Below are 56,976 nucleotides of genomic sequence, written 5' to 3'. Positions count from 1 at the left end.
ATGATTAGTATAGCTGATAATGATCTTTTTCAATTGTCTTGGGAAGATATTAAGTTTGGGTATGGTAGTGAATATCTAGGCTGGATTGATGTTGTCAATTTTGCCAAGCACCAATTGAACTTTTTTCCTGAAAATGATTTGATTTGTGAATTATCTCTTGTAACAAAATCAGAGGCGTATAAGGTTGGGGAGATAATTAGCAAGTTGTCCCCAAATTTCGATTATACGGATTATGATAAAAAAAAATGGCTGTATCTCGTATTAAAAAGTATTTATGAAAATAAAGATAGCTTTAATGATCCTTTAGGAGAGGTTGAGAAAGTTTATGAAGATTTTGACTATCCTGAAGAAATTGAACCATTTGTAAGATATATGCCAAATGATGATTGGCAAACCGGCATGCCTTCTATTAGCGAACAAGATGCCATTCGGAATCTTTATAGTGAATGGGACATGTATTTGAAAAAAAATTCTTTGTAAATTAAAGATGACTAGCGGCTAAATATCTTTTAGTACCAGCAGTACGAAGTTAAAAAAAGATGATCCAAGCGGCCAACCGCAGCAACACGACCAGGGTTTTTGACGCATCGAAAGTAAGCGATGCCAAGCTGCGTAAGGAGGTGTTCGATTATGCGGAGAAGTTGGGGGGAGGGAAACATTGTGAATGTTCCGGGAAAAACAGACACTTGGTATATGAAAACTGTTGATGGAGCAACGATTAACGTACGCTCTAAATCTACAACGGCTTTGCCCGATGGAAGCAAACCGAGGTGGACACTTGAGATAAAAGATCAAAAACTGAATCAACTTATTCAAGATAAAGGATCCGGCAGTACACGAAGGGAGATTAAATTTAAATGACTATGAACCGACAGAAAATAGAGCAGGCATATTTGCCCCGCTTGGAATGTGATATTGAATCAGCCCGGGTAGAGTTGCCTTTATATTGCCTATGGGATGCAATAGAGGATTTTTCCGACAATTTTGAAGAGCAAACCGAAGCCTTTTTCATTTTGTTCAAAGAGCTGCTCCGCCGAGGCCATCTGAAGCTGCAACGCGACGATAAGATCATCGAGCATACGCCCGAAGAGTGGGAGCGGATATTCAGGGAAGTTTGGCCGAAAAGCGATATGCCTTACGGTGCTTATGAGGGCGATATTATTATCTGGTTCACCCACGAAGACTGCCCCGCCTACGCCGTCTGGATAGATCCCGAAGACGGCAGCGAGTATTGGGCGGGATAATAAGGCCGTCTGAAAAAACGTTCTGCCTTTCAGACGGCCTGTGGTTTGAATCCGCAATATAATTTTTTTGTTTTTTAACTGCTGATATGGATAGTGAAATGTTTCCGCGTTTTTTTCTGAAAACCGCCCTGCCGGCTGCGGCCTGCCTGATGTGTGCCGTTGCGCGGGCGGATGATCCCGAGGCTGCCTTTATCCGCAACCAGCAGCGCCAGGAGCAGTTGGACAGGCAGTTTGCGCCGTCGGCGGATGTACGCCTTGATAAGGCGGCGGTTGCAGAGCCGGATTTTACGTTCGGTGAAGGTGAAGTGCCGTGTGTGAGGGTTAATGAAATTTTGTTGGACGGCGAAGGCGGCAGGCGGTTTGCCTTTGTGGTGCCTGAAATTATCAGGAAGTCGGGTTTCAGGGCAGGTATGTGTTTGGGAAGCGGCAGCGTGCAGCACCTGCAGAAGCTGGCGCAGAATGCCGTGATTGGGGCGGGCTATATTACAACCCAGGCCGTTATCGAGCCGCAGGATCTGGGGGAGGGCCGTCTGAAAATAACAGTCCGCCCGGGCAGGGCGGGTGCGCTGCGCTACCGCGAAAACAATGGGGAAGCCTCGAGTGCGGGGCGTGTTTCTGCTTTTCCCAATAAGTTTCCCGTTAAAACCGGTGATGTTTTGAACCTGCGCGATTTGGAGCAGGGGCTGGAAAACCTGCGGCGGCTGCCGAGTGTGGAAGCCGATATCCGCATAGAGCCTGCCGAGGCCGAAGGGTATAGCGACATTGCGGTAGACTGGCAGCAGGCCAAACCTGTGCGTTTCAGCATCGGTGCGGATGATTCGGGCAGCAAGGCCACGGGCAAATACCAGGGCACGGCGGCGGTGTTTTTCGACAATCCTCTGGGTTTGAGCGATTTGTTTTATGTTTCATACAGCCGCGACCTCGGCCATAAGGCCGCGTTTACCGATTCGGAAGGCATACGCACCGGAAGCGGCAGCCGCGCCTACAGCCTGCATTATTCCGCCCCTTTCGGAAAATGGCTGCTGGCCTTCAACCACAACGGCTACCGTTATCATGAGGCGGCAGAGGGTTTTTACAGCAATTATGATTTCAACGGTAAAAGCTATAACAGCAGTTTGAGCGCATCACGGGTGCTCTGGCGCAATGCCCGCCATAAAACCGTTGCAACGGGCAGGCTGTGGGGCAGGCAGGTATACCGCTATATTGATGATAATGAGTTGGACGTGCACCGCCGCCGCACGGCGGGCTGGGCGGCAGACCTGCGCCACAGCGCCCGTTTGGGAAGGTTTACCCTCAGCGGCGGCCTGGAATACAAACGCGGCACGGGTATGCGCCGAAGCCTGCCCGCGCCGGAAGAGTTTAACACTGATGACGGCAGTGTTCCGGGCGCATCGCGGATGAAGGTTGTTACGGCTGATTTGGGAGTTGCCGCACCGTTTCAAATCGGCAGGCAGTTGTTTTCGGCCGACAGCGAAATCCGCGCCCAGTGGAATAAAACCCCGCTCACCCCGCAAGACAAACTCTCTATCGGCGGCCGCTATACCGTGCGCGGGTTCGACGGTGAAAACAGCCTGATGGGGGAGCGGGGCTGGTATTGGCAGAATAATTTAAACTGGCATTTTCTGCAGTCGCACCAGCTTTATGTGGGGCTGGACGGCGGCCGGGTATCGGGGCGCAGCACCGAAGGGCTGGCCAAACAGCGGCTGGTCGGAACGGTGCTGGGGGTAAAAGGCAGCCGGAAAATCGGCGGCATGCTCGATTATGATCTGTTTGCGGGCAAGCCTTTGAGCAGGCCGGAGGGCTTTAAGAGCGATTCTCCCGTTTACGGGTTTAATGTCCGTTACGGTTTTTGACTTCGGCAAGTGTTGTCTGCCTGAAAGGCTTGAGGCCGTCTGAAAACGTTTTTTCAGACGGCCTCAAGCCGTTTTTGCGGAATTGGGGGAGGAGGGCGGTCAGAAGCGGTAGCTTACCTTGCCCACCACGCTGCGGCCTTGGCCGTAGTAGCAGTATCTGGCGTCGCAGGCAGCAATGTATTTACGGTTGCTGACGTTATCGACATTAAGCTGCGTTTCCCAATTGTTGTTGATGGCGTAACGGGCGAACAAATCAACCACGGTGGACGAGGGCACTTTCAGGCCGCGGTAGGTTGCCCATTGGCCGTCGATCTTGCTGTTGCCGACATAGCGGATACCTGCACCCAAAGACAGGCCGCCCAGTGCGCCGTTGTTGAAACGGTAGCTGCCGCGCAGGCTGGCGCTGTGTTTGGCAAACAGCGGATTGCGGTAGTCCGCGCCCGCTTCGGTGTCGACGCGGCTTTGGTAGGTGTAAGCCAGTTGCGCGCTGATGTTGTCGGTGAGGTTGGCCTGTGCCTGCAATTCGATGCCTTTGCGTTTGGAAGTGTCTCCGCTGACGGTGCTGCCGATACCGTCTGCTCCCGATACCAACGCGCCTTTGTCGCGGGCTTTGAACACGGCAACAGAAGCGCTGCCGTCCAGCCATGAGGGCAGGTATTTCAGGCCGGCTTCGTATTGTTCGGTGGTGTTCGGATCATACAGGGTTTGGTTGCCGCTCAGGCCTTCGGGCAGGCGGAAAGATTCGCTGTAGGCGATGTAGGGGTTGAGGCCGAACGGGGCGTAATACATAACCGAGCCCGAATAGGAAGTGTGGTTGGCTTTGTTTGACAGGCCGTTAACCACTTCTTCGCTGCGGGCACGGTCGTGGCGCACGCCGGCGGTAATGCCGATAAGGTTAAACAGTTTGACGCTGTCTTGCAGGTAGAAACCGGTTTGGCGCAGGCTCATGTCGGTACGCGGTACGTTGCTGCCGTCGATGCTGACACCGTAAGTCGGCGCAAATACGTTGACTGTGTTTGGGCTGACAATCGAACCGGGATATTGCATATTTTGGTACACGCCTTCGGTGTCTTGTTTTCGGTAGTCGGTGCCGGCCAGCAAGGTGTTTTGGATGTGTTGGTTTTTCCATTGCCAGGTCAGACGGTTGTCGGCGTAATGGCCGGTGGCTTTGCCGTCGTTGATCACCACGTCGCGGGTGGCAAAATTACCGCTTAACGACGGCCAAACGTAAACGCCGGTGTGTTTGTTGTCGATGCGGCTGTAGCGGTAGTTGGAATCGAACGACAGGCCGTTGCCGAAATTGTGCCTGAATGTGTAACCTAATGCGTATTGCTTATTGGTTTCGTTGTCTGCACTCGGATCACCGAGGTTGGTTTTCGGATCGATTTTTTGGCCGTTTACGGCAAACAGGCTGCCGGCTTGAGGCACGAGGTTGCTGCTGGGGATTCCTACGTCTTTCTGGACACTACCCAACAGGGTAAGGCTCGTGCGGTCGGTAATGTCCCACGCCAGCGAGGGGGCGAAATAATAGCTTTCGTTGTAGGTGCGGTCCCAGTCGCCGTCGGCGCGTTTGTACGAACCCACCAAACGGTAGCGCAGGCTTTGGTCGGCATTGAGCGCACCGGTGTAGTCGGCGGCGATACCGCGCTGGTTGTTGTTGCCGACATGGGTTTCGACCACGCCTTTGCCCACTTGGTTTTTATGCGGGCGTTTGCTGATGTAGTTGACCAAGCCGCCGGCATTGGCCGCGCCGTAGGTGAGCGAATCGGCGCCTTTGGTGATTTCTACGGCTTCTACGGCAAAGGGATCGATATGCGGGGTGAAGAAACCGTAGGCAACGGCAGGTGCGCCGTCAAACGACTGGCCGGCTTCGGTGCCGCGGATGCGGAACCAGTTGGTGTTGGTGTCGCTGCCGTAGGGTTGGTTGGTGAAGCCGGCCTGATAGCGGCCGATTTTGTCCATTTTTTCCACGCCTTCCTCGCTCAGGGTTTCGGTGCTGACGGAAACGGCCGATTTTGCCTGACGGAACGGCACTCCGCCCAGTTTGTTGATGGAGCCGACCACGGTAACGGTTTCCAGCTCGGCGGTTTCGGCGTTTTGTGCGCCGGCGTCATCGGCGGCGAAGCTGTGTGTGTAGGCGCTTAAAACGGCGGCGGCCAAGAGGCTGCGGGCAAAAATACGTTGTTTGTTTTTCATCGTGTTTGTCTTTCGGATGGTTATGCGGGAAGAGGCCGTCTGAAAGCCTTTATTGTTTTCAGACGGCCTGGCGGTGCGGATTATAGGCTGTTTGTGGCACATTTTGTTTCATATGTTGTAAAAACAGAAATAATATGACAATATTTCTTTATTTTTGTTGTTTGTTTGATACGAATTTTTGTTATTGTTTTTATTGTAAAACAGGAAACAATTTTTAATCATTACAGAAACTGCCGGGCCGTCTGAAAAAGCGGCCACGGGCGGCACGGCCGGGGTGCCGGCGGCAGGCTTCAGCGGCTGTGTTCATCGGCCACCCGCACGGCTTCTTCTGCGCCGTATTCGCTCAACACGCCGTGTTTCATCGACAGGATGCGGTCGGCATGGTGGAAATATTTGTCGTCGTGGCTGATGGCAAACACGGTGTAGCCGCTCTCTTTGAGCAGCGGCAGCAGTTGTTCGTAAAACGTGCGGCGGAACTGCGGGTCTTGGTCGGCCGCCCATTCGTCTAAAATTAGGATGCTGCGCTGTTCTAGTGCGGCGGCCAGCAGGGCGAGGCGCTTCTTCTGGCCTTGCGAAAGCTTGCTGTTGAGGATACGGCCGGCTTTGATTTTGGCTTTGCCGTCAAGCTGCAAATGCTTGAGCCAGTCGGCAATCAGGCCGTCTGAAACGTCTTGCCCCATGCCGTCGGTGAGCTGTTCGAACAGGTGAAAATCGGTGAACACAGAGGAAAACAGCTGGCGGTAGGCGCTGCGGTTGGCGGCGGTGATTTCGATGTTGTCCACATAGATTCTGCCGCCGGCGGGCGGATAAAGTCCGCAGAGCACCATAGCCAGCGTGGATTTTCCCGAGCCGTTGGCGCCGATGAGAAACACGGTTTCGCCACGTTTGAGCGTGAGGTTGAGCGGTTCGAGAGCGAAGGTTTGGCCGCCTTGGGCGGGGTGGGTGTAGCGGATGTTTTCCAGGCGTATGGTCTGCCAGTTGTCGGGCAGGGCGGCGCCGTCGTGGAAGCCGCTGCGGTGTTCGGGCAGTTGCAGCCGTGCCAGCGCCTGCAAGGCCACTTGGCTTTGCAGCAGCACGGGAAACGCGCCGATGGCGGCGGTGAGCGGGCCGCGCATAAACAAAACCGTCATGCTCACGGTGGCGGCGTCGGCCAGGCTCGCCCATTGGTGATAGGCCGACAGGTAAAACACCACGCCCACCGCTGCCAGCATGATGCTGTTGCCCCAGTTGACGGCGAGCAGATGATAAGCATCGGCGCGGACGTGGAAACTGCGCCTGCGTTCGGCTTCAGGGTTGAATTCGCTCCTGAAAAAGCGTTCGGCGCGGTAGCGGTTGAGGGAGAGTTCTTTGTGGCCGTCGAGCACGGTTTCGTAATGGCGGTAGAGGCCGTCTTCGGCATCGCGCATTTGGCGGAAATAACGGTAGTGCAGGCGCACGATAAAATGGCTGACGGCAACCATCACCGCCAGTATCAGTGCGGTAACGGCAAACAGTTCGGGCGATAGCCACAGCAGGTAAAAACTGCATGAGGCGGCAAACAGCACGCCCTGAACCAGTTCCGGCAGACGGGTAAACGATATTGATAAGGTGCGGATGTCGTTGGACAAAGCCGCCAGAATTCTGGCCTTGCCCGCCTGCTGCAAGGCTTCTCCGCCCGCGTCCATAATCTGTTTCACCAGCTGCACCTGCATAGTGCAGATAAAGCTGTGGCCGATTTGCGAGAGTTTGATTTGCGAAAACGTGGCGGCGGCAAAATAAAACAGCACCAGCAGGGCAAACTGCCACACTGCCGCGCCACCGTCGGTGCCGCCTTGCAGCAGGCGGCCGTTGATAAAGGCCAGCACGCCGATGCCGAGCGCGCCCGATAATAAGGTGAACAGCAGCATCAGCAGAAACGGTTTGCGGTGGCTGCGGCAGATAATGTGGAAGATGGACATGGTGTGTGTTTATGGTTGATTGGTGGTCAAAAAGTTGTCAGTCTGCTTTTCAGACGGCCTGAAAGCGGTAGGTCGGGCATTTATGCCCGACTTTTACTTGGATTCGGGTTATGTCGGGCATAAATGCCCGACCTACTGCCCAATCAATGCACTGTTGCCGGATCCTGCTGTTCAGGCCGTCTGAAAACAACGGGCGGCTTGCGCATAGAAAATCTGAAAAACAAGCCTGCACAAATGTTTAGCCTGTTGCTACAATCAGCTTTCCGTTTTTTAAAGATAAGGCATCGTTATGCACTGGCTGTTTTTGGCTTTGGCCATCGTGAGCGAAGTGTTCGGCTCGACCATGCTCAAACTCAGCAGCGGTTTCAGCAAGCTGTGGCCGTCGCTTGGCGTGTTGCTGGGCTTCGGGCTGGCGTTTTATTTTCTTTCCCTTGCCTTGAAAACCATGCCGCTGGGCACGGCCTATGCCGTGTGGGCAGGCGTGGGGCTGGTGTTGACGGCGGCGGTGAGCGTGGTGTTTTTCGGCCAGAAAGTCGATGCGGGCGGCATCATCGGCATTACGCTGATCTTGGCGGGTGTGCTGGTGTTGAACCTGTTTTCCAACATGGGTGGACATTAAGCACTGGTTCGGCTGCATCTGTTGAGGCCGTCTGAAAGGTTTTCAGACGGCCTTTGCCGTTTCTTACAGCTTTCTCACCAACACCATAAAATACGCGCCGCCGATCAGGGTGGCCATCAGGCCGGCGGGGATTTCGTAGGGGAAGGCCAGCTGCCGCCCCAGCCAGTCGGCCAGCGCCATCATCAACGCGCCCAACAGCGCGCCGTACAGCAATTGCTGTTTGGGCAGCCGCGCACCGAGCATGGCGGCCAAGTGCGGCGCGAGCAGGCCGGTGAAACTCAGCGGGCCGACCATCAGCGTGGCGGCGGCGGTGAGCACCGCGCTCAACAGAATCAGCACCAGCCGCGCACGTTTCACGTTCAGTCCGGCCGATTGCGCCACCACGCTGTCCAAACTCAAGAGCGCCAGCCATTTGGCCAGCGGCAGCACCGCAACCAGCAGCAGGCAGGCCAGCGCGGCCACCGCCGCCGACAGCAGCGGCGTGGTGTGGTAGGTGGAGCCGGAAAGCCAGATTAAGAGCTGCTGGGTGCGGTAGTCGCCCATGGCCGACCAAGTGCGGATGGCGGCATCGCTCAAGGCCGCCAGCGCCATGCCGGTGAGCAGCACTTTTTCGGGTTGCAGGCCGTTTTTGCGGTTGAACCACATCATCAAGCCTAAGGCCAGCAAAGCCGCCGCGCCGCCGGCCAGCCAAAACAGCGCGCTGCCCGAGGTAACGCCGAATATCATCACCGCCGTCATCGCGCCCAAAGCGGTGGCGGAACTGATGCCCAGCAATTCCGGGCTGGCCATCGGGTTTTGCGCCAAACGCTGCAACAGCACGCCCACCGTGGCCAGCATCATGCCGCAGCCGGCCGCCAGCAGCAGGCGCGGATAACGCAGCGCCCACACGGCGGGGTCGGTGTCGAGATGCCAGCCGTGTTCGCCGTTGCCTGCCAACAGCGCGAGTGCGCCCACAGGCAACAGCAGAACGGGCGAATAACGCAGCCACGGCGAAGCGCGCAGCGCGGCGGTTTTACCGCCTGAGGCCGTCTGAAACGCAGGGCGGGCGGGCATACGCGCCATCAGCCACAATAGCAGCGGCGCGCCGATTAAGGCGGTTAGCGCACCGGCGGGCAGGGCGATGCCGCGGTAGTGTTCCAGCAGCACCAGCGCATTATCGGTTACCAACAGCATCAGGCCGCCTGCCGCAAACGATGCGGCCAAACGGGCAGCCAGCGTGCGCACGCCGGCCTGCCGCACCGCAGCGGCCGCTGCCAGTCCCACGAATCCCATCATGCCCACCATGCCGACCACAGTGGCGCACACAAACGCCGCCAAAGCCAATGCGGCGGTGCGCACGGCTTTCACGGGCACGCCCAGCGCAGCGGCTTGATCGTCGCTCAAACTCATGATGTTCAAAGGCTTCAGCAACAAGGCCGACACCGCGCCCGCCACCGCCAGCCGCCACAGCAGGCCGAGGCTGTCGTGCCAGCTGTCCTGCACCAGCGAACCGCTGCCCCACTGCATTACCGCGCGCGCCTCTTCACCGTAAAACAGCGTAATCATGCCGCTGACGGAGCCGAGATACAGGCTCATTACCAAACCGGCCAATACCACCGTAACCGGCATCATTTCGCGCCGTGCCGACAAAGCCAGTACCGCCGCGAGCGCCGCCGCCGCACCGGCAAAGGCCACGCTGAACGTGCCGTGCAGCAATAAGGGCGGGAAAAACACGCCGGCGGTTAGCAGCGCCAGTTGCGCGCCGCCTGCCACCGCCAGCGTACTGTCGGCCGCCAGCGGATTGCGCAGCACCTGCTGCATCAGCATGGTGGCCGTCGCCAAACCGCCGCCCGCCAATACCGCCATCGCCATGCGCGGCAGGGTGTTTTGCTGCACAGCCAGCGCATCAAGCGGCAGCGTGTCGGACGAGGCAAACAGCTGCGGCCACGGCCAAATCCATTGCAGCTTGAGAATCCACAAGCCCGACAGCAAGGCTAAAGCGGCCAATATCATCATCAACGCCCACACTGGCCGTCTGAAAAAAACCGTTTGCCCTACCATGCCGCTTCCTTTTCAGACGGCAGCGCGCGTGCAAGTTGTCGCGCGAAATGCTGCATCGACGGTAATGCGCCGTAGCTCCACGACGGCGGCAGCACGCGGCGGTTGGCAGGCTGCGCAAACGGCAGCCGCTGCCACAATGCGCTTTTTTCCAAGCCGGAATGCACATTGGCCGGATGCGGCTTCACCACCAGCAGCAGCGTATCGGGCGGCAGTTCGGCCAGTTTGGCCGGCGTGATGTTGGCAAAGCCCCAGTTGTTGGATTCGCCCTGCCAAGCGTTGCGCAGGTTCAGTTTGTCCAACACCGCCTGATACATCGACGTGCGCCCGTAGATGCGCAGGTGGCGTGTATCGACAAACTGAACGATGGCCAGCGGGCGCGTGCGGTAGGGGGCGAGCGTTTGCCGATGTTGCGCCAGCTGCCGTTCGGTGTCGGCAATCAGTTGCTCGGCGGCAGGGGAGGCGTTCACCAGCCTGCCGAGCGCGCGGGTGGCGGCGACGGTGCGGGCATATTGCGTGCCCTCTGCGGTGGCGAAGTCGATTTCGTGCACCGGCGCGATGGCGGCAAATTGCGGTTTCAAATGGGCAAACCATGAAGACTGTACAAACATATCGGGTTTGAGCTGCCGCAGGCGTTCCAGGTTGGGTTGGAAGCGCAAACCCGAGTCCAGCGTTTGCACGGGCAGCACGGGATAGTTGACCCAGTTGCCGTAAGCGCGTTTGTCGCCCACGGCCAGCGGCGGCAGTTTCATGGCGGTCAGGGTTTCGGCGGTTGACCAATCGGCGGTGGCCACGCGCGGCGCGGCATGGGCGGCAGGCAGCACGGCCAGATACACCGCCAAAGCCGTCCCTACACTTTTCAGGCCGTCTGAAAAAAAGCGCTTCATCGTCAAACCTTTCACGGCAAAGCCACCGGCAGGCCGCTGTGCGGATGGGCGATGATGTTCATGTCAACGCTGTAAATCTCTTTCAGCACGGCGGCGGTCATGATTTCAGACGGCCTGCCTTGTTTGAGCAGGCGGCCTTGTTTCAGCGCAATCAGTTCGTCGCAATACTGCGCCGCCAAATTGATGTCGTGAATCACAATCACCACGCCCAGATTCAAACGGCGCGAGAGACTGTTCACCAGCGCCATCACTTCGATTTGGTGGGCAATGTCCAAGGCCGCCAGCGGCTCGTCGAGCAGCAGGAAGCGGCTCTGTTGCGCCAAACACATCGCCAGCCAGATGCGCGAGCGTTCGCCGCCGGAAAGTGTGTCGACAATCTGATCGGCAAAGCGTTCGGTGTGGGTGAGCGCAAACGCCTCTTCCACCGCCGCCTTGTCGTTTGCTCCGCGACCCAGCAGGCCGCTCCGTGCATAACGCCCCATCGCCACCAGCTCGCGGCCGGTCAGCGCGGTAGCGGCAGGCAGGTATTGCGGCAGATAAGCCACATGGCGGGCATATTCGCGTGCGGAATAGTCTTCAATAAGGCGCTTGTCGAGCAGCACGCTGCCTTCAGACGGCCTGATTTGGCGGGTGAGCAGCTTTAACAAGGTGGATTTTCCCGAACCGTTGTGGCCGATTAAGCCGTATACGCGATTGGTTTCGAAAGACAGGCTGATGTCGCGGAGCAGGGTGCGCCCGGGCAGCGAAAAAGAAAGGCGGTTGAGTTGGAACATGAAATAGGGGCGGTTTTGGGGAGGAACCGGTTTATGTATGCCGGGCGAATTCTTGAAACAGGGAACAAGTTTGGTTAATTATAATAATTATCATCAATTCCGGCAAGGCAGGCACCAAACAGGCCGCAGGTATTTTGAATCCGACATGCAAACGCAACCTGCTCCGCAAACTTGCGCCGTTGCAGCGATTGTTTTAAAGTTAGCGCATTGATTCGGAGAAACCACTTATGAAAATCACTGTTATGGGCGCAGGCTCTTGGGGAACTGCGCTCGCTGTCCATTTTGCCCTGCACGGCCATCAAACTGCTATGTGGTCGCGCAATGCCGAACATATGGAAAACTTAAGCAGCCAACGGGAAAACAAACGTTACCTGCCCGGGGTTGCGCTGCCCGAAAGCCTGAATGCACATACACAGTTAAATGAGGCTCTGGAGGGGGCGGAGTTGGTTATTATTGCCACTTCGGTTGCCGGCTTGCGCGAAAGTGCGGCGCTTTTGACCGGACACGGCGCTTCCAGTCTGCCGGTGCTTGCTGCCTGCAAAGGTTTCGAGCAGGATACCGGCCTGCTCACCTTTCAAGTGGTGAAAGAAGTGCTGCCGGATAATCCCAACATCGGCGTGCTGTCCGGCCCCAGTTTTGCGCAGGAATTGGCGCAGCAGCTGCCGTGCGCCGTGGTGCTCGCATCGGAAAACAAAGCATGGGTGGAAGAGCTGGTAGGCCGTCTGAACACCAACGTGCTGCGCTTATACGGCAGCGAAGACGTAGTCGGCGTGGCGGTGGGCGGAGCCGTTAAAAACATCATGGCCATCGCCACCGGCCTTTCAGACGGCCTCGGCTACGGCCTCAATGCCCGCGCCGCTTTGGTAACGCGCGGTCTGGCAGAAATCACCCGTCTGGCCGTTGCCATGGGTGCGCAGCCCAAAACCATGATGGGCTTGGCAGGCATCGGCGATCTGATCCTCACCTGCACAGGAGCCCTTTCACGCAACCGGCGTGTCGGCTTGGGGTTGGCGCAAGGCAAAGAGCTGCACCAAGTGTTAACGGAAATCGGCCATGTGTCGGAGGGCGTAAGCACCATTGAAGAAGTGTTCAACACCGCCTGCACCCACCAAATCGATATGCCCATCACCCAAACGCTGCTCCAGCTTATCCGCAAAGAGCTTGATGCCCGCCAGGTGGTCGAACGCCTGATGGAGAGGGAAGCCCGTTTCGAATAAACACCGGGCACGCCGCCTAATGCAGGCCGTCTGAAAAACATAACGTTCAGACGGCCTTATTTGACAGCCCCCGTTATCCCTACTATGCTTGCCTCCGTAACCAACCGAGTGCACACGACATGAATCAGTTATTAGACAAACTCGAAGTCAACGTTTACCAGCTGGCGCAGAAGTTCGAAACCCAGCTTGGCGAAAACAAACGCCTGCAAGAAGAGGTCGCCCGTCTCAACGATGAGCTTTCCCGTCAACGTCTGGCACAGGAACAGCAGAAAAACGAACATCAGGCAGCAGTAGACGAATTGAGCGAAGCCCTGATGGTGCAGATGAACAAGCTTAAAGCCGATATGGAGGCCCGGCACCTTGATGCAACCGAAGCCATGCGGAAGGAGCATCAGGCTGCCGTTGAAGCCATGCTGGCGGATCACCGGGGCGAAACCGAGAAAATGCAAACCGAAAACCGCACTGTCGTCAATCGGATGCAGGAACAAATCGAAGCATTAACTGCCGAAAACCAAAAATACCGCAACACTTTGAGCACCAACGCCGAACACTTGCGAACCCTGTTGGCACGCCTGCCGCAGGAAGCCGAAACCACCGTACAAGAGGTCTAAAGTATGAGTACCGAACAAGTCAGCCTCGAAATTATGGGACGTGCTTTCACCATCGGAACACCTGCCGAAGAAAAGGCCACACTGTTGCAAGCCGTTTCCATGCTCAACCAGAGATTTGATGTAATCAAACAGAGCGGCCGTATCGTAGAAACCGATAAAATCGTAATTATGGCCGCACTCAACCTTGTGCACGATCTGTTGAAAATGTCGATGAAAGATGATTTGGCAATCGGCGATTTTGAGCGTAAAATAACCGACATGATTAATGCTTGCGAAAAAGTTTTAAACAAAACACAAGCGCAAGCCTGATCTCTCTTTCCCTGCGGTGTTCGCGAAGGCATACATTCCTTTGAACCAATACGTTCGCTTCAGGTTGCCGGGAGTTGCAGTGGGCGCGAGCGTCCGAACGGATGCACCCGAAACTGTCCGAGGCAACCGCCTTGTCAGCAAGGTTCAAGCGGATTCCGCCCAAACGGCACCAGCGGGGATCCCTCATTTTTATAGTGGCTTAAATTTAAAACAGTAGGGAGTTTGCTCCTTAGCCTAAAGAGAACGGTTTTGTAAGCCGCAGAAGCGGCAACAGAGCCGGTTCCGTACTATCTATCTATCTGCGCTGTTTGCGGCTTCGCCACTTTGAGACCTTTGCAAAACCCTCATCTGCGGCGCATTTCTGCGTTGTGTATTGCCCGCTTGCTTAGCCTTGTACTTGATATGTCTGTGCTCGCTGCGCTGCTACGCCTTGAACTGCATCCACATCTGGAGGTTTTGCAAAGGTCTCACTTTGTCTTCTTTTAAATTTAAGCCACTATAAAATTCTGCCTGAGGAAAAACAAGCTACCCGACTTTATTTGGGCAGCTTGTTTTTCCTCAGGCAGAATTTATTACAGAAATCGAATTAATTATTTGTCTAATTCGGCAAGCATGGTTTTGGTTTTCTCCAAAATCGTACCACTGGATTCTTCCAACAATTCTTGCAAGGTTTCTCTTGCCGCTTCCGGATCGCCGATTTCAACATACATTTGTGCCAGTTCGTATTTAGCTTCCAGCGGGGCGGTCATGCCTACAGATTCGGAGATAAAGCCGTCGTCGCTGCGCGAATCACCTTCAACGCTGATGCTTTCCCATTCGATGGTTTCCGCATCATCGGCAGAGATATTGACCGTGCTGTCGAAATCTTCACTGTCCCGGAAGGCGAAGCCGTCGTCTTGCAGAGTGGCGGCAGTCAAAGAAGGTTCGGCGGCTGTTTCAATGATGGCAATTTCTTCTGCAGGTGCGGTTTCGATAGAGGTTACAGCCGGCGCAGGGGCGTTATCCGCTGTTTCGGGTTCGGCATCTTCTGCAATTTCAACAGTAAGTGAAGGTTCTTCGGTAACGGTTTCGGCCACTGCCGTATCGGCCTTGCCGGTAAACGGTAATGTATCGATGCCAACTGCTTCCGCTGAGGGTTCCTGAGCAGTTACAGTTTCCATTTGCGCTAAAGGCTGTTCTTCTGTCTGCCCTTGGCTGTCGGCAACGGTTTTATCGGCAACGGTATCGCCGGAAGCCTGTTCGGTGTAAAACTCCAACGGAGCATCGGTAGAGGCTTTAACGGAACCGGCTGGTTCGGATTCGACTGTTACGGTGGCTTCTTGGCCTGCATCTGTATTTTCACCGGCATTGAATTCAACGGCTATGTGTTGGAATTCGCTTTCGGTTTCAGGCTCGTAAACGCTTTCGGTTGATTCAATGCTGTCCCAGTCGGCTTGTTCGCGTTTTTGGGTTTCTTCGTCCTGGGTCAGCGCACCGGATACGATACCGCCTTGTTCACGATCAATCGAACCTAAGTCTAAGTTGAAGTTGCTTTCGGTTTGTTCGACGGGGGCGGTTTCGGATTCGCTGAAGAAAATATCGTCGAAGTCGTCTTCCACATCCAAACCGTCATCTTCTTCGGTTTTGGTTGCGGCAGCCGTTGCAGCGGCGGCTGCGGCCGTAGCCACAGTGGCTGCAACAGCTTTGTTTGAGGACGCTCCGCCATCTGCATAGGATGCAGGTTGGTGAGGGGCGGGGGCTGCTTCGTCGGTGTGCTCAAGTGTTTCGTATCTGTCGTCTGAGTCTGAATCAAGATCGTTGTCTTTTACGATAACATCCTTGCCGCTCCCTGCTGCTTCGGCAGCAGCTTTTTTCCTGCCCGCCAGTTTCAACAGCAGCCATAAGGCGATAGCGCCCAAGCCGGCGAACAACAGCCAGCGCCATAAACCGCTGCTTTCTTCGGGAACGGGTTGTACGGGTTGTGCGGTTGCTGCCTTAGATGAGGCTGAGTCAGGCTCTGAAGCCGTGCTGCCGGCTGCGGCGGGCTGGGATGCTTGGGGGGCGGATACGGCAGCAGTTGCCGTGTCCGTAACAGGGGCGGATGCCGGGGCGGTTTCCGCATCTGTTGCGGGAGCTGATGCTTGGGCGGCTGCCGCAGTTCCCGCAGGTTCGGAGGCTGCGGTATCAGGCTGTGATGCTTGAGCGGCCTGTTGTTGTGCGGCAGGTGCGGGTTGTTTCGCCAAGCGTTTCAACTCTTCGGAAGAAGGAATATTTAATACGCGGCCGGCAAGGATTTGGTTGGCGTTACGGGTTGGAAAGATTTTCGGGTTGGCCGTCATGATGGCGGCGATGGTTTCGTGCACGCTCAATCCGGACGGACGGACTTGATTGGCGATGGAGGTGAGTGTTTCGCCGCGGCTGACTTTATAGCTGCTGCGGGGCTGTTCGGATTTGCGCCCGGAAGCCGTTTGTTCGCGCAGTTTTTCGCGGGTGGCAGCAGCGGCTTTCTGCTGTTCTTTGCGTGCCTGCTGTTCTTGTGCTTTTTTTGCTTTCAGTTTGGCCTTGGCTGCAGCGGATTGTTGTGTTTCTGCCCGAGTGCCGCTTTCATCGGTTTTGGTGAGGTTTTCCGGTTGCGTAACGGCAGAACCGCTGCTTTTTTCGGCAGGGTAGTCGGCAGGATCGATAATGGCGGTATATTGGCGTGATTGCGAGCCTACGCCTACCTGGAATACTAAAACGGGATCGTTTACCGGCGTGTTGGAACGGATGTTGATAACGGCGTTATTGCCGGATTTCCTGACGCTGGCGCGCAGGTTGCCGTCTGAAAGGGAGGCACTGCCGCCGTTCAGCAAAATCCGGGCTTCCTCTCCCGTTACCGTTACTGTGCCGGAAAACGGTTCGCCGAGATTGGATTGGACGTTCAAGCCACCCAGGCCGCCAACTGCCGAAAATGATGTTGTCAGCGCGAGAGAGGCGGCAACCAGTTTGATTTTGTGATTGTTTTTCAAATTATGTCCCCTGTTCGAGTTTGCAGCCGGGCTGCCTGTAATATATTAGGCAATATGATATATGCTAACTGCCTACCCTGCCAAGTAAAATTGCTAATTTATGTAAACGGTAAATTGAAGTCTGCAACTTTATAACCACTTTTTGTTGCACGCGGGGAAAAATCCGATAATCGGCCTGTTTTTCAGACGGCCTGTCGGTTTATACCACCATTGACATAAGTAATGCAAAAGAGTTCATCTGCCTGTATCATTGCATGCTGTTTTTATCTTGGATTTGTTTGGCAGGATATGAAAATTTTAAGCGACTTAATCGCTGTGATTCTATTTTTCGCCACCTACACGCTTACCAAAAACATCGTGTGGGCGACGGCGGTTGCTTTGGTGGTGGGCGTGTTGCAGGCCGGATTTGCCTGGTTGAAGCATAAAAAGCTCGATACGATGCAATGGGTGGGTTTGATTTTGATTGTGCTGTTCGGCGGTGCGACGATTCTGCTGCGTGATCCGCGTTTTATCATGTGGAAGCCTACTTTGCTGTTTTGGGCGGGGGCGTCGGCCTTGGGCTTGGGGCAGCTTTGGGGTAAAAACGGCTTGAAGGCGGTGATGGGGAAGGAGTTGAACCTTGACGATCGGGTGTGGCGCCGGCTGACTTGGATTTGGGTGGCTTTTTTGGTGTTTATGGGTATTGCCAATATTGCGGTTGCCTATATGTTTACCGAAGCGCAGTGGGTTAACTACAAACTGTTCGGCTCAACCGGGTTGATGGTTGTTTTTGTTATCGGGCAGGGTGTGTATTTGAGCCGTTACCTGCCTCAGGAGGACTGAATTTATGGAATATTATATGTTGCTGGCCACCGACGGAGAAGGGGTGCATGATGCGCGTATGGCCGCACGCCCCGAGCATTTGAAACGTTTGGAAGCATTGCAGGCCGAAGGCCGTTTACTTACGGCAGGCCCCAACCCGCTGCCGGACAACCCCGGGCAGGTGTCGGGCAGCCTGATTATCGCCAAGTTTGCGTCGTTGGACGAGGCTCAGGCATGGGCGGAGCAGGATCCCTATGTGGGAGCGGGCGTGTATGAAGAAATTCTGATCAAACCGTTTAAGGCCGTGTTTAAATAATGGATATGCAGGCGATTATCGAAGGCCGTCTGAAACCGCTGGGCTTGCAGTTGTGCGAGTTCCGCGACGACAGCCGCCTGCATGCGGGTCATGCGGGCAACAGGGGAGGCGGCCATTATGCCGTTGTGGTGGCAGGCGAAGTGTTTTCCGGCATGGGCAGGCTCAGCCGCCAGCGTATGGTTAAAGATTCGCTGCAGGACTTGTTTTCAGACGGCCTGATACATGCCTTAAGCATTAAAGCGGTTACTCCTGAAGAATACTTCCATTGAGCCGCTCCGGTTAACATTTGATTTTCTTTTCTAAATAAATTTAGTGAGCAAACATGAAGAAATTTTATATTGCATCTGCTGCAGCGCTGCTGCTGGTTTCGGGTGGTTTGGCGGCAAAAACCGTTGTAACGGTTAATGGTGCCAAAATCGACAGCAAAGATATCGACTATCAGGTGAAACTGTTGCAGAACCAAAATCCGCAGGTTCAAGACAGCCCGATGTTGCGCCGCAATCTGACCGAGCGTCAGGTAACCATGACGTTGGTGGCGCAGGAGGCGAAGCGGTTGAAGTTGGATCAGTCTGCCGAATACAGGCAGGCGCTGGAGCAGGCACGTTCGGCGGCGAAACGGAGCGGTGAAGACAAAAAGCCCGGTTTTTCGCAGCAATGGTCGGAATTTGAAACCTCCCTTCAAAATCAGGCCTATATCACCCATGTGCTGCGAAGCAGCCCCGTTACAGAAAATGATGTGAAAAAGGCATACGGCGATTTCAGCAGGTTTTACCGGGGCAGTTACGAAGTGCAGCTGGGGGAAATTTTAACCCGCAATGAGGCGGACGCCCGAAAAGCCATTGCCGATTTAAAAGCCAAAAAAGACTTTAAATCCGTTGCCAAACAATATACGGCCGACCCGCGCGGCAAGCAGACCGGCGGCCTCAATGCCGCTTATGTGAACCTGAAAGATTTGGAGCAGGGCGCGCCCGCTGTTTATGCTGCCGTGAAAAACCTGAATAAAGGCGGTTACACCACTACCCCGCTGGAAGACGGCAACGGTTTGTACGGCGTGTTTTATATCAACGACAAACGTGCCGCCAAAGTGCCGGCTTACGAAGCCGCAAAAAGCGGTATTGCGCAAGAATTGCAGGCGGCCAGGGTAGACGGTGCGATTGAGTCGCTTTACCGAAAAGCCAAAATCCAGAATGCCAGATAAGCGGAAAATAAGCAGTCGGAGGGAATGCCATGATGAAACACAAATACACTGCCTTGGCGGCTGCGGCCGTGTCGGCGGCTGCCGGCCTGGTTGTTGCCAAAGTGCCTGAAATAGAGCGCGGGCGTATCGACAGTATGGTTGCCCAAGTATTGCAGCAGTCGGATAACACGCCCGGTACGCAGCGCCCGGACGGTGCGGCGATACGCAAAAACGTGATTTTGCAGCTGCAAACCGCAGAGGTGTTGAAAAATGAAGCATTTAAGGCGGGGTTGGACAAAGATGCCGAAGTGCGGAACCAGTTTAAAAATGTAGAAGCGCAATTTTATGCCATGCAGTATGCGCTTTATTTGGAGCGCAACACCGAAGTTAGCGAGGCGGAATTGCGTGCGGGTTATGATCGGCAAACCCGGGTGGTGAAGTTGCAGCAGGTGCATTTCCCCTCTGCCGGAGAGGCGCGCAAAGCCCAAGAACTGCTGCTCAAAGGCTTGTCGTTCGACAACTTGATGAAGCGTTATCCGAACCCCGAGCAAGCGTTTTCCGACTTTATCCCGACCCAGCAGCTTCCTCCTGAAATGGCGCGGCTGGTCGGCGGTATGACGCGCGGCCAGGTTACCCGCGAACCGGTGGAGATGGACGGAAAATTCTACCTGTTTAAGCTGGCCGTTTCCGAGCGCAACCCGGAAGCGCCGCCGTTCGAGCAGGTAAAACCTTTTCTGACGCAGCAGGTTAAGCAGCAGAAAGTTCAGGAGCAAATCGAAAAAATCTTGAAAGACAACGGCGTCGGCGGTTAAATACCGTGGCTGTCATTCAAGGCCGTCTGAAACTTTGTTTTCAGACGGCCTTAAGTATTTTTGTAAAAGATTTCGGGCTTTGAAAGTAGGTGAAACGGTTAAGCGGCGGTTTGCGGTTTGCGCAGGGAGGGGCAGTGTCTGAGGCTGCCGAGTATGGTTTGCACGAAACGCGGGCCGTTTTCTTTCAGGTTGACCCGTTCGGGGTTGACCAGCCATTGATGGATCAGGCCGTGAACGGCCGATTTCAGATAAAGCCGGGCAAGCGCGGTGTCTAAGTCGGCGGGCAGTGATTTTTGTTTGATGCACTGTTCCAATACGGCGTCTAACAGTTCGTGCCACATGTTTTCATATTTTTCGATAACGGCGGTAATAGCCCGGTTTTGTTCGGTGCGCTCGCATTTTAAATGCAGCACGCTGCTGAATTTATAATGCGCGGGGTCGTTTTCCATACGGTACAGCATATTGGCAAGGCTGGTGTGCATGGTTTCCCACATATCGGCGGTATCGTCGTTCAAGTCTGCTTCCAAAAGACCGGCGATTTCGTCGCACAGGCTTTGAAAGAGGGCGTCGAACAAATCTTCTTTGTTTTTGAAGTGCCAATACAGGGCGCCACGCGTAACGCCGGCGTTTTGGGCGATTTCGTTGAGCGAGGCGCGGGAAACGCCTTTTTCGTAGAAAGTGTCGAGCGCTGCCAGCATCAGATAGCGGCGCGTTTGGAGAGCCTCGGTTTTGGTTTTGCGCATGGCAGTGCCCTAAGTTATTTTTTGTAAAAAATTTTCACAATTATAAGAAAGAACTTTGTAACATGCAACGGTGTATGTATAATCCGCAGCCTGATATTGTAAGGTTGTCAGTGCTGCGCCTGCCTGAAACCGGCTTGCCGCAGCCTGGGCCGGGAGAATAACGTACATTTCTCTTTTTTGTAAAAACAATCCTCATCACCCATTAAATAGAACTGTAAAAAGAAAGATTTGGAAAATGGTTCATATTTCTAAGAAAACGCTGCCTCTGGCAGCATTGGCAGCCGCTACGGCTCTGGCTTTGTCGGCTTGCGGAAATGACGGCGGAGAAACCTCTCAGGGAGGCGCGGGCAAAAACGCCGGGCAGCAGGCTCCCGCACCTGTGGTCGGCGTGGTAACGGTTCAGCCCCAGCAGGTTACCCTGAGCACCGAATTGCCCGGCCGTTTGGAATCGCGCCGTTCGGCCGATATCCTGCCGCAAGTGAGCGGCATCATTAAAAAGCGGCTGTTTCAAGAGGGCAGTTATGTGAAGGCGGGGCAGGCACTCTACCAGTTGGATGACGCTACTTATACCGCTTCTTTGGAAAGTGCGCGCGCCGAGCTGGCTTCCGCGCAGGCAGCGCTGGCCAAAGCCAATGCCGATTTGGCACGCTACAAACCGCTGGTGGCGGCAGATGCCATCAGCAAACAGGAATATGATGCAGCCGTTCAGGCGCAGCGCTCGGGTGATGCGGGTGTGAAAGCGGCCAGGGCCGCCATCAGATCGGCGCAGGTTAATGTAGACCGTTCGCGCATCACCGCGCCGATTTCCGGCTATATCGGCCAGTCTTATGTTTCCGAGGGTGCGTTGGTGAACTCGGGAAGCAGTACCAAGCTGGCTACCATCCAGCAGACCAATCCCATGTATGTGAACCTGACACAATCGGCCAACGATGTGATGCAGATGCGGCAGAACATTGCCGAGGGCAAAATGAAAGCCGTCAACGGTGCGGTGCCGGTCGATATCAAGCTGGAAAACGGCTCGACCTATGCCCATAAAGGCCGCCTGCTGTTTTCCGATCCGACGGTTAACGAAAGCACCGGCCAGGTAACGCTGCGTGCCGAAGTGCCCAATCCGGACAATATCCTGCTGCCCAACCTGTATGTGCGCGTGAGCCTGCCGCAGGCCGATATGGATGATGTGTTTGTGGTGCCGCAGCAGGCGGTTACGCGCGGCAAACAGAATACTGTGATGATTGTGAATGCGCAGGGCGGTATGGAGCCGCGTGTTGTAACGGTGGAGCAGCAGTACGGCAGCAACTGGATTATTTCAGACGGCCTCAAAGCCGGCGACAAGGTGGTTGTGGACGGCACTTCGGTTGCCGGTATGATGGGTGCGCAGAAAGTAACGCCGAAGGAATGGACGCCTCCTTCAGAACAGGCTTCTCAGGCTGAAGGGCAGGACGGCAGTGCCGTTCAGACGGCCTCCGGGGAAAAAGCCCCCGCTTCCGGTGAAAACAAGTAAGGAAGTGATACATGGCTAAGTTTTTTATCGACCGCCCCATTTTTGCTTGGGTAATCGCGATTTTCGTGATTATTGCCGGTGTAATCGGTATCCGGAGCCTGCCGGTATCACAATACCCCTCTGTGGGCGCCCCCACCATCACGTTGACCGCCACTTATCCGGGCGCATCGGCACAGGTTATGGAAGACAGCGTTCTGGCCGTTATTGAACGCAACATGAACGGTGTGGAGGGCTTGGACTATATGACCACCAATGCCACATCCAGCGGCAGCGGCACGGTCAGCCTGACCTTTACGCCTGAAACCGATGAAGATCTGGCGCAGGTTAACGTTCAGAACAAACTTTCCGAAGTGGAGGCGCTGCTGCCTTCTACCGTGCAGCAGAACGGTATTACCGTGTCCAAATCGCGTTCCAACTTCCTGATGGTATTGATGATGTCGTCGGACACCATGGACACGGAAGATATTGCCGACTATGTGGAACGCAACATCAAACCTGAAATCCAGCGGGTTGACGGTGTGGGTGAAGCGCGCCTGTTCGGTTCGCAGCGGGCCATGCGTGTTTGGGTTGATCCGAAAAAACTGCAAAACTACAACCTTTCTTTTGCAGACATTTCTTCGGCCATCAGCGCGCAAAATGCCCAGCTTGCCGTAGGCTCGATGGGCGCGCTTCCCTCTGTGGCGGGGCAGACTATCGCCGCCACCATTACTGCGCAGGGGCAGATGAGCACGCCGGAAGAATTCGGGGGCATCGTTCTGCGTTCTACAACGGGCGGTGCCAACGTTTATCTGCGTGATGTGGCCAAAATCGAACTGGGCAGTGAAACCTACGCTGCGAGCACCCGTTTGAACGGCCGTCCTTCGGTGGGTATGGCGGTTATGCTGTCCAACAAGGGTAACGCCATGGCCACGGCCACGGCCGTGCGCGAAAAGATGGAGCAGCTCCAACGCTATTTTCCGGGAGATATGAAATGGGCGGCTCCTTACGATACTTCCAAGTTTGTGAGCATTTCCATCGAAAAAGTGGTGCAGACCCTGGTTGAAGCCATTGTGCTGGTGTTTATCGTGATGTTCCTGTTTCTGCAAAACATCCGGTATACCCTGATTCCCACCATTGTGGTGCCGATTTCGCTGCTGGGTGCGTTCGCTTCGATATGGTATTTGGGCATGTCGATCAACGTGCTGACCATGTTCGCAATGGTTTTGGTTATCGGTATCGTGGTGGACGATGCCATTGTGGTGGTGGAAAACGTCGAGCGGATTATGGCCTCGGAAGGGCTTTCTCCGGTGGAAGCCACCAAGAAGGCAATGAGCCAGATTTCCGGCGCGGTTATCGGCATTACCGCCGTACTGATTTCGGTGTTTGTGCCGCTGGCGATGTTCAGCGGGGCAACGGGTAATATTTACCGCCAGTTTGCCGTAACCATGGCGATTGCGATTGCATTTTCGGCATTTTTCGCACTCACGCTCACGCCCGCATTGTGCGCATCTATGCTCAAAGCGATTCCCAAAGGCCACCACGAAGAGAAAAAAGGCTTTTTCGGCTGGTTTAACCGCAAGTTTTCAGACGGCACCCACCGTTATGAGGGCTGGGTTGCCAAACTGCTGCGCAAATCCGCCCGCATGATGGCGGTGTATGTGGCGCTGGCCGCCGTGGCCGGGCTGCTGTTCGTGCGCATTCCCACCTCTTTCCTGCCTTCCGAAGACCAAGGCAGTGTGATGATGATGGTGCAGCTTCCTTCCGGCGCGACCAAAGAGCGTACCGATGCAACTTTGGCCGTGGCCAACCAAGTGATTATGTCGATGCCCGAGGTGGAAAGCTTTATCGGCGTGTCAGGCTTCAGTTTTTCCGGATCGGGGCAGAATATGGGTTTCGGCTTCGTTACCCTGAAAGACTGGAGCGAGCGTACTGCTCCGGGAAGCGATGCCACTTCGGTGGCGGGTAAGATTACCGGTGCACTGATGGGCAGCGTACGCGACGGTTTTGCCATTGTGATGAATCCGCCTGCCATCATGGAGCTGGGCACCAGCTCCGGTTTTGAAATGTACCTGCAGGATCGGAACAACAGCGGCCACGAAGCCCTGTTGGCAAAGCGTAATGAGCTGATTGCCAAAATGCGCCAAAACCCGATGTTCGATGCCAGCCAGGTGCGTGCCTCAGGCTTGGAAGACGCGCCCCAGTTGAAAATCGAAATCGACCGTCAGGCGGCGGCGGCGCAAGGCATTGACTTTTCCAATATCCGGACGGCATTGGGCACGGCATTGGGTTCGTCTTACATCAACGACTTCCCCAACAACGGCCGTCTGCAGCGCGTGATTGTTCAGGCCGATGCCGCTGCGCGTATGCAGCCTGCCGATATTCTCGCCCTGCCTGTTTCCAACAATGAGGGAACGGTTATGCCGCTCTCTACCGTTGCCACCGCAGAATGGCAGAACGGCATGGAGCAGAGCGTGCGTTTCAACGGCTATCCCGCCATGGAGATTTCGGGTGCGGCCGCTACGGGTTATTCCTCCGGCGAAGTGATGGCCGAAGTGCAGAAAATGGTGGACGAAATGGGCGGCTACAGCCTCGAATGGGGCGGCCAGTCGCGCGAGGAAGCCAAAGGCAGCTCGCAAACCATCATGCTTTATACGTTTGCCATTCTGGCCGTGTTTTTGGTGCTGGCGGCTCTGTATGAAAGCTGGTCGATTCCGCTGGCGGTCATTCTGGTGGTGCCGCTGGGTTTCTTGGGTGTGGTGCTGGGCGTAACGGGGCGCAACCTGACCGGCAGCCTGTTCGGCATGCCTCCGTCTTACCTCAACGATATTTACTTCCAAGTCGGCCTGATCACCGTTATCGGCCTGAGTGCGAAAAATGCCATTCTGATTATTGAATTTGCCAAAGACCTGCAGGCTCAGGGCAAGAGTGCGCTGGAAGCTGCGCTGGCTGCCGCCCACCTGCGTTTCCGCCCGATTATCATGACCTCGTTTGCCTTTATTTTGGGCGTGGTGCCGCTGTATATCGCATCGGGTGCAAGCTCGGCCAGCCAGCGCGCCATCGGCACCACCGTGCTGTGGGGTATGTTGATCGGTACGGTTTTATCGGTATTTCTGGTGCCGCTGTTTTATGTAGTGGTGCGCAAATTCTTTAAAGACACCAAACGCCAGCAGGAGCATGCCAAGCTGCACGCTGCCGAAGCGGGCATGACGCCCGATTTGGTAGACAAATATGTAGCCGAGGCGGAAGAGGGCGCCCATCTGAGCGAAGAAGAAAAACGCGCCCTGCACGACGATAAGGATTAAGCATGAAAAAAACAAATTTCAAACCTGTTTTGAGTGCCGTGGCGGCTGCGGCGGTATTGTCGGCCTGCGCCATGATCCCGCGGTATGAGCAGCCGCAGGTCAGCGTGCCGGAAAGCTTCAAATACGACACTTATCCCGGCAACGGCATTCAGGCGGCCTCTTTGGGCTGGCAGGATTATTTTGCCGACCCCCGCCTGCACCGCCTGATTGAAACCGCGTTGGCACGCAATACCGATTTGCGCAGCGCCACACTTAATGCCGAAGCCCTGCGCAAACAGTATATGATCCAGCGTGCAGACCTGCTGCCCGGCATCAATGCGACAGGCAGCGGCCAGCGCGGCAGATCGGCACGCGATTTGAGTGTTTCCGGCCAATCTTCGGTGTCTTCGCAATACAGTGTGGGCCTGGGGGTAACTTCGTATGAGCTGGACCTGTTCGGCAGGGTGCGGAGCAATACCGAAGCCGCGCTGCAAAATTATTTCAACAGCGCCGCCACCCGCGATGCCGCCCATCTGACGCTGGTGGCTTCGGTGGCCAAGGCTTATTTCAACGAGCGTTATGCCGAAGAAAGTATGAAGCTGGCGCAGAACGTGTTGAAAACCCGCGAGCAGACCTACAAACTTACCCGGTTGAAACATAACGCAGGCGTAGTTTCCGCTGTAGACCTGCGCCAGCAGGAAGCCCTGATTGAATCGGCCAAGGCCGACTATGCTTCTGCCGTACAGGCCAAAGAGCAGGCGGCCAATGCACTGGCGGTGCTGATCAACCAGCCCGTTCCTGCCGGTCTGCCTGCCGGCCTGCCGTTGAACAAACAGTTTAAAATCAGCCGTCTGCCAGCAGGTTTAAGCTCCGAAGTAATGCTCAACCGCCCCGATATCCGTGCGGCGGAATATGCGCTCAAACAGGCAAATGCCAATATCGGTGCGGCACGGGCGGCGTTTTTTCCCAGCATCAGCCTTACCGGTACCATCGGTACCGGCTCCACCGAGCTGAACGGGCTGTTTAAGGGCGGCAACCGTACTTGGGCGTTTGTGCCGAGTATCAACCTGCCGATTTTCAACTGGGGCAGCAACAAGGCAAATCTGGATGCGTCCAAAATCCGCCGCCAGATTCAGGTGGTTAATTATGAAGCGGCCGTTCAGGCGGCATTCCGCGATGTTGCCGATGCATTGGTGGCGCGCGAGCAGCTCGATAAGAGCAATGAGGCACTGGCCAAGCAGAGCCGTGCCTACGGCGATGCCCGCCGCCTAATCAGCCTGCGCTACCGCCACGGCGTATCAAGCGCACTTGACCTGCTCGATGCCGAGCGCAGCAGTTATAGTGCCGATACCGCGCTGCTGGCCAACCAGCTCACCCGTCTGGAAAACCTTGCCGACCTGTATAAAGCCCTCGGCGGCGGATTGAAGCGTTACACGCAGGACGAAGGCACGGGGCAGTAAATTTATAATTTAAAACTTAGGCCGTCTGAAATGTTCAGACGGCCTAAGTTTATGTTAATAAAAGTTATTCCTATTTATAACAATAAGGCGTTATGTTAGGATAAAGCCGCTGTCCGAAAACGGCATTCGCTTTTTCTACAGACTTTGAAACTTAAAGGAGAACGGTAGCCATGTTGTCTTCCAGCATTATCAAGCATCTGAATGAACAGCTGAATTTGGAATTCTATTCTTCCAACGTATATTTGCAGATGTCTGCATGGGCCGATTACAAAGGCTTTGAAGGCGCTGCGGGATTTTTAAAAGCCCATGCCGCCGAAGAGATGCAGCATATGCAGCGTTTGTTTGATTATTTGAGCGAAACCGGAACCATGCCCGAAATCGGCGCGATTCAGGCACCCAAATCGGATTATTCGGGGTTGAAAGAGCTGTTTGAAACGGTTTACGAACACGAAAAAATGATTACCGGCAAAATCAACCGGCTGGTAGAGGTTACTTTGGAAGAAAAAGATTTTTCTTCGTTTAACTTCCTTCAGTGGTATGTTGCCGAACAGCACGAAGAAGAGCGCCTGTTTAAATCGATTTTAGATAAAATCAATCTGGTGGGGGATGACGGCAAAGGCCTTTACCATGTCGATAAAGATTTGGCCGCCATGACCGCCGGTGCCTGAAACCACAACATATGAAATTTTTGAAGGCCGTCTGAAAGCGTTTTGTTTCAGACGGCCTTCGGTGTTTTTATGGCGGGTTCAAACTTGTTTGAACCCGCCATATACAGGCTTCGGGTTGTAAGTGAGACAAAATAAAAAATAAGGTGCCGCCGGAACCGCAAGCCGGTGCAGGTGGTATGAAACCGGTTCTGCTGCCGCCTTCCTGGTTTGCACAACCGTCTTCTTCAAACCGGGGCGGAGCAGTGCCTGCCCCGTTTTTATGCGGATTTATTTTCAGGCTGCCTGAGGCTGCCGTAAAACAACATGCACCACGCGCTGGTCGCCGTTTTCCCTTGCCCAGCGCAGCCGGTAAAGCTGTCGTGCAAACCAAGGATAACGGTGCAGGCAGATGTCTGTCAGGCCGCCCACATCGGCAACACGAAGTCTGCTGTGGTAGCTTTCGATTATCTTCATGTCTTTCGGTGCCCAACGGAATTCAGGAGCATCACCGCCGTCTATTTTCCGAAGGGCGTCGTGCCGGCGGGCGTGCCGCAAGAGCAGGGGGGGAATCGAATCGAAAACTGCCTCGGCATGGCCGAGCCGTTCGGCCAGCATAACGAAAAAACGCCGCACCTCATCTTCATCAAAGTACATCAGTACGCCTTCCAGCAGCACCAATACCGGCTTGCCGTGTGCCGCAACGGTTTCTGTCCAGTCTGCGTCAAACAGCGAACCCTCCAGATAAAAGTTACCCGACGGCGGCAGCAGTGCGGTGCGTATCTGCATCATTTCAGGCAGATCCAAGTCATACCAAGCGGTAACGGGAGGTTTGCCCAAACGCTCGTAACGTGCGTCCAGACCGCAGCCCAACTGGATAACGACAGCGTCGGGGTATCGCTCGAGAAAACGGCGCGCATGGTTGTCAATTAAGGCTGCCCTGGCACAGCAGCCCACCTGAGACATTACCGCTTTTTCAAATTTGGAAAAATCATAATCGATCACAGCCAGCAGCCGTGCAGCCTCTGCATCCCGCAACAGGGCATCATCCGTACGGGCATACTCCACCCCTTTCGCCCACAAGGTGATCAGTGCAGTTTCAGGCAGCTTGTTCAGGTTAAGGAACGTTTTTTCAGACATACAGCCTCCTGGCAATATCCCGATTCGGCAGGAATCGGGGCGGAACCATGGGCATAAACCGTTACGGCAGGTGCTTGGGGCAAGAGTGATATGCATAGGCCGGCCTTGCCGCATCCGTACAGTTTTCGGCTTGCTGCCACCTCATCCGTAAAATTAATAATTAAGAACAATATTGATTATTAATTAATTTTATTTTTAAGAGTGTAAGCGGAATGAAAAATGAAGAAAACGATACCGGCCGTGTTGATAGGCAGGGATCTCTGCCAAATCCGTTAAGGCCGTCTGAGAACATTGAAATCTTTCAGACGGCCTGTTTTATTGTGCGTTCGGCGGAACGGGGTTAAAACCCGTTTTCCATCATAATCTGCCCCGGCACGCGGTTGCGGTGCATGGCGAAACCCATATCAAGCAGGGTTTGGAAAGTGTCTTTTACCATAGCGGGGTTGCCGCAGATCATAAAGCGCGTGTTTTTCGGAGTGAACGGCCTGCCCGCGGCGGCGGCCAGTTCGCCGCTTTTCAGAAGTTCGGGCAGGCGTTTGTTTAGCGTGCCTGCCGCCTGGTCGCGGGTGAGCACGGGCAGGAAGGTGAGTTTGCGGAAATATCCGCCCACCAGCGGGTGGTTTTGCAAATCGGCGATGCGGCGGTTGAAAACCAGCTCGCCGGCATAGGAAACAGAGTGCGCCAGTACCAGGCTGTCGAAACGCTGCCAGATTTCGGGCTGTTCCAATACCGACAAAAACGGCGCGATGCCCGAGCCGGTGCAGAGCATCACCAAATCTTTGCCGTCGGGGAAGCGTTCGGGCAGCAGAAAGCCGGTGGCGGTTTTGTCGAGCAGCACGGTGTCGCCGTTTTGCAGCGCGGCAAGCTTGGCCGACATCGGGCCGTTTTCGATCAGCACGGCAAAATATTCGAGCGTGTCGGCATATTCGGCAGACATCACCGAATAGGCGCGCCAGATAAAGCCGGCGCCGTCGCGGAAACCCAGCCGTGAAAACTGCCCGGCCGAGAAGCGGTAGCTTTCGGGGCGGGTGATGGCAAACGTCATCAGCTTGGGCGTGTGGCGTTCTATCCATAAAACGGTTTCTTCGGTATATCTGGCTTCGGGGGCGGCGCTCATGTTTGACCTTAATGTTTTCAGACGGTCTGAATTATACCGAAAGGCCGTTTGAAAAGGGGTTAAGAAAACCGGTGCCTGCTGCGCCGTTTGCGCAATTTAACCCCGCTTGCAGATGATTCGGGTAAAATACCGCTTTTTAAATTTTGCTTGTTTCCCCACACACATGAGTGCCCGAAAATCCTCCAAAACCAAATACTGGCTTTTGGCAGCTGCTGCCATCGTGCTTGATCAGATTACTAAAACAGCCGTTTTACAGCATTTTCAATTTGCAGAACGTTTAAACATTATCCCCGGTTTTTTTGATTTGACGCTGGTGTTCAATACCGGTGCGGCGTTCAGCTTTCTGGCCAGTGCGGGCGGCTGGCAGAAATATTTCTTTCTTGCCTTGGCGGCCGTAATCAGCTTTTATCTTGCCCGCGCGATTGTGAAGGACGACTTCGGCCCGTGGGGGAAATGGGGTGCGGCCATGGTAATCGGCGGTGCTTTCGGCAACGTGATCGACCGCCTGATGCACGGTCATGTGGTGGATTTTCTGCTGTTTTACTGGCAAAACTGGTTTTACCCCGCATTTAATGTCGCCGACAGCTTTATCTGCGTCGGCGCCGTTTTGCTGGTAATCGACGGCTTCAAACACAAGAAAGAAACACCTGAAAACGCCAAACAGGCCGTCTGAAACCTAAAAACCGCCTGCATCCGCACAAAGAAAACACATCATGACCCAGAAAACCATACTTTTAGCCAATCCGCGCGGTTTCTGCGCCGGCGTTGACCGCGCCATCAGCATTGTCGAGCGCGCCCTTGAAGAATTCGGCGCGCCTGTTTACGTGCGCCACGAAGTTGTGCACAACAAATTCGTGGTCGACAACCTGCGCGAAAAAGGCGCGGTTTTTATCGAAGACTTGGCCGACGTACCCGCTGGCGCCACGCTGATTTATTCCGCCCACGGCGTATCCAAAGCCGTGCAGGAAGAGGCAGCCGAGCGCGGCTTTCAGGTGTTTGACGCCACCTGTCCGCTGGTTACCAAAGTGCACAAAGAAGTGGCCCGCCTCGATGCGCAGGGCTACCAGATTATTATGATCGGCCATGCCGGCCACCCCGAAGTGGAAGGCACGATGGGGCAGCTTGCCGAAGGCAGCATGCTGCTGGTGGAAACCGTGGAAGACGTTGCCAATCTTGATGTGCGCGATGCCGGAAAACTCGCCCATGTGAGCCAGACAACCTTGTCGGTGGATGAAACCCGCGACATCATCGAAGCCCTGCAGGCACGTTTTCCGCATATCCGCAGCCCGCATAAGGAAGACATCTGCTACGCCACAACCAACCGCCAAGAAGCCGTGAAAGAGCTGGCGGCGCAATGCGACATTGTGATCGTGGTCGGCTCGCCCAACTCTTCCAACAGTAACCGCCTGCGCGAAGTGGCCGCCCTGCGCGGCGTGGACGCCTATATGGTGGACAATGCGGGCTATCTGAAACGCGAATGGTTCGAGGGTAAAAACAGCGTGGGCGTAACTGCCGGAGCATCCGCTCCCGAAGTGCTGGTGAAAGAAGTGATCGCCACGATTCAGGGCTGGGGGCACGAAACCGTGCGCGAAGGCGGCGGGGCGGAAGAGAATATTGTGTTTGTGCTGCCTAAAGCATTGAGGAAGGAACAGCCGCAGAAATGATTTTGATGTATCTTGATATAAACTCAGGCCGTCTGAAACTGTTCAGACGGCCTTTCGCTTTTTTCGCCGACCGGCGTCCGGCGTTTATCCGGCCGATTGCCCGATCACTTTGCTTAAAGCTTTTTGCCAGTCGGATGGGGAGATATCCAACCCGGTGCGGATTTTATTGCAGTCGAGCACGCTGTATGACGGGCGCGGTGCGGGGGTGGGATAGGCTTCGGTGTCGATGGCGTGCAGCACGGGGGCTTTGAAATCCGGGTTGTGGTCGGAGGCCGTCTGAAAAATACGTTCGGCAAACTCATACCAGCTTACGGGTGAATCGCCGCAGAAGTGGTAGATGCCGCGCGGTGCGGCGGGGCGGCGGAGTATGTCGATCATGGCTTGTGCCAAATCGCCGGCGTAGGTGGGGTTGCCGGTTTGGTCGCTCACCACCGAAAGCTCGTTGCGCTCGGCGGCCAAGCGCAACATGGTTTTGACGAAATTATTGCCGTATTCGCTGAACACCCATGCAGTGCGGATTATCACGCTGTCGGGGTGGGCGGCCAGCGCGAGCAGTTCGCCTGCGAGTTTGGATTTGCCGTAAACGCTCGCGGGTTCGGGCAGAGAGGTTTCGGTATAGGGTGTTTTGCTGTGCCCGCTGAAAACGTAATCGGTAGAAATATGGATAAAGCGGGCTTTTACCGCAAGGGCGGCGGAGGCGAGGTTGTGTACGGCCGTGCCGTTTACCGTAAAAGCTTTATCGCTCTCGCTTTCGGCCTTGTCGACGGCGGTGTAGGCGGCGGCGTTTACGATGGCGTCGGGCTGGAAGCTTTTGGCCATGTTCAGCACGGCGGCGGCATCGGTGATGTCGAGCGTGGCCGAATCGGCGGCGATGATTTCCCAGTTTTCGGGCAGGCGGTCTTTGAAGCAGCGGCCGAGCTGGCCTTTGGAGCCGGTAAGCAGAATTCTCATTTAAACAGTTCCTCCAGGGTTTTGCCTTGCTGGTCTTTAGCGGAGAGCAGCGGGTTTTGCAGCGGCCAGTCGATGCCGACGGCGGGGTCGTTCCAAATCAGGCAGCCTTCGGCTTTGGGGTTGTAGAAATCGGTGCATTTGTATTCGAAGTCGGCGGTATCGCTCAATACGGCGAAGCCGTGGGCAAGGCCGGGGGGGATCCAAAACTGGGTTTTGTTTTCTTCGTTGAGAATCACGCCCGCCCATTTGCCGAAAGTGGGGGAGTCGGGGCGGATGTCTACGGCCACGTCGAACACTTCGCCGCGCACGCAGCGCACCAGTTTTCCCTGAGGGTTTTCGGTTTGGAAGTGCAGGCCGCGCAGCACGCCTTTTTGCGAGCGAGAGTGGTTGTCTTGCACGAAATCGGCTTCGATGCCGAGCATTTCGCGGTAGCGGTTTTTTTCGAAGGTTTCGAGAAAAAAGCCGCGCTCGTCGCCGAACACTTTGGGCTGGATGATTTTAACGTCGGGGATAACGGTATCGGTAATCTGCATGATACTCCGGATGAGAAAATATTTTCAGACGGCGTCATTATAAAGCAAACGGCAGGCCGTCTGAACGGGTTGGATCAAAATATTGTTAACAATTTTGTTCTGCGGGTATTTTTAAACGCGCGGGTGGTTTTCGAGCAGTTTTTGCAGGTATCGGCCGTAGCCGGTTTTGGCCAGCGGCTGAATGCAGGCTTCGAGCTGGTCGGCGGTCAACCAGCCTTTTTTAAAGGCGATTTCTTCCAAACAGGCCACTTTCAGGCCTTGGCGGCTTTCGATGGTGTGCACGAAATGGGCGGCTTCGAGCAGGCTGTCGTGGGTGCCGGTGTCGAGCCAGGCAAAGCCGCGGCCGAGCAGCTCTACGTTCAGACGGCCTTGGGCGAGATAAGTTTGGTTGACATCGGTGATTTCCAGCTCGCCGCGCGGCGAGGGGCGGATCTGTTTGGCGATTTGGATAACGTCGTTGTCGTAGAAATACAGGCCGGTAACGGCGTAGTTGGATTTGGGTTTGGCGGGTTTTTCTTCGATGGAAACGGCTTTGAAGTTTTCGTCGAACTCGACCACGCCGAAGCGTTGGGGGTCGGCCACTTGGTAGCCGAACACGGTGGCGCCGTTTTCGCGTGAGACGGCGGCCGCGAGCTTGTTGCTGAAATGTTCGCCGAAATAGATGTTGTCGCCCAACACCAAACACACGCGGTCGTTGCCGATAAACTGTTCGCCGATGAGGAAGGCTTGCGCGAGGCCGTCGGGGCTGGGCTGGACGGCGTAGCTGATGCGGATGCCGAAGTCGCTGCCGTCGCCGAGCAGGCGTTGGTAGCCGCTCATGTCTTCCGGGGTGGAGATGACCAGCACGTCGCGGATGCCGGAGAGCATCAGCACCGAGAGCGGGTAGTAGATCATGGGTTTGTCGTAAACGGGCAGCAGTTGTTTCGACACGCCGCGGGTAATCGGGTAGAGGCGGGTGCCGGAGCCGCCGGCCAGAATAATGCCTTTCATGTTGTTCCTTTTATTTATTCTTTTCGTTGTTTTTCAGATGGCCTCGGGTATTCAAATGTTTGTGCGGTAACAGGCCGTCTGAAAACCATCTGTTTTTTATACCAGGCCCAAACGTTCGCCCTGATACGAGCCGTCGAGCACGGCCTGCCACCAGTTTTCGTTGTCCAAATACCATTGCACGGTTTTATGTATGCCGCTTTCAAAGGTTTCCTGCGGCTTCCAGCCCAAGTCGCGTGCGATTTTGGCGGCGTCGATGGCGTAGCGCACGTCGTGGCCGGGGCGGTCGGCAACGTGGGTGATCAGTTCGGCATACGATGCGATGCGGCCCGCCACGGCGGGGTTGCCGGCAACGGGGCGGATTTCGTCGAGAATGGCGCAGATGGTGCGCACCACGTCGATATTCTGCCGCTCGTTATGGCCGCCGATGTTGTAGCTTTCGCCGTTTTCGGCACGGGTGAACACCGTCCACAAGGCGCGGGCGTGGTCTTCCACATAGAGCCAGTCGCGGATTTGTTTGCCTTCGCCGTAAACGGGCAGGGGTTTGCCTGCCAAACAGTTCAGTATCATCAGCGGAATCAGCTTTTCGGGAAAGTGGTAGGGGCCGTAGTTGTTGGAGCAGTTGGTGAGCACTGCGGGCAGGCCGTAGGTGCGATGCCAGGCGCGCACGAGGTGGTCGCTGGAGGCTTTGCTGGCCGAATAGGGGCTGCTGGGCGCGTAGGGTGTGGTTTCGGTAAACAAATCGTCGGTGCCGTGCAGGTCGCCGAACACTTCGTCGGTGGAAATGTGGTGGAAGCGGAACTGCGGCTTGTCTTGTTCGGAGAGCGTGTTCCAATATTGGCGCGCGGCTTCGAGCAGGGTGTAGGTGCCGACGATGTTGGTTTCGATAAAGGCGGCGGGGCCGGTGATGCTGCGGTCGACATGGCTTTCGGCGGCCAGATGCAGCACGCCGCGCGGCCGGTGTTCGGCAAACAGCGCATCAAGTGCGGCGCGGTCGCAGATGTCGGTGTGCGAAAACATATAGCGCGGGTTGGCGGCCACGCTTTCCAGCGATTGCAGGTTGCCTGCGTAGGTGAGTTTGTCGATATTCACCACTTTGGTATCGGTGTTTTCAATCAGGTGGCGGATAAGTGCGGAGCCGATAAAGCCGGCGCCGCCGGTAACGAACACGGTGTTGTTTTGCATAGATAAATGTCAGCTGTTGATGTGATCGGCGGTAATTGTATCGGCAAACGGTTGAGGCGTACAACAACCGTTTGTCGCTCAGGGTTTTTCGGCAAGGTGCTTTTCTATATACTCCTAACATTTTCAGATTCAGACGGCCCCGATAATTTCAGGCCGTCTGAAACCCTTTAAATTATTTTTTTCACGGAGACTCCCCATGTTGAAAAAATGGCTGGCCATTATCGCCGTATTCACCTCGCTGTTCGCCCTTAACGGCTGCGGCTACAACACCATGCAAACGCAAGACGAGGCGGCCAATGCGGCTTGGTCGGAAGTGCTCAACCAATACCAGCGCCGTGCCGATTTGATTCCGAACCTGGTCAACACCGTTAAAGGTTACGCCAAACACGAAGAGCAGGTGCTCACCGAAGTTACCGCCGCGCGCAGCAAAGTAGGCAGCATCCAAATGACTGCCGACGACGCAACCAACGAAGAAAAGCTCAAGCAATACGCGCAGGCGCAGGGCGAATTGAGCAGCGCCCTGTCGCGCCTGCTGGTGGTTTCCGAAAACTACCCGCAGCTTAAAGCCGACCAAAACTTCCGCGACCTGCAAGCCCAGCTCGAAGGCACGGAAAACCGCGTTACGCTTGCGCGCAACAACTACATCAAAGCGGTGCAGACTTATAACACCACCCTGCGTCAGTTTCCGCAAAACATCACCGCCAAAATCTTCGGCATGAAAGCGCGCCCGCAGTTTACGGTTGAAAACGAAAAAGCCGTATCCACCGCGCCCAAAGTCGAGTTTTAACGTTTGGGCCGTCTGAAAGCATTTTTTGCCGGCACCGTCGGAGCAAAAGTTTTTCAGACGGCCTTACCGAGCCGGCAGGCCGTCTGAAAAAACGATTGGAAAGGAAAGCCATGCAATCCGTAATACAGCGAACCGGCGTTTTCGCCGTCATGCTGCTGGCCAGCGTGTGGCTGTTTGCCGCCGAGCTTGCCGCCGTGCCCCAGCTTACCGATCCCGTGATGGACACGGCGCAGATGATGCAGCCGCAGGCGCGGCAGGAACTCAACGCCCATCTGCTGCAATACAGCCGAGAAAAAGGCAGCCAGATTGTGGTGCTGACCGTGCCCAAAATCGAGCCGGAAACCCCGTTCGATTATTCTGCCCGCGTGATGGAGCAATGGAAAATCGGCCGCGCGGAACACAGCGACGGCGTGCTGCTGCTGTTGGTGCGCGACGAGCGCAAAACCCATCTGGCCGTAGGCCGCGGCCTGGAAGGCGCGATTCCCGACGTGTACGCCAAACGCATTCTTGAAGATGTTCTGCGCCCCTATCTGCGCGAAGGCAAAACCGACGAAGGCATCAGCGCCGCCGTGGTGCAGATTGAGAAACTGATTGCCGGCGAACAACTGCCGGAAGCGCAGAACGAAAGCAACGGGGAGGGCGGCGGCGACAGCCTGATTCTGCTGTTTATCCTGCCGTTTTTTGCCGGCGGCTTTTTTAAAGCCATCTTCGGGCGTACGCTGGGCAGCCTGCTTACCGGCGGCGTGATGTTCGGCATTGCCGTGCTGTTCGGCTGGGGGCTGGCAATCGGCGTGCTGGCCGCCGTGGTCGGTGCGGTGCTGGCCTTTATCATCGGCAGCGGGGCGTTTATTTCGGGAGGCGGCGGTTTCGGCGGAGGAGGCTTCAGTGGCGGTTCGCGCGGGGGTGGCGGCTGGAGCAGCGGCGGCTTCGGCGGAGGCGGTTTCAGCGGCGGCGGCGGCGGTTTCGGCGGCGGCGGCGCATCGGGAGGTTGGTAATGGAACAAAACAAATTCAAACGCTTATGGCAGCATTGGCTGCACCCGCGCGCCCGTGTCGAGCGGTATTTCCCCACCGCCGATTTGCAGCGCATCAGCCGCCATATCGGCGAATCCGAGCAGCACCACCAAGGGCAGATACGCTTTGTGGTCGAATCGCGCTACCCGAGTAGCGCCGTGTTGGGCGGCCTGCAACCCCGCACCCGTGCCTGGCAATGGTTCGGAGAGTTAGGCGTGTGGGATACCGAGCTTAATATCGGCGTGCTGGTGTATGTGTCGTTTGCCGACCATGCCGTCGAAGTGGCGGCCGACCGCGGCATCGCCGCCAAAGTGGGTGAAGAAGAATGGCGGCACGTTTGCGAAACCATGCGCGAAGCGTTTAAGCGCGGGGCGTTCATAGAAGGTTTGGAAAGCGGCCTGCAGGAAGTGAATGCCGTTTTAACCGAACATTTCCCGCGCAGCGGCAGTGCCGTTACTGACGACTTGCCGAACGATGTGGTAGTCAGATAGGGTTTGGGCCGTCTGAATGGAGAAAAGCTGCCGAAACATGGGGTTCGGCAGCTTCTTTCTTAAACGGATACCCGGAAATACAGCAGTTGTTGCGGGTAAAAAAACAACCGCCTGAAGCGGTTTTGGTGCCCAGGGTCGGACTCGAACCGACACACCTTGCGGCGGGGGATTTTGAGTCCCCTGCGTCTACCAATTTCGCCACCTGGGCAGGTGAAGAGGATGTTATTATAGTTGCAAAAAAAATTTTGTAAAGCATTGCCGAAATGATTTTTGCAGTCTGTTGAAAATAAATAAAATTAAAAAATCAGACCCTAGGGGCTGTCGACATTTAACCGACGAAGCGGTTTTTTGAGGCAAAAACCGCGTATGCAAGGCAAAAAGCGCAGCAAGGTTGAACACCTTGCGAGCATTTTAGCTTCGCAAGTCCGCTACGCTACCTAACGCCGCAGACGGGGTATTTTGGCCAAAAATACCGCCGTTGCGTCGAATGTCGACAGCCCCAGCCCCTAAGGCTTGGGTTTTTAGGAAAACATGTTTGTTTTGATTTGAAACAGACGCTTTTGCAACATAAATGCAGATAAACAGGGTAATATGGCCGTACAACTTTGTTCAAACCTGTTTCAGGAGTCTGCCATGTCCAAACATAACCTTCACCATTTTCTGTTTACCGTTGCTGCAGCGGCGTTGCTGGCAGGCTGCGGACCGCAGGAGGCCGCACCGTCAGACGCTTCGCAGCCCGCACCTGATAAAGCGTCTGCCGAAGTGGCTGCTGCGGCAGGTTTTCACGGTACCGATATGCGCAAAGAAGATATCGGCGGCGACTTCACTCTTACCGGCGGGGACGGCAAGCCGTTCAATTTAAGCAGCCTCAAGGGCAAGGCTGTGATTTTATCGTTCGGCTATACCCACTGTCCTGATGTCTGCCCGACCGAACTGCTTACATACAGCGATACGCTCAAGCAGCTCGGCAGTGATGCAGAAAATGTGGCGGTGGTGTTTGCCAGTGTCGATCCCGAACGCGACACGCCCGAGCTCATCGGCAAATATGTGAGGCAGTTCAACCCCGGCTTTATCGGCGTAACCGCTACTGAAGGTCAGGATTTGCCCATGATCAAGCAGCAATACCGCATCGTGTCGGCCAAAACCCAGCAGCAGTCCGAAAAGGTTTACCTGGTGGATCACTCCGCAGGCACCTATCTGCTCGACAAAAACGGAGAGGTGGCGGTGTTCGAGCCCTATGGCTATACTGCACAACAGATTGCCGACGATATCCGCATCTTGTTAAAATCTTAGCCGTCTGAATCAGGCCGTCTGAACAGGATTTCAGACGGCCTGAAAACCGTTATACCATCAATAATTCCCGACAAACATGCAAGAAAACCAATTGACAGTCGCCTTATCGAAAGGCCGTATTTTCGACGAAACCCTGCCGCTGCTGGCCGCCGCAGGTATCACGCCCGCAGAAAACCCCGAAAAATCGCGCAAGCTGATTATCGGAACCAACCGTCCCAATATCCGCCTGGTGATTGTACGCGCCAGCGACGTGCCTACTTATGTGCAATACGGGGCGGCCGATTTCGGCATTGCCGGAAAAGACGTATTGATCGAACACGGCGGCGACGGCCTTTACCGGCCGCTGGATTTGCAGATTGCCAAATGCCGCATGATGGTTGCCGTGCCTAAAGGTTTCGACTATGCCGCCGCCTCGCAGCCGGGCTGCCGCCTGCGCGTGGCCACCAAATATCCCGATACCGCCGCCGAATACTTCGCCGCCAAAGGCGTGCATGTAGACATCATCAAACTCTACGGTTCGATGGAACTCGCCCCGCTGGTGGGTTTGAGCGATGCCATTGTCGATTTGGTTTCTACCGGCGGCACGTTGAAAGCCAACAATCTCGAAGCAGTCGAACATATTTGCGATATTTCCAGTTGCTTGGTGGTAAACAAGGCGGCGCTGAAAGTGAAACACACGCTCATCCAGCCCGTAATCGATGCCTTTGCCGGCGCCGTCGCTGCAGGGGCCGTCTGAAGATAATTGAAGATAATTAAAGAAATCCATGAACATCACCGATAAAAAACTCGCTGTTTTAATCGATGCCGACAACGCCCCCGCCGACATCATCGATCGCCTGTTGGAAGAAATCGCCAAATACGGCATCGCCAGCGTCAAACGCATTTACGGCGACTGGAGCCACGGCCTTTCCAAATGGAAAGCCGCGCTTTTGCCGCATGCCATCGTACCCGTGCAGCAGTTTGCCTACACCAAAGGCAAAAACGCTACCGATATGGCGCTGGTTATCGATGCGATGGATCTGCTTTACAGCGGCAATTTCGACGGCTTCTGCATCGTATCCAGCGATTCCGACTTCACCCGCCTGGCCAGCCGCCTGCGCGAAAGCGGGCTGACCGTTTACGGTTTCGGCGAGAAGAAAACACCCGAAGCCTTCCGCAAAGCCTGCGACAAATTTGTGTACACCGAAATCTTCCGCCCCGAAAAGCAGCCTTCCGGCACACACAAAAACGGCGGCAAAGCCAAACCTTCGGCCGACAGCAGCGGCAGCGAAACCGACGCGCTCAAGCTCATCAAACGCGCCGTGCGCGAAAACGCCGACGATTTGGGCTGGGCAAATCTCGGCCCCATCGGCAGCTACATCAACAAAACCAACCCCGATTTCGACCCGCGCCTGTACGGCTTTGCCAAACTTTCCGAACTCATCAAATCCTTCGATATTTTCGAACACCGCACCGACAACAACCAGCTCCAAGTGCGCCGCAACGATAAAAACGGCAGGCCGTCTGAAAAAGAAAACAAGAGTGCCGATGCCGCCGTCCAAAACGAAAGCGACGTTCAGACGGCCTCGGGCGACAACAAACCGCAAAACGCTGCGCCCGACGCCAAACCCGCAGGACGCAACCGCAAACGTGCGCAACGCCAACCGGAAAACGCAACGCAGGACGGGCGGGACAGGCCGTCTGCAAACGGAAAACACGGTTCGCCGTCGGATACGGAAACCGCCGCACAACCCGCACACGCAGAAACCGCAGCCGCCCCCGAACCTGCCCGCAAGCCCGAGAAAACCAAAAACGGCAAACCCAAATTCAGCCGCGTGATTCCCCTCGTGCAGCAGGCCGTCGATGCCGTTGCCGATGCCGAAGGCTGGGCGCGCCTGAGCGACGTGTTGAAACAGCTCGCCGCGCAAATCAACCCGCACGACTACGGCTTCGACACCGACCGTGCCTTGGTGCACGCCATTTACAGCGACTGGCTGGAAATCAAGAAAGCAGGACGCGGCGAACGGGTGAAAGTGAACAAACGGTTTGTGAGCAAGGATTGAGGCCGTCTGAACCTCTTTGGAAGAACCGCCGTGAACCGACAAGCCGTACTCGATTATGCCGCCGAACGCTATCAAACCGAGCCTGTGTATCTGTGGGAAAAATACCCGGATTACGCCGTTTTGCGCCATGCCGAAAGCGGCAAGTGGTTTGCGGTGCTGATGGACATTGCCGCCGCCAGGCTCGGTTTGGACGGAAGCGGCGACATTCCGCTGATGAACGTGAAAGCCGCGCCCGATTTGGTGCAGACCCTGCGCGTGCAAACGGGTTTTCTGCCTGCCTACCATATGAATAAAACCCATTGGCTGAGCGTGCGGCTCGACGGTTCGGTAGATGGAGAAACGGTGAAAGCCTTGCTGGACGGCAGTTTTCTGCTCACGGACAAGTTTGGTTAAGATGCTGTTTCGGGCAGCAATGTGATTGGCCAGGCCGTCTGAAAATGTTCAGACGGCCTGACTCCGATATCCTATAAAACCGTGGTTTACCGGCTGACGGCAGTTTAATGGAGACCTTTGCACAATGGATGCCCGCCTGCGCGCGGTGGCGCAGCGGACTTGTGCAGCTAATGACGATTTTTAGTGTAGTCGTGGCTTATTGGCAGGAATTTTGAAAAGCCTCTGACTGCCCATCTTCAACAACCGTATTTTGTGTTTTTTCGTTCAATACAAAGATACAGACGGGCATCAGATCCACCCGATGCCTCCGTCTTGCAAGCGCTCAGGCCGACACCACCACCTTGCCCACCATATCGCCGCGTTCTACCATTTCATGCGCTTGGCGCAGGTTGGCCGCGGTGATGCCGCAGATTTCGCGCGTGAGCGTGCTACGGATTTTGCCGCTGTCGGCCAAGGCCGCGACTTCGGCCAGCAGCCTGCCCTGTTCGGCCATATCCGCGGTTTCGCGCACGGGGCGGGTGAACATGAATTCCCAATGCATCGACAGGCTTTTGCCTTTGAGCGGGTTGGCATCCAGCACGGCGGGGTCGTCGATCAGGGCGATGCGGCCCTGCGGCGCAATCAGCTCCACAATTTGCGGCAGGTGGCGGTCGGTGTGGTTGCTGGAAAACACAAACGCAGGCGCGCCGATGCCGAGGCCGGCAATTTGCTCTGCCATATTTTGATGATGGTTGATGACAAAATCCGCGCCCATTTCTTGACACCATGTCTGGCTTTCGGGGCGCGATGCGGTGGCAATCACGGTTAAATCCGTTAATTGTTTGGCAAGCTGCACGGCAATCGAGCCGACACCGCCCGCGCCGCCAATCATCACGAGCGCGTTAGCGGCACCGGCCACGGGCTTGCGCACATCCAAGCGGTCGAACAGCGTTTCCCAGGCGGTAATGGCGGTAAGCGGCAGCGCGGCGGCTTGGGCAAAATTCAGGCTGCGCGGCTTTTTCGCGGCGATGCGTTCGTCCACCGCCACACGTTCGGCATACGCGCCCTGACGGTTGATGGCACCGGCAAAATACACTTCGTCTCCTACCTGAAAATGCTGCACGCCGCTGCCGACCGCGGTGACCACACCTGCGGCATCCCAGCCGAGAATGCGGTGTACGCCCTCGGCGGGCCGGTGCGATGCACGCACTTTCACATCGGCCGGATTGACCGACACGGCACGCACGTCCACCAGAATATCGCGCTCGCGCAATTCGGGTTCGGGCAGCTCGATGTCGAGCAGGCTGTCGGGATTGGAAATCGGCAAGGGGCGGTTGAAACCGATGGCTTTCATGATAAGTCTCCACACAGGGTTGAAAAGACGCTATCATGCCGTCTGAAATGTTTTCGCACAAGAAGGCACTTATTTTTCAGATGGTTACTTAAAAGATACCTGCAACGGACACCTTCATTTTCAGACGGCCTTGTTGGCCGGCCAACCCAGGAAACGCAATTTTGAGCAAAATCCCGCACCAAACATTCGACTGCGCCGAAGGCTGCTCGGTGGAAGCCGCGCTGGCCGTCATCGGCGGCAAATGGAAAGGCACCATCCTCTACCGTCTGTTTGCCGACGAAGTGCTGCGCTTCAACGAAATCCGCCGCATCCTGCCCGACGTGTCGCAACGCACGCTCACCGCGCAACTGCGCGCGTTGGAACAAGACGGCATCATCAGCCGCACCGTTTACCCCGAAGTGCCGCCGCGCGTGGAATACCGCCTGACCGAATACGGCCAAACCCTGCACGAAGCGGTAACGGCGCTGAAGGCATGGGGCGATGCGCATAAACAGCGGAATTCAGCGTGATGCCTACCGCCGCAAACCTTTTTTCAGACGGCATGGATGGCTTAAAAAGCGTTACAATAAAGGCCGTCTGAAAAAATATTCCTCACATCCATAAAGAAAGCCCGAGATGAAACACCTTTCCACCCAATCCCCCGATTTCCAATCCGAACTCAAAGCCCTGCTTGCCTTTGAAACCGCGCAAGACCCGAAAATCGACCAGATTGTCGCCGACATCTGCGCCGATGTGCAAAAGCGCGGCGATGCGGCCTTGGTTGAGTACACCAACACATTCGACAGTATGGCGGCGCAAAGTATGGCCGATTTAACCCTCACGCAAGAAGACTTGAAAAACGCGTTCGGGCGCATTCCCGAAAACGTTCAGACTGCCTTGCAAACCGCCGCCAAACGTGTGGAAAGCTACCACCAACGCCAAAAAATGGAGTCGTGGAGCTATACCGATGAAGACGGCACGCTCTTGGGTCAGCAAATCACCCCGCTCGACCGTGTGGGCATTTATGTGCCTGGCGGCAAGGCGGCGTATCCGAGTTCGGTCATCATGAACGCCATGCCCGCACATGTGGCCGGTGTGAAGGAAATCATCATGGTCGTGCCTACACCAAAAGGCGAGCGCAACGACATCGTTTTGGCCGCCGCTTATGTGGCGGGTGTCACCAAAGTGTTTACCGTCGGCGGCGCGCAGGCGGTGGCAGCCTTGGCCTACGGCACCGAAACCGTGCCGCAGGTGGATAAAATCACGGGGCCGGGCAACGCCTTCGTGGCCGCCGCCAAACGCCGCGTGTTCGGCGTGGTGGGCATCGACATGGTGGCCGGGCCGTCTGAAATTCTGGTGATTGCCGACGGCACCACGCCCGCCGAATGGGTGGCGATGGATTTGTTCAGCCAAGCCGAACACGACGAAATCGCGCAAGCCATTTTAATCGCCACGTCGCAGGATTATTTGGACGAAGTTCAGACGGCCATGAACAAACTGATGGAGGAAATGCCGCGCTGCGACATCATCGAAGCCAGTCTCGCCAACCGAGGCGCCATGATTTTGGCGCGCGATTTGGACGAAGCCTGCGAAGTGGCCAACTACATCGCGCCCGAGCATTTGGAAATGTCGGTTGAAAACGCCGAAGTATGGGCGCAAAAAATCCGCCACGCCGGTGCGATTTTCATGGGCAAATACACCAGCGAAAGTTTGGGCGACTACTGCGCGGGGCCGAACCACGTTTTACCCACCAGCCGCACCGCCCGCTTCTCCTCGCCCTTGGGCACATACGATTTCCAAAAACGCACCAGCCTGATTCAGGTTTCCGAACACGGCGCGCAAAAACTGGGCAAAACCGCCAGCATATTGGCACACGGCGAACGGCTCACCGCCCATGCCCGTGCGGCGGAAATGCGTTTGAAAGATTAGGGAGTGTAGTCAGAAGGCTTGTGAAGCGGTTTTTTGAGGAAAAATCCGCAGATGCAAGGCAAAAAGCGCAGCAAGATTGGACATCTTGCGAGCATTTTAGCTTCGCAAGTCCGCTACGCTACCTAACGCCGCAGATGCGGATTTTGACCAAAAATACCGCCGCAACGCTTTCTGACTACACTCCCTAATGTTTCGGCATAGGTGTATATTTAAAAACCGCCCCGATCGGCCTATAATCCGTTTCTTCAAACAACAGGCCGTCTGAAAAGCGCCGTTTTCAGACGGCCTTTAACCAATGCCTGCCAACCCTGCCGTAAAGGATATTCTGAAAATGCGTCCGCTAAATGCCCAAATCCGCCTTGAAAACCTGCGCCACAATTATCAAACCTTAAAAAACATCCACGGCGGCAAACTGTTGGCGGTGGTGAAGGCCGATGCCTACGGCCACGGTGCGGTGCGGTGCGCGCACGCGCTGGCGGATTTGGCCGACGGTTTTGCCGTGGCGGGCGTGGAAGAGGCGGTGCAGTTGCGGGAACACGGCATCGAAAACCCGATTTTGCTGTTGGAAGGCGTGTTTGAAGCCAAAGAATACGAACAGGCCGACCGCCACCGCCTGTGGCCTGCCGTGTGCAGCCAATGGCAGCTTGAAGCGCTGCTGCACCACCCATGGCAGCAACCCGTGAAAGTATGGCTGAAAATGGATTCGGGGATGCACCGCGCCGGCTTCTTCCCGCATAACTACGCTGCCGCCTATACGGCGCTGAAGCAGAGCCGAAATGTTGACAGCATTGTGAAATTCAGCCACTTCGCCTGTGCCGACGAAGCCGACAACGCCATGACCGAAATGCAGATCGAGGCGTTTGATTTGGGCTGCGAGGGTTTGGCGGGCGAAGAGAGCCTGGCCAATTCCGCCGCCATGCTGCGCTATCCTGCCGCCCGCCGCGATTGGGGTAGGGCGGGCATCGCACTTTACGGCGCCTGCCCGTTCGGCCACACCGACAGCCGTTTGAAACCCGTGATGCGCCTGAGCACGCGCGTGTTCGGCGAGCGGGTGTTGCAGCCGCATTCACCGGTGGGCTACGGCGCGGCGTTCTACACCAAAAAGTCCACCCGTGTGGGCCTGATTGCCTGCGGCTATGCCGACGGCTATCCGCGCCATGCCCCCAACGGCACGCCCGTTGCCATCGGCAGCCACCGCAGCCAGCTTATCGGCCGCGTGTCGATGGATATGATGACGGTGGAGCTTGATGTGTCGCACGAAGGCATAGGCAACGAAGTCGAGCTGTGGGGCGATGTGGTGAATGTGAATGAAGTGGCCAAAGCCGCCGGTACCATTGCCTACGAACTACTCTGCCATGTGAAACGGGCGAAGTTTACTTATTACGAATAACCGGATGCCGAAGGCCGTCTGAAAGCCCGCATTGTTTTTCAGACGGCTTCGATACTTTATATAGCCTATTAAAACAATATCATGTATTTAGTCGATTCCCACTGCCATCTCAATTTCGACGGCCTAAGCAGCCGCCTGTCCGAAGTGTTTGCCAATATGGCTGAAAACCAAGTCAGGCAGGCGCTGGCGATCAGCGTGAGCCGGCAGAGCTTTGCCGAAGTGCTGGCGATTGCCGAGGCCAACGACCATATTTTCGCCACCGTGGGCGTACACCCCGACCGGGAAGACGCCGAAGAGTTTACGGTAGAAGAATTGGCGCACCATGCGCGACACCCGAAAGTGGTGGGCATAGGCGAAACCGGCTTAGATTATCACTGGTGCAAAGGCGATTTGGCATGGCAGCACCAGCGTTTTGTCTGCCATATCCTTGCCGCCAACCAAAGCGGGCTGCCGTTGGTGGTGCACACCCGCGATGCGGCTGCCGACACCATACGCCTGTTGCGCGAGCATCAGGCGCACGCAGGCGTTATCCATTGCTTCACCGAAAACGTGGAAGTAGCCAAAGCTGCGCTGGATTTGGGCTTTTATATTTCGTTTTCCGGCATCGTTACCTTTAAAAACGCCCCCGATATTCAGGCGGCGGCAAAATATGTGCCTGCCGACCGCATACTGGTGGAAACCGATGCGCCTTTTCTCGCTCCCGTGCCCAAACGCGGCAAGCCCAACGAACCGGCTTATGTGAAATACACCGCCGATTTTGTGGCGCAGTTGCGTGGTGAAACACCGGAGCGCATCGCCGAAACCACCACCGAAAATTTTTACCGGCTGTTTAACAAAGTGCCACGGGCGCAATAGGCTTCGGGCCGTCTGAAAAAAACGACCAACGGAGCCTGCGCAGTGAGCAAACCCACCCTGTTCCAAATCGACAAATCCCTTGAAAAGCCCGAGCGCGTGATGCTGGCGGGCGTGATGCTCAGCGCCGACTATACCGGCGCCAACGAGTTGCGCGAGCAGGCGTTTCAGGCGGCTTTAAACGAAGCGGCCGAACTGGTGCGGGCCGCAGGCGGCGACTTGGTGCGCACCGAAACCGCCAAGCGCGACAAAGCGCACACCGCTTTGTTTGTGGGCACCGGTAAGGCGGAGGAGCTGGCCGAAGCCGTGCGGCAGCACAATATCGAACTGGTGGTGTTCAACCACGAACTCAGCCCCACGCAGGAGCGCAATCTGGAGCGGGTGCTGCAATGCCGCGTGCTCGACCGTGTCGGCCTGATTCTGGCGATTTTCGCCAAACGCGCGCAGTCGCAAGAGGGTAAATTGCAGGTAGAGCTGGCGCAGCTCAGCCACCTGAGCGGGCGCCTGGTGCGCGGCTACGGCCATCTGCAAAGCCAGAAAGGCGGTATCGGTTTGAAAGGGCCGGGCGAAACCCAGCTCGAAACCGACCGCCGCCTCATCAACCAAAAAATCACCGCGCTGAAAAAGCAGCTGCATAACGTGCAGAAACAGCGCGCTACCCGCCGCAAGGCGCGTATGCAGGGCAATATCAAAACTTTTGCGCTGGTGGGTTATACCAATGCCGGAAAATCCAGCCTGTTCAACCGTTTAACCAAAGCCGACGTGTTGGCGGAAGACCAGCTTTTCGCCACGCTCGACACCACTGCCCGCCGCCTGTACCTCAACCGTCAAACCAGCGTGATTCTCACCGATACGGTAGGTTTCGTGCGCGATTTGCCGCACAAGCTGGTGTCGGCTTTTTCGGCCACGCTTGAAGAAACCGCATTGGCCGATGTGCTTTTGCACGTTGTCGATGCCGCCCACCCGGATTTCGAGCGGCAGATGGACGATGTGAATGCCGTACTTGAAGAAATCGGCGCCCACGAAGTGCCGCAGCTGGTGGTATACAACAAAATCGACCTGCTGCCCGACAACAACCGCCCCGCCGGTGTATTGCGCGACACGCAGGGCAGGGCGGTGGCAGTGAACGTTTCGGTTACCGGAAACCTGGGTTTGGACGCCTTGCGCGAGGCTGTGGCAGAGCGGGTGCAATACAAAGTGGCTGATTAAAATCGAACCGCATTTCAGCGCGTGCGTTTCAAAAACAACACCCTGCCTGCATTGATGCGCCTGATTTCCCCTCCGGGCAGCCGTCTTGACAAAAGAAGCCTGAATCAGATTGACAGCCGTAATAATCCTCTATAAAATCGGCAGCTTTCTATATCTGTTTGGATTACCCTTTATGAAAACCTTTTCAGCCAAGCCGCATGAAGTAAAGCGCGAGTGGTTTGTGGTTGATGCCCAAGACAAAGTTTTGGGCCGCCTGGCCGCAGAAATCGCCCGCCGCCTGCGCGGCAAACACAAGCCTGAATATACTCCCCACGTTGACACCGGCGATTATATTATCGTGATTAATGCCGACAAACTGCGTGTAACCGGCAATAAAGCCCTTGATAAAAAATACTACCGCCATTCGGGCTTCCCCGGCGGTATTTATGAGCGCAACTTCACCGAAATGCAGGAAAAATTCCCCGAACGCGTTTTGGAAAAAGCCGTTAAAGGCATGCTGCCCAAAGGCCCATTGGGTTACGCCATGATCAAAAAACTGAAAGTGTATGCCGGTTCCGAGCACGGCCATGCAGCCCAACAACCCAAAGTTTTGGAAATCTAAGGACACGACATGAACGGTAAATACTACTACGGCACAGGCCGCCGCAAAAGTTCAGTGGCTCGTGTATTTCTGCAAAAAGGCACCGGCCGGATTATTGTAAACGGCCGCCCCGTTGACGAATTCTTCGCACGCGAAACCAGCCGCATGGTGGTTCGCCAACCTTTGGTTCTGACTGAAAATGCCGAAGCTTTCGATATCAAAGTCAACGTAACCGGCGGCGGCGAAACCGGTCAGTCCGGTGCTATCCGCCACGGCATTACCCGTGCACTGATCGACTACGATGCAGCACTGAAACCCGCTCTGTCGCAAGCCGGTTTCGTTACCCGGGATGCCCGTGAAGTCGAGCGTAAAAAACCCGGCCTGCGCAAAGCCCGCCGCGCCAAACAATTTTCAAAACGCTGATTTTCTTTATCTGTTTTGTATTATAAAAATCCCTGTTTTCGGACAGGGATTTTTATTTTGGATTGATGGATTTGTTGAATATTTTAAGTGTTTCAGACGGCCTCTGGACTTATATCAAATGTATTGCTGCAGAACCGGACGTAGGAATATCGAAAATATCCGGGTCAGAGTTTTACCGTCCGCTTAGCCCGGGCCGTTTTTGCCCGCATGGGTTACTCTCCCTCTATTTCGGAGGTATCGTTCGAACTTGCGGATACACCGTCCATTACGGCTTTGATTTCTTGAAACAGGGCGCGGAAGTTTTTCGGCGGTTTGTTCAGCTCCTGCTCTTTGCGGGTGTTGCGGATTAACGTGCGCAGTTTGCCCGCATCGGCATGCGGATAGTCGGCGATAAAGGCGGTGAGTGCGTCGTCGCCCGCAATCAGGCGGTCGCGCGCCTGTTCCACCCGTTGCAGAAAGGCGTTGTGGGCGGCGTTGTCGCCGCGCAGCTTGGCAAGGTAGCGTTCGATGGGCTCGGGGTCGGTGTCGCGCATCAGACGGCCGATGTATTGCGCCTGACGCTTGATGGCACCGTTGGAAGTGATTTTTTTATAGGCCAGCACGGCTTCGTATAAATCTTCCGGCAAACCGATTTTTTTCAGCGTGTCGGCGGAAAGTTTGGTCAACTGCATGCCGAGGTCTTGCAGGTTGTCCATCTGTTTTTTCATCTGGGTTTTACTTACCCATTCTTGCTCGTTGCTGCTCATTATTTTTCATCCGTTGAAACAATCGGGGCATTTTAGCATAAGCCGCCGCACTATCTTTGCGATAGGCGTAATTTAACTAAGGCCGTCTGAAAACGGTTAAAATACCGCAGACTTTTCAACAGGCAGATATATGTTCAACCATAGTAAAAACGATCTGTTGTCGCTTTGCGAACAGGTTTTGCAGCTTGCCGCGCAGCAGGGGGCCACCGCCGCCGAAGCCGATTTGAGCGAATCGCTAGGCCAAAGTGTGAACGTGCGTTTGGGTGAAATCGAGCAGATTGAATACCAGCAGGACAAATCGCTCGACATCACCGTGTATGCGGGCCGGCGTAAAGGCCGCGCCAGCACCGCCGATTTCTCGCCTCAGGCGCTGCGCGACACAGTGCGCGCCGCCGTGGATATCGCCCGCTACACAGCTGAAGACGAGTGTGCGGGCTTGGCCGACGCCGGCCTGATGGCGCGGCATATCGGCGATTTAGACAAATACCACGAGTGGGATTTGCCCGCTGAGGAGGCTGTGAACCTCGCCAAACAATGCGAACAGGCCGCGCTTGACTATGATAAACGCATCAGCAATTCGGAAGGCGCGGGTGTGCAAACCGGCCATTACCAATATGTTTACGGCAATTCGCACGGCTTTTCAGCCCACCAGCAAGGCACGCGCCACAGCCTTTCGTGCAGCGTGGTGGCCGCCGGTGAAAACGGTATGCAGCGCGATTATTGGTACGACGCTTCCTGCCGCCACGCCGATTTGGATACACCCGCAAGCATAGGCCGCACCGCCGCATTGCGCACCGTGCGCCGTTTGGGTGCGCGAAGCATCCCCACCGGCAGCTATCCCGTATTGTTTGACGCCACCGTGGCGGGTGGGTTGATCGGCCATTTAATCGGCGGCTTGAGCGGCGGTGCGCTATACCGCCAAAGCAGCTTCCTTACCGACAGCCTCGGCAAACAGATTCTGCCCGGTTTTCTTAATCTGCGCGAAGAGCCGCACATTAAGCGCGCTTTCGGCAGCACTTATTTCGATGCCGAAGGCGTGGCGACACAACCGCGCTTCGTGCTGGAAAACGGCGTGGTGCAGGGTTATTTTTTAAGCAGTTACAGTGCGCGTAAACTCGGCATGCAAACCACCGCCAACGCCGGCGGTGCGCACAACCTTTATCTGAACCACACCCACGCTTCGCAGGCCGACCTGTTCAAAGCCATGGGCACGGGCCTGTTGGTAACCGAGCTGATGGGGCAGGGCGTAAATATGCTTACCGGCGACTATTCGCGCGGCGCGGCCGGTTTTTGGGTGGAAAACGGCGTGATTGCCTATCCGGTGGAAGAAATCACCATTGCCGGACGTTTGCAGGATATGTATCTCAACATTGCCGGCGCGGCGGACGACGCGCTGCCGCGTTCGCCGAACAAAATCGGCTCGGTGCTGGTGGAAAGCATGACAGTGGCGGGTGCTTAAAGAAAGTTGGCTGTATTTTTGTTGGAAAGGCCGTCTGAAAAGTTGTTGGGGCAACAGTTTTTCAGACGGTTTGATTTTTTTACCTTGATATCTTTGTATAGCGGCTTAAATTTAAAACAGTACAGCGTTGCTGCGCCTTAGCTCAAAGAGAACGGTTTTGTAAACCGCTGAAGCGGTAACCGGCAACAGAACCGGTTTCGTACTGTCTGTACTGCCTGCGGTTTGCTGCCTTGTGTCGAAGTAATCAAATCCGCTATAAGAAGAACCTGAATACCGTTATTTCCGTGGAAGCAGGAGTAACGGTATTCAAATGTTTCAGACGGCCTCGGCCTTGCGGATTTGAAAGTTCGGCAGGTTCCTAGTTTCCCCGTATACCAGATCAGAAAAACGATCCGGATGCATCTATGCAGCAGGCTCGGCCATGCTCAGCGCCTGCCGGATATCCACCGCCACAATCCTCGACACGCCTTTTTCCTGCATAGTTACGCCGATGAGCTGTTCGGCCATTTCCATGGTGAGGCGGTTGTGCGAAATATAGAGAAACTGGGTTTGCGCCGACATTTCTTTCACTAAATTACAGAAGCGGCTGGTGTTGGCATCGTCAAGCGGGGCGTCCACCTCGTCGAGCAGGCAGAACGGGGCGGGGTTGAGGCTGAAGAGGGCGAATACCAAACTCATGGCGGTAAGCGCTTTTTCGCCGCCGCTCAACAGGTGGATGGTGCTGTTTTTCTTGCCGGGCGGGCGCGCCATGATGGATACGCCTGCGGTGAGCAGGTCGTCGCCTATCATGTGCAGGGTGGCTTCGCCGCCGCCGAACAGGGTGGGGAAAAAGGTTTGTACTTTTTCGTTGACGGCGTCGAAAGTGGCTTTGAAACGCTCTTTGGTTTTGCTGTCGATTTGGGCGATGGCTTCTTCGAGCAGGTTGATGGCTGCCTGCACGTCTTCGCTTTGGCCGCGGTAGTAGCCGTCGCGTTCGCGGGCTTCTTCCAGCTCTTGCAGGGCGGCGAGGTTGACGGCGCCGAGGGCTTCGATTTGTTGGGTGAGACTGCCGATGTCGTTGCCGAGTGCTTTCAGGTTGCCCGATGCGGCGGCCAGTTTTTCGAGCGATTCGATGTCGGCTTCCCGTTCGGTGAGGTTTTGGTGGAAGCGTTTGGCGTTAATCAGGGCTTCCTGCTGTTGCAGAAGGGCGGTTTGGGTGGCGGCCTGCAATTGCGGCAGTTTGCTTTGCAGCGCCTGCTGTTGGGCGTATTGCTCGCGGCCCTGTGCTTGGGTGGTGGCGAGTTGGTCCTGCATGGCGAGGTGTTGTTCGTCGAGCGTTTGCACGGCTTCGCCCAGCTCGCTCAATTGGGCGTGCTGTTCGTCGTTTTGGGTTTCGGCCTCATAAGCCAGCGCGAGTTCGGACTGGCGTTCCTGCCAATCTAAGGTTTGTTGTTCGAGCCGGTTAAGCTGTTGTTGGAAATGTTGTTTTTGCTGTTGCAGTTTGTGCACGGCCACTTCGGCGAGGCCGTATTGGCGGTTGGCTTCCAAAAGGGCGAGCTGGGCCTGTTTCAGACGGCCTTGCTGTTCTTGGCGGCTGCCGCCGGTGTTGTGCTGTTGGTGTTCGAGTTCGGCGGCGGCTTCGGTGAGGGTGGCGATGTCGTCTTGCAGGCCGTCTGAAGTTTGCCCGAGCAAGGTTTGTTCTTCTTCGAGTTGTGCCAGTTCACGCTCGATGTGTTCGCGGCGGATTTGCCCTTGGTTGGTGCGGGCGAGCATTTCGGCGGCGCGCTGTTGTGCCTGCTGGTATTGCCGGTTGTGCTGTTTTTGCTGTTGCAGCAGGTTTTTATGGTGGGTTTCGGCGGCTGCTAACTCGGTTTTGCTTTGGGCGAGCTGTTGTTCGGCATCGGCCAGACGGGGCGACAGGGTGCCGAGTTCGGCGGTTAACTCGTCCAAACGTTCTTTGCGCGCCATCAAGTTGTCCTGCCGGTTTTGGGCATACAGCACGGTGCTGACGCGGTCGATGCGGTGGCCTTCGGGCGTGAGCCAGAGCTGGCCGGGTTGCAGGTCGCCTTGGCGGCTCAGGGCGTAATCCAAATCGGGGGCACACAATACGCCGTCGAGCCAATGGTGCAAGGCCGTCTGAAACGGGGCTTTGGCTTGGATTTGGTTAAGCAGGGCGGGGGCGGGCAGGGTTTTCTTAAGCCCGCCGGACAGGTTGTCGGCCAGCCAGGCGGCGCTGCCCTCGGGAAGCGGCGAGGGTGGGGCGAACGATGCAGGCACGGCGCGGGCGTGCAGGCGTTCGGCCAGTATCACGCCGAGTGCGTGCTGCCAGTCGGCGGGGGCGGTGATGTGCTGCCAGAGTTGCGGGGCTTGGCCTGCATCGGTGTGCTGCCAGAAATCGCCGCCGCTGTTTTCGTCTTGCGCCAAGAGTTGCGACAAGGCCTGCTGCTGTGCTTCGAGCGCGATGTGCTGCTGTTGCAGGGTTTGCCGGTTTGACGAGGCCGTCTGAAAACGGGTTTGGCATTCGGCCAGGCGGTTTTCGGCGGCCAGCAGTTGTTCTTCGTAATGCTCTTGTTGATTTTGCAGCAGGGCGGCTTGCTCTTGTGCGGCTTCGGTATCGCTGCGGTCGGGCAGGTTGAGCGCGAGGCTTTCTTGTTTCAGACGGCCTTTGCGAGCTTCGTGCTGTTGCAGGGTGTGTTGCGAGTGGGCCAGTTGCTGCTGTTTCAGGGCCAGCTCGCGTTTGATGCGGTTGTGTTCGTCCTGCTGGCTTTGGTAGGCGGTGTTGAGTGTGGCCTGCGCTTCTTCCAGCTCGGGCAGGCGTTCTTCGTATTCGGCCACCTGCATGGCGGTTTCGGCCAGCTCGGTTTGTTTTTCTTCGATGTGGATGTCGGCTTCTTCAAGTTGGGCGCGGATTTGCTGCTGCTCTTGGTGGATACGCGAAAGTTGTACCTGTGCGGCGGCTTTATCGCGCTCGATGCGCTGGTGCAGGGTTTGCCGGTGGCGGATTTGTTCTTCCAGGCGGGCAATCTGTTCGCGCAATACGCCGCGCTGGTTGCTAATGTCGTGCACATTTTGCTGCTGGATCTGTTCGGTAGCCTGCAAAGCGTGCACGGCTTCGCCCAAAGCTTGAATCTTCGCGGCGGTTTCGTCCTGCTGCTGCTGGAAGGTTTGATGCTGGGCGGTGGCTTTGTCGGCGGTGGCGAGCGATTGCTGCCATTGCACATAGTCGAGCAAATCCTGCTGCTGCGCAAGTTGGCGGGTGAGCGTTTGATAACGCTCGGCGGTTTCGGCCTGTTTTTCCAGCTTTTCCACTTGGCGCACCAGTTCGCTTTGCAGGTCGGACAAACGTTGCAGGTGCTCGCGCGTATCTTTCAGACGGCCTTCCGTTTCTTTGCGGCGTTCTTTGTATTTCGACACGCCCGCCGCTTCTTCTATATAAGCACGCAATTCTTCCGGCCGCGCTTCGATAATGCGCGAAATCATGCCCTGTTCGATTACTGCATAACCGCGCGCGCCCACACCCGTGCCCAAAAACAAATCGGTAATGTCGCGGCGGCGCACCACTTGGTTATTGATGAAATAAGTGGATTCGCCCTGCCGTGTGAGCTGGCGCTTGATGCTCACTTCGGCATATTGCCCCCACGCACCTTGAAGGCTGTGGTCGCTGTTGTCGAACACCAGTTCAACTGAAGCGCGCGGTGCGGGGCGGCGGGTGGCGGCGCCGTTGAAAATCACGTCCTGCATACTTTCGCCGCGCAACTGCTTGGCCGACGCTTCCCCCAATACCCAGCGCACGGCGTCAATCACATTGGACTTGCCGCAGCCGTTCGGCCCGATAACGGCCACCAGTTGGCCGGGCACATGAATGGTGGTGGGGTCGGTAAACGATTTGAAGCCGGCAAGTTTGATGTGGGTAAGGCGCATGGAAGAGAAAAGCAGGGGCGAAAAAAGCGTTATTTTAACGGAAATCTGAGTAGAAAGGTGGATCGGGGAAGGGGAGGCTGCTGATGCTTTTTTATCTTTAAAAATATGAAGTGTTGTATAAATGATAATGGTATATAAGGTGGGTATTTAGAGTTGCTTTTATTTTATTTTATTTTATTTATAAATATGTATATTTTTCAATATGTTATTTTTTAAGAAGAAAGGATTGGCTAAAGTGGCGGGAACTTGATCAGATACCTATTATACATAAAAAAAAACAGTTGGTATGTAATGGTGAAAATATATCATGAATGCGTATATCATTTTAATATTGCCATGTATTATGCCGTTTGAGAATCCGGCGGGGCAGGCCGCAGCAGCGGGGATGTTTAACAGGTAAGCCGTAAAACGTAACGGGCGGCTTAATTAATCAGGAGTTCGAATGATGTTTCAGTATCGTAAATTATTGTGGGTTTTACTGCCGCTTGCCGCAGTCGGATGTGCATCGCACCAAAAAGAAAGCTGGATCGACACCAAACAGGCAGCTTACAGCACTTCCGTGCCGGATAACCGTTCTTCGGTTGTGTTTTACCGTCAGGCCGATGCCGTCAGCGGCCCGACTGTCAATATTTACGTAAACGGCCAATATTCGGGATCGTTGCAGCCGAATGCCTATCGTCAGGAAACCGTTTGCGCGCAAAACCAACGATTTTACGCAGAATTCACCAAGAGCGATACCGGTTACCGCAACAAGCATAACTCAGGCGACTATTATAACCTGCCCGATTCGGCGGTATCTTTCTTTAAAATCGTCGATGACGGTAACGGCCATCCCGCATTGCAGGCAGTCTCCCCCGAGCAGGCCGAAGCCGAAATGCGGAACATCCCCCGTCAAAACCACACGCTCTCACGCGTAATAAGCGAAGAACAATGTGCGGTCGTATTGAAAAAATACAGCCTGAAAACCTCGGCGTTGTTCAAATTCGACCGCTATGACTACGGCAACATGCTTCCCAAAGGCAAGCAGGAACTTTCCGCCATTTCTGAAGAAATCAAACAAAATCCTGATTTAATCCGCGGTATCGCTGTTGTAGGCCATACCGATCCGTCCGGTACTTCCGCATACAACCAGAAGCTCTCCGTTAACCGCGCCTCAACCGTAAAACAGGTGTTGGCCGAAAGCGGTTTGGACAGAAGGCTGATCAGTGCCGAAGGCAAAGGTGAGCGCGAATTGGTGGTTAACGACTGCCGTAAAAAGCACCCCAATAACGCCCAAGCGCGCAAAGAATGCGACCAACCAAACCGTCGTGTGGAAGTCATTCTGCACGGTGAAAAAAAATAAACTGAATTTAACATTATAAGGTGAATAAAATGTCTAAAAACATTACTTTAAATATCAATAATGCCCAAAAAACTTTGGAAACCGTAAAGTTTCAGACGGCCTCGGGCGAAGCATTACGAATTCCGGCTCAAGCTGATGTCAACTATCAGTTTATTGAAGATGCCACATCGTTCGCACCCGAAAACATCATGACCAAACGTGTGGGCAATGATTTGACTGTTGCTTTTGAAGGTTCGGATATTGCCAATCCCGACTTAATTTTAGAAGGCTATTATTCAAAGGAAACCGGTGCTTCCAAAGGCAGTTTGTTAGTCGGTACTCATGAAAACGGTAACACCTACCCGTATGTGCCGGAAAGTACGGAAACTTCAGATGCGGTTACTATGCTGGCGGAAGAAGTCGCGGCCGGCCAAGCTTTGGGTGGTGAAATCATTACAGCTTTGTGGGCGCCCAATCCCTTATGGCTCTTGGCATTATTGCCACTGGCGGGATTGGCTGCATTGGCAGGCGGCAGTAGCGGGGGGGCAGAGGATCAGGCACCGGTTATTACCGTTAACGCACCAGATAATACTACAGACAACACCCCCGAAATTACCGGCACCGTTAATAATGCAGAGCCAGGCAGCGTGGTAACTGTTGTTTTAGTTGACAGCCAAGGGGGCAGTCAAACTGTTTCGACAACCATAGGTGAGACCGGTGAGTATTCGGTAGAGCCGGTAACTCCGTTAGCTGACGGCGTTTATACCGCTACGGCAACAGTTGAAACAGTATCCGGAAAATCTGCTACAGCTACCGATCCCGGCAGCATTGATACAACCGCACAAATCACCGTTAATGCTCCTGATTTGACCAAC

Annotated in this window: 52 protein-coding genes, 1 tRNA gene and 1 other RNA gene; 37 read left to right on the top strand and 17 right to left on the bottom strand. The window is 55.5% G+C overall.

Annotated features, from left to right (window positions below; translation table 11 throughout):
- From Q3970_RS01765 to Q3970_RS01755, 3 genes are all read left to right on the top strand, one after another.
- On the top strand, positions 1-480 hold the full coding sequence (locus Q3970_RS01765; protein ID WP_303098891.1) for a DUF2247 family protein: 480 nt from the start codon (positions 1-3) through the stop codon (positions 478-480).
- Positions 481-863: 383 nt separating this feature from the next.
- Positions 864-1,244 carry a DUF596 domain-containing protein gene (locus Q3970_RS01760; RefSeq protein WP_368494364.1) on the top strand — a complete coding sequence of 127 codons (381 nt, stop codon included), beginning with the start codon at positions 864-866 and terminating at the stop codon, positions 1,242-1,244.
- A 98-nt stretch (positions 1,245-1,342) separates the two neighbouring features.
- Positions 1,343-3,097 carry a ShlB/FhaC/HecB family hemolysin secretion/activation protein gene (locus tag Q3970_RS01755; RefSeq protein ID WP_303098889.1) on the top strand — a complete coding sequence of 585 codons (1,755 nt, stop codon included), beginning with the start codon at positions 1,343-1,345 and terminating at the stop codon, positions 3,095-3,097.
- Between the two features lie 99 nt (positions 3,098-3,196).
- Here the strand turns inward: Q3970_RS01755 and Q3970_RS01750 are convergent, their stop codons facing one another.
- Both Q3970_RS01750 and Q3970_RS01745 read right to left on the bottom strand, forming a co-directional pair.
- Positions 3,197-5,293: a TonB-dependent siderophore receptor gene (locus Q3970_RS01750; RefSeq protein WP_303098888.1), complete on the bottom strand. Its 2,097-nt coding sequence runs from the start codon at positions 5,291-5,293 to the stop codon at positions 3,197-3,199.
- 290 nt (positions 5,294-5,583) lie between these two features.
- Positions 5,584-7,230, bottom strand: a complete 1,647-nt coding sequence (locus tag Q3970_RS01745; protein WP_303098887.1) for a multidrug ABC transporter permease/ATP-binding protein — start codon at positions 7,228-7,230, stop codon at positions 5,584-5,586.
- 289 nt (positions 7,231-7,519) lie between these two features.
- Between Q3970_RS01745 and Q3970_RS01740 the strand changes: the two genes are divergently transcribed.
- The gene (locus Q3970_RS01740) at positions 7,520-7,849 is read left to right on the top strand and encodes a multidrug efflux SMR transporter (RefSeq protein ID WP_303098886.1); all 330 of its coding nucleotides are present in this window, start codon (positions 7,520-7,522) and stop codon (positions 7,847-7,849) included.
- Positions 7,850-7,912: 63 nt separating this feature from the next.
- Here the strand turns inward: Q3970_RS01740 and fhuB are convergent, their stop codons facing one another.
- Genes fhuB through Q3970_RS01725 form a run of 3 tightly spaced genes read right to left on the bottom strand, consistent with a single transcriptional unit; the run spans position 7,913 to position 11,546 of the window.
- Positions 7,913-9,889: a Fe(3+)-hydroxamate ABC transporter permease FhuB gene (gene fhuB / locus Q3970_RS01735; RefSeq protein ID WP_303098885.1), complete on the bottom strand. Its 1,977-nt coding sequence runs from the start codon at positions 9,887-9,889 to the stop codon at positions 7,913-7,915.
- Complete coding sequence (locus Q3970_RS01730; RefSeq protein ID WP_303098884.1) at positions 9,883-10,773, bottom strand: ABC transporter substrate-binding protein; 891 nt, start codon at positions 10,771-10,773, stop codon at positions 9,883-9,885. Before Q3970_RS01730 ends, fhuB begins: the two co-directional genes overlap by 7 nt.
- Positions 10,774-10,784: 11 nt before the next feature.
- Positions 10,785-11,546, bottom strand: a complete 762-nt coding sequence (locus Q3970_RS01725; protein WP_303098883.1) for an ABC transporter ATP-binding protein — start codon at positions 11,544-11,546, stop codon at positions 10,785-10,787.
- A gap of 227 nt (positions 11,547-11,773) precedes the next feature.
- On the opposite strand from Q3970_RS01725, the gene Q3970_RS01720 reads away from it, so the two are divergent.
- From Q3970_RS01720 to Q3970_RS01700, 5 genes are all read left to right on the top strand, one after another.
- Positions 11,774-12,763 (top strand): NAD(P)H-dependent glycerol-3-phosphate dehydrogenase, encoded by a 990-nt coding sequence (locus Q3970_RS01720; RefSeq protein ID WP_303098882.1) that lies wholly within the window; start codon positions 11,774-11,776, stop codon positions 12,761-12,763.
- Between the two features lie 119 nt (positions 12,764-12,882).
- Positions 12,883-13,374, top strand: a complete 492-nt coding sequence (locus Q3970_RS01715; RefSeq protein WP_303098881.1) for a hypothetical protein — start codon at positions 12,883-12,885, stop codon at positions 13,372-13,374.
- A 3-nt stretch (positions 13,375-13,377) separates the two neighbouring features.
- Positions 13,378-13,683, top strand: coding sequence for a cell division protein ZapA (locus tag Q3970_RS01710; RefSeq protein ID WP_303098880.1), 306 nt, complete (start codon positions 13,378-13,380; stop codon positions 13,681-13,683).
- A 5-nt stretch (positions 13,684-13,688) separates the two neighbouring features.
- Positions 13,689-13,866, top strand: a non-coding RNA gene (ssrS, locus tag Q3970_RS01705) — 6S RNA.
- A gap of 114 nt (positions 13,867-13,980) precedes the next feature.
- A complete protein-coding gene (locus Q3970_RS01700; protein WP_303098897.1) occupies positions 13,981-14,169 on the top strand; it encodes a lipoprotein signal peptidase in 189 nt (62 codons plus the stop codon).
- Between the two features lie 104 nt (positions 14,170-14,273).
- Here the strand turns inward: Q3970_RS01700 and Q3970_RS01695 are convergent, their stop codons facing one another.
- Positions 14,274-16,670, bottom strand: coding sequence for a FimV/HubP family polar landmark protein (locus tag Q3970_RS01695; RefSeq protein WP_303098879.1), 2,397 nt, complete (start codon positions 16,668-16,670; stop codon positions 14,274-14,276).
- 288 nt (positions 16,671-16,958) lie between these two features.
- Between Q3970_RS01695 and Q3970_RS01690 the strand changes: the two genes are divergently transcribed.
- Genes Q3970_RS01690 through Q3970_RS01670 form a run of 5 tightly spaced genes read left to right on the top strand, consistent with a single transcriptional unit; the run spans position 16,959 to position 19,776 of the window.
- Positions 16,959-17,492, top strand: coding sequence for a septation protein A (locus Q3970_RS01690; protein ID WP_303098878.1), 534 nt, complete (start codon positions 16,959-16,961; stop codon positions 17,490-17,492).
- Positions 17,493-17,496: 4 nt separating this feature from the next.
- Entirely contained in the window at positions 17,497-17,787 is a 291-nt protein-coding gene (locus tag Q3970_RS01685; protein WP_303098877.1) for a YciI family protein, read from the top strand.
- Entirely contained in the window at positions 17,787-18,056 is a 270-nt protein-coding gene (locus Q3970_RS01680) for a BolA family transcriptional regulator (protein WP_303098876.1), read from the top strand. Before Q3970_RS01685 ends, Q3970_RS01680 begins: the two co-directional genes overlap by 1 nt.
- A gap of 53 nt (positions 18,057-18,109) precedes the next feature.
- Entirely contained in the window at positions 18,110-18,985 is an 876-nt protein-coding gene (locus Q3970_RS01675; protein ID WP_303098875.1) for a peptidyl-prolyl cis-trans isomerase, read from the top strand.
- A gap of 32 nt (positions 18,986-19,017) precedes the next feature.
- Entirely contained in the window at positions 19,018-19,776 is a 759-nt protein-coding gene (locus Q3970_RS01670) for a peptidylprolyl isomerase (RefSeq protein ID WP_303098896.1), read from the top strand.
- A gap of 98 nt (positions 19,777-19,874) precedes the next feature.
- Here Q3970_RS01670 and Q3970_RS01665 read toward each other — a convergent pair whose 3' ends face one another.
- Positions 19,875-20,519, bottom strand: a complete 645-nt coding sequence (locus Q3970_RS01665) for a TetR family transcriptional regulator (RefSeq protein ID WP_303098874.1) — start codon at positions 20,517-20,519, stop codon at positions 19,875-19,877.
- A gap of 235 nt (positions 20,520-20,754) precedes the next feature.
- On the opposite strand from Q3970_RS01665, the gene Q3970_RS01660 reads away from it, so the two are divergent.
- The 4 genes from Q3970_RS01660 to ftnA all read left to right on the top strand — a co-directional run bounded on the left by Q3970_RS01660 (position 20,755) and on the right by ftnA (position 27,408).
- Positions 20,755-22,020 (top strand): efflux RND transporter periplasmic adaptor subunit, encoded by a 1,266-nt coding sequence (locus Q3970_RS01660; RefSeq protein ID WP_303098873.1) that lies wholly within the window; start codon positions 20,755-20,757, stop codon positions 22,018-22,020.
- 11 nt (positions 22,021-22,031) lie between these two features.
- Positions 22,032-25,301 carry an efflux RND transporter permease subunit gene (locus Q3970_RS01655; RefSeq protein ID WP_303098872.1) on the top strand — a complete coding sequence of 1,090 codons (3,270 nt, stop codon included), beginning with the start codon at positions 22,032-22,034 and terminating at the stop codon, positions 25,299-25,301.
- A gap of 2 nt (positions 25,302-25,303) precedes the next feature.
- On the top strand, positions 25,304-26,740 hold the full coding sequence (locus Q3970_RS01650; protein WP_303098871.1) for an efflux transporter outer membrane subunit: 1,437 nt from the start codon (positions 25,304-25,306) through the stop codon (positions 26,738-26,740).
- 170 nt (positions 26,741-26,910) lie between these two features.
- Positions 26,911-27,408: a non-heme ferritin gene (gene ftnA / locus Q3970_RS01645; protein WP_303098870.1), complete on the top strand. Its 498-nt coding sequence runs from the start codon at positions 26,911-26,913 to the stop codon at positions 27,406-27,408.
- A 273-nt stretch (positions 27,409-27,681) separates the two neighbouring features.
- Here ftnA and Q3970_RS01640 read toward each other — a convergent pair whose 3' ends face one another.
- Both Q3970_RS01640 and Q3970_RS01635 read right to left on the bottom strand, forming a co-directional pair.
- Positions 27,682-28,524, bottom strand: a complete 843-nt coding sequence (locus tag Q3970_RS01640; RefSeq protein ID WP_303098869.1) for a class I SAM-dependent methyltransferase — start codon at positions 28,522-28,524, stop codon at positions 27,682-27,684.
- A 340-nt stretch (positions 28,525-28,864) separates the two neighbouring features.
- Positions 28,865-29,641 (bottom strand): ferredoxin--NADP reductase, encoded by a 777-nt coding sequence (locus tag Q3970_RS01635; protein WP_303098868.1) that lies wholly within the window; start codon positions 29,639-29,641, stop codon positions 28,865-28,867.
- Positions 29,642-29,804: 163 nt separating this feature from the next.
- Between Q3970_RS01635 and lspA the strand changes: the two genes are divergently transcribed.
- Together lspA and ispH are read left to right on the top strand one after the other, a co-directional pair.
- Positions 29,805-30,314: a signal peptidase II gene (gene lspA / locus Q3970_RS01630; RefSeq protein ID WP_303098867.1), complete on the top strand. Its 510-nt coding sequence runs from the start codon at positions 29,805-29,807 to the stop codon at positions 30,312-30,314.
- A 37-nt stretch (positions 30,315-30,351) separates the two neighbouring features.
- The gene (gene ispH / locus Q3970_RS01625) at positions 30,352-31,305 is read left to right on the top strand and encodes a 4-hydroxy-3-methylbut-2-enyl diphosphate reductase (protein ID WP_303098895.1); all 954 of its coding nucleotides are present in this window, start codon (positions 30,352-30,354) and stop codon (positions 31,303-31,305) included.
- Positions 31,306-31,389: 84 nt separating this feature from the next.
- On the opposite strand, the gene rfbD is transcribed toward ispH, so the two are convergent.
- The 4 genes from rfbD to rfbB all read right to left on the bottom strand — a co-directional run bounded on the left by rfbD (position 31,390) and on the right by rfbB (position 34,961).
- Entirely contained in the window at positions 31,390-32,256 is an 867-nt protein-coding gene (gene rfbD, locus Q3970_RS01620) for a dTDP-4-dehydrorhamnose reductase (protein ID WP_303098866.1), read from the bottom strand.
- On the bottom strand, positions 32,253-32,789 hold the full coding sequence (gene rfbC / locus Q3970_RS01615) for a dTDP-4-dehydrorhamnose 3,5-epimerase (RefSeq protein WP_303098865.1): 537 nt from the start codon (positions 32,787-32,789) through the stop codon (positions 32,253-32,255). The genes rfbD and rfbC overlap by 4 nt, the downstream gene beginning before the upstream one ends.
- Positions 32,790-32,900: 111 nt before the next feature.
- Positions 32,901-33,779: a glucose-1-phosphate thymidylyltransferase RfbA gene (rfbA, locus tag Q3970_RS01610; RefSeq protein ID WP_303098864.1), complete on the bottom strand. Its 879-nt coding sequence runs from the start codon at positions 33,777-33,779 to the stop codon at positions 32,901-32,903.
- Between the two features lie 96 nt (positions 33,780-33,875).
- A complete protein-coding gene (gene rfbB / locus Q3970_RS01605) occupies positions 33,876-34,961 on the bottom strand; it encodes a dTDP-glucose 4,6-dehydratase (protein WP_303098863.1) in 1,086 nt (361 codons plus the stop codon).
- 196 nt (positions 34,962-35,157) lie between these two features.
- Here rfbB and Q3970_RS01600 point away from each other — a divergent pair, with 196 nt between their 5' ends.
- The 3 genes from Q3970_RS01600 to Q3970_RS01590 all read left to right on the top strand — a co-directional run bounded on the left by Q3970_RS01600 (position 35,158) and on the right by Q3970_RS01590 (position 37,252).
- Positions 35,158-35,748, top strand: coding sequence for a LemA family protein (locus tag Q3970_RS01600; RefSeq protein WP_085365136.1), 591 nt, complete (start codon positions 35,158-35,160; stop codon positions 35,746-35,748).
- Between the two features lie 110 nt (positions 35,749-35,858).
- On the top strand, positions 35,859-36,743 hold the full coding sequence (locus Q3970_RS01595) for a YgcG family protein (protein WP_303098862.1): 885 nt from the start codon (positions 35,859-35,861) through the stop codon (positions 36,741-36,743).
- The gene (locus Q3970_RS01590; RefSeq protein WP_303098861.1) at positions 36,743-37,252 is read left to right on the top strand and encodes a TPM domain-containing protein; all 510 of its coding nucleotides are present in this window, start codon (positions 36,743-36,745) and stop codon (positions 37,250-37,252) included. The genes Q3970_RS01595 and Q3970_RS01590 overlap by 1 nt, the downstream gene beginning before the upstream one ends.
- A 123-nt stretch (positions 37,253-37,375) precedes the next feature.
- Here Q3970_RS01590 and Q3970_RS01585 read toward each other — a convergent pair.
- A tRNA-Leu gene (locus Q3970_RS01585) sits at positions 37,376-37,460 on the bottom strand.
- 425 nt (positions 37,461-37,885) lie between these two features.
- Between Q3970_RS01585 and Q3970_RS01580 the strand changes: the two genes are divergently transcribed.
- The 4 genes from Q3970_RS01580 (at position 37,886) to Q3970_RS01565 (ending at position 40,980) form a co-directional block, all read left to right on the top strand.
- On the top strand, positions 37,886-38,545 hold the full coding sequence (locus Q3970_RS01580) for an SCO family protein (RefSeq protein ID WP_303098860.1): 660 nt from the start codon (positions 37,886-37,888) through the stop codon (positions 38,543-38,545).
- 76 nt (positions 38,546-38,621) lie between these two features.
- The gene (gene hisG, locus Q3970_RS01575) at positions 38,622-39,281 is read left to right on the top strand and encodes an ATP phosphoribosyltransferase (protein ID WP_303098859.1); all 660 of its coding nucleotides are present in this window, start codon (positions 38,622-38,624) and stop codon (positions 39,279-39,281) included.
- Positions 39,282-39,309: 28 nt separating this feature from the next.
- Positions 39,310-40,587, top strand: coding sequence for an NYN domain-containing protein (locus tag Q3970_RS01570; protein WP_303098858.1), 1,278 nt, complete (start codon positions 39,310-39,312; stop codon positions 40,585-40,587).
- Positions 40,588-40,617: 30 nt separating this feature from the next.
- Complete coding sequence (locus Q3970_RS01565) at positions 40,618-40,980, top strand: MmcQ/YjbR family DNA-binding protein (protein WP_303098857.1); 363 nt, start codon at positions 40,618-40,620, stop codon at positions 40,978-40,980.
- 322 nt (positions 40,981-41,302) lie between these two features.
- Here the strand turns inward: Q3970_RS01565 and Q3970_RS01560 are convergent, their stop codons facing one another.
- The gene (locus Q3970_RS01560) at positions 41,303-42,313 is read right to left on the bottom strand and encodes a zinc-binding alcohol dehydrogenase family protein (protein ID WP_303098856.1); all 1,011 of its coding nucleotides are present in this window, start codon (positions 42,311-42,313) and stop codon (positions 41,303-41,305) included.
- Between the two features lie 161 nt (positions 42,314-42,474).
- On the opposite strand from Q3970_RS01560, the gene Q3970_RS01555 reads away from it, so the two are divergent.
- The 7 genes from Q3970_RS01555 to rpsI all read left to right on the top strand — a co-directional run bounded on the left by Q3970_RS01555 (position 42,475) and on the right by rpsI (position 48,675).
- Positions 42,475-42,822, top strand: a complete 348-nt coding sequence (locus Q3970_RS01555; RefSeq protein WP_303098855.1) for a helix-turn-helix domain-containing protein — start codon at positions 42,475-42,477, stop codon at positions 42,820-42,822.
- A gap of 106 nt (positions 42,823-42,928) precedes the next feature.
- Positions 42,929-44,221, top strand: coding sequence for a histidinol dehydrogenase (gene hisD / locus Q3970_RS01550; RefSeq protein ID WP_303098854.1), 1,293 nt, complete (start codon positions 42,929-42,931; stop codon positions 44,219-44,221).
- A 331-nt stretch (positions 44,222-44,552) separates the two neighbouring features.
- A complete protein-coding gene (alr, locus tag Q3970_RS01545; protein WP_303098853.1) occupies positions 44,553-45,611 on the top strand; it encodes an alanine racemase in 1,059 nt (352 codons plus the stop codon).
- A gap of 81 nt (positions 45,612-45,692) precedes the next feature.
- On the top strand, positions 45,693-46,466 hold the full coding sequence (locus tag Q3970_RS01540) for a TatD family hydrolase (RefSeq protein ID WP_303098852.1): 774 nt from the start codon (positions 45,693-45,695) through the stop codon (positions 46,464-46,466).
- A gap of 42 nt (positions 46,467-46,508) precedes the next feature.
- A complete protein-coding gene (gene hflX, locus Q3970_RS01535) occupies positions 46,509-47,672 on the top strand; it encodes a GTPase HflX (protein WP_303098851.1) in 1,164 nt (387 codons plus the stop codon).
- Between the two features lie 172 nt (positions 47,673-47,844).
- Positions 47,845-48,273 (top strand): 50S ribosomal protein L13, encoded by a 429-nt coding sequence (gene rplM / locus Q3970_RS01530; protein ID WP_303098850.1) that lies wholly within the window; start codon positions 47,845-47,847, stop codon positions 48,271-48,273.
- Positions 48,274-48,282: 9 nt separating this feature from the next.
- Positions 48,283-48,675, top strand: coding sequence for a 30S ribosomal protein S9 (rpsI, locus tag Q3970_RS01525; RefSeq protein ID WP_303098849.1), 393 nt, complete (start codon positions 48,283-48,285; stop codon positions 48,673-48,675).
- Between the two features lie 212 nt (positions 48,676-48,887).
- On the opposite strand, the gene yjgA is transcribed toward rpsI, so the two are convergent.
- Positions 48,888-49,421 carry a ribosome biogenesis factor YjgA gene (gene yjgA, locus Q3970_RS01520; protein ID WP_303098848.1) on the bottom strand — a complete coding sequence of 178 codons (534 nt, stop codon included), beginning with the start codon at positions 49,419-49,421 and terminating at the stop codon, positions 48,888-48,890.
- Between the two features lie 130 nt (positions 49,422-49,551).
- On the opposite strand from yjgA, the gene pmbA reads away from it, so the two are divergent.
- Positions 49,552-50,880 carry a metalloprotease PmbA gene (pmbA, locus tag Q3970_RS01515; protein ID WP_303098847.1) on the top strand — a complete coding sequence of 443 codons (1,329 nt, stop codon included), beginning with the start codon at positions 49,552-49,554 and terminating at the stop codon, positions 50,878-50,880.
- Between the two features lie 402 nt (positions 50,881-51,282).
- On the opposite strand, the gene smc is transcribed toward pmbA, so the two are convergent.
- Complete coding sequence (smc, locus tag Q3970_RS01510) at positions 51,283-54,780, bottom strand: chromosome segregation protein SMC (protein WP_303098846.1); 3,498 nt, start codon at positions 54,778-54,780, stop codon at positions 51,283-51,285.
- Positions 54,781-55,222: 442 nt separating this feature from the next.
- Between smc and Q3970_RS01505 the strand changes: the two genes are divergently transcribed.
- Both Q3970_RS01505 and Q3970_RS01500 read left to right on the top strand, forming a co-directional pair.
- Positions 55,223-56,122, top strand: a complete 900-nt coding sequence (locus Q3970_RS01505; protein ID WP_303098845.1) for an OmpA family protein — start codon at positions 55,223-55,225, stop codon at positions 56,120-56,122.
- A gap of 29 nt (positions 56,123-56,151) precedes the next feature.
- Positions 56,152-56,976: Ig-like domain-containing protein (locus tag Q3970_RS01500; RefSeq protein WP_303098844.1), on the top strand; the 825-nt coding region annotated here is incomplete at its 3' end.

Origin of the sequence: Neisseria sp. (assembly GCF_030530745.1) — a bacterium.
In the GTDB taxonomy this organism is placed as follows: domain Bacteria; phylum Pseudomonadota; class Gammaproteobacteria; order Burkholderiales; family Neisseriaceae; genus Neisseria.
Note: the sequence above shows the minus strand (reverse complement) of the source record. Positions and strands in the feature narration are given on the sequence as shown.

Coding starts and splice junctions, on each gene's coding strand:
- Q3970_RS01765 (WP_303098891.1), top strand. CDS start 1: ATGATTAGTATAGCTGATAATGATCTTTTTCAATTGTCTTGGGAAGAT.
- Q3970_RS01760 (WP_368494364.1), top strand. CDS start 864: ATGAACCGACAGAAAATAGAGCAGGCATATTTGCCCCGCTTGGAATGT.
- Q3970_RS01755 (WP_303098889.1), top strand. CDS start 1,343: ATGTTTCCGCGTTTTTTTCTGAAAACCGCCCTGCCGGCTGCGGCCTGC.
- Q3970_RS01750 (WP_303098888.1), bottom strand. CDS start 5,293: ATGAAAAACAAACAACGTATTTTTGCCCGCAGCCTCTTGGCCGCCGCC.
- Q3970_RS01745 (WP_303098887.1), bottom strand. CDS start 7,230: ATGTCCATCTTCCACATTATCTGCCGCAGCCACCGCAAACCGTTTCTG.
- Q3970_RS01740 (WP_303098886.1), top strand. CDS start 7,520: ATGCACTGGCTGTTTTTGGCTTTGGCCATCGTGAGCGAAGTGTTCGGC.
- fhuB (WP_303098885.1), bottom strand. CDS start 9,889: ATGGTAGGGCAAACGGTTTTTTTCAGACGGCCAGTGTGGGCGTTGATG.
- Q3970_RS01730 (WP_303098884.1), bottom strand. CDS start 10,773: ATGAAGCGCTTTTTTTCAGACGGCCTGAAAAGTGTAGGGACGGCTTTG.
- Q3970_RS01725 (WP_303098883.1), bottom strand. CDS start 11,546: ATGTTCCAACTCAACCGCCTTTCTTTTTCGCTGCCCGGGCGCACCCTG.
- Q3970_RS01720 (WP_303098882.1), top strand. CDS start 11,774: ATGAAAATCACTGTTATGGGCGCAGGCTCTTGGGGAACTGCGCTCGCT.
- Q3970_RS01715 (WP_303098881.1), top strand. CDS start 12,883: ATGAATCAGTTATTAGACAAACTCGAAGTCAACGTTTACCAGCTGGCG.
- Q3970_RS01710 (WP_303098880.1), top strand. CDS start 13,378: ATGAGTACCGAACAAGTCAGCCTCGAAATTATGGGACGTGCTTTCACC.
- Q3970_RS01690 (WP_303098878.1), top strand. CDS start 16,959: ATGAAAATTTTAAGCGACTTAATCGCTGTGATTCTATTTTTCGCCACC.
- Q3970_RS01685 (WP_303098877.1), top strand. CDS start 17,497: ATGGAATATTATATGTTGCTGGCCACCGACGGAGAAGGGGTGCATGAT.
- Q3970_RS01680 (WP_303098876.1), top strand. CDS start 17,787: ATGGATATGCAGGCGATTATCGAAGGCCGTCTGAAACCGCTGGGCTTG.
- Q3970_RS01675 (WP_303098875.1), top strand. CDS start 18,110: ATGAAGAAATTTTATATTGCATCTGCTGCAGCGCTGCTGCTGGTTTCG.
- Q3970_RS01670 (WP_303098896.1), top strand. CDS start 19,018: ATGAAACACAAATACACTGCCTTGGCGGCTGCGGCCGTGTCGGCGGCT.
- Q3970_RS01665 (WP_303098874.1), bottom strand. CDS start 20,519: ATGCGCAAAACCAAAACCGAGGCTCTCCAAACGCGCCGCTATCTGATG.
- Q3970_RS01660 (WP_303098873.1), top strand. CDS start 20,755: ATGGTTCATATTTCTAAGAAAACGCTGCCTCTGGCAGCATTGGCAGCC.
- Q3970_RS01655 (WP_303098872.1), top strand. CDS start 22,032: ATGGCTAAGTTTTTTATCGACCGCCCCATTTTTGCTTGGGTAATCGCG.
- Q3970_RS01650 (WP_303098871.1), top strand. CDS start 25,304: ATGAAAAAAACAAATTTCAAACCTGTTTTGAGTGCCGTGGCGGCTGCG.
- ftnA (WP_303098870.1), top strand. CDS start 26,911: ATGTTGTCTTCCAGCATTATCAAGCATCTGAATGAACAGCTGAATTTG.
- Q3970_RS01640 (WP_303098869.1), bottom strand. CDS start 28,524: ATGTCTGAAAAAACGTTCCTTAACCTGAACAAGCTGCCTGAAACTGCA.
- Q3970_RS01635 (WP_303098868.1), bottom strand. CDS start 29,641: ATGAGCGCCGCCCCCGAAGCCAGATATACCGAAGAAACCGTTTTATGG.
- lspA (WP_303098867.1), top strand. CDS start 29,805: ATGAGTGCCCGAAAATCCTCCAAAACCAAATACTGGCTTTTGGCAGCT.
- rfbD (WP_303098866.1), bottom strand. CDS start 32,256: ATGAGAATTCTGCTTACCGGCTCCAAAGGCCAGCTCGGCCGCTGCTTC.
- rfbC (WP_303098865.1), bottom strand. CDS start 32,789: ATGCAGATTACCGATACCGTTATCCCCGACGTTAAAATCATCCAGCCC.
- rfbA (WP_303098864.1), bottom strand. CDS start 33,779: ATGAAAGGCATTATTCTGGCCGGCGGCTCCGGCACCCGCCTCTACCCG.
- rfbB (WP_303098863.1), bottom strand. CDS start 34,961: ATGCAAAACAACACCGTGTTCGTTACCGGCGGCGCCGGCTTTATCGGC.
- Q3970_RS01600 (WP_085365136.1), top strand. CDS start 35,158: ATGTTGAAAAAATGGCTGGCCATTATCGCCGTATTCACCTCGCTGTTC.
- Q3970_RS01595 (WP_303098862.1), top strand. CDS start 35,859: ATGCAATCCGTAATACAGCGAACCGGCGTTTTCGCCGTCATGCTGCTG.
- Q3970_RS01590 (WP_303098861.1), top strand. CDS start 36,743: ATGGAACAAAACAAATTCAAACGCTTATGGCAGCATTGGCTGCACCCG.
- Q3970_RS01580 (WP_303098860.1), top strand. CDS start 37,886: ATGTCCAAACATAACCTTCACCATTTTCTGTTTACCGTTGCTGCAGCG.
- hisG (WP_303098859.1), top strand. CDS start 38,622: ATGCAAGAAAACCAATTGACAGTCGCCTTATCGAAAGGCCGTATTTTC.
- Q3970_RS01570 (WP_303098858.1), top strand. CDS start 39,310: ATGAACATCACCGATAAAAAACTCGCTGTTTTAATCGATGCCGACAAC.
- Q3970_RS01560 (WP_303098856.1), bottom strand. CDS start 42,313: ATGAAAGCCATCGGTTTCAACCGCCCCTTGCCGATTTCCAATCCCGAC.
- hisD (WP_303098854.1), top strand. CDS start 42,929: ATGAAACACCTTTCCACCCAATCCCCCGATTTCCAATCCGAACTCAAA.
- alr (WP_303098853.1), top strand. CDS start 44,553: ATGCGTCCGCTAAATGCCCAAATCCGCCTTGAAAACCTGCGCCACAAT.
- Q3970_RS01540 (WP_303098852.1), top strand. CDS start 45,693: ATGTATTTAGTCGATTCCCACTGCCATCTCAATTTCGACGGCCTAAGC.
- rplM (WP_303098850.1), top strand. CDS start 47,845: ATGAAAACCTTTTCAGCCAAGCCGCATGAAGTAAAGCGCGAGTGGTTT.
- rpsI (WP_303098849.1), top strand. CDS start 48,283: ATGAACGGTAAATACTACTACGGCACAGGCCGCCGCAAAAGTTCAGTG.
- yjgA (WP_303098848.1), bottom strand. CDS start 49,421: ATGAGCAGCAACGAGCAAGAATGGGTAAGTAAAACCCAGATGAAAAAA.
- pmbA (WP_303098847.1), top strand. CDS start 49,552: ATGTTCAACCATAGTAAAAACGATCTGTTGTCGCTTTGCGAACAGGTT.
- smc (WP_303098846.1), bottom strand. CDS start 54,780: ATGCGCCTTACCCACATCAAACTTGCCGGCTTCAAATCGTTTACCGAC.
- Q3970_RS01505 (WP_303098845.1), top strand. CDS start 55,223: ATGATGTTTCAGTATCGTAAATTATTGTGGGTTTTACTGCCGCTTGCC.